This is a genomic window from Bacillus sp. Root131 (assembly GCF_001429475.1).
Classification (GTDB): Bacteria; Bacillota; Bacilli; order Bacillales; family Bacillaceae_G; genus Bacillus_A; species Bacillus_A thuringiensis_S.
In genome coordinates, this window is the sequence record NZ_LMJQ01000042.1 from 57,672 (window position 1) to 115,342 (window position 57,671).

Genomic DNA, 57,671 nt, shown 5'->3' on the forward strand with positions numbered 1-57,671 from the left:
CTGGAATTGTTGCTTCACCTTTAGCATGTTTTACAACTTTTGTTTTCGGTTGTTCTTTTGCTTTCGATTCTTCTTTTTGAGAAGAGCAGCCAACGATAGAAAGAACAACAAGCATAATAGTAAATAAAATAAATAGCTTACGTTTCATCCTGATGTAACCCCTTTAATTAGTATTGATAATCATTATCGACCTCTGTATATTAAGGTGCTTTAACCTTTCTGTCAATGGAAAATAACAGAAGTTTCAAGTGGAGAACATTTGTTGGGGCAGTCTCGCTTTTCTATCATTAAATATGTTAAAATGGAATACATGATTTAAGAGGGAGAGATCGTATTTTGTTTGAATATGTTACAGGTTACGTGGAGTATGTAGGGCCGGAATATGTCGTAATTGATCATAATGGAATTGGTTATCAAATTTTCACACCGAATCCGTATGTATTTCAAAGAAGTAAGCAAGAAATCCGTGTCTATACATATCATTATGTGAGAGAAGATATTATGGCACTTTACGGGTTTAAAACACGTGAAGAGCGTTTATTATTTACAAAGTTGTTAGGCGTGTCTGGCATTGGGCCAAAAGGCGCTCTTGCAATTTTAGCTTCTGGTCAAACAGGACAGGTCGTTCAAGCGATTGAGCATGAAGATGAGAAGTTTTTAGTGAAATTCCCAGGCGTCGGAAAGAAAACAGCACGCCAAATGATTTTAGATTTAAAAGGAAAACTAGCAGATGTCGTACCAGATGCATTTGTTGATTTATTCTCAGACACAGAACGTTTTGATGAGAAGAAAGGTACATCAGCTGAGCTTGATGAGGCACTGGAAGCTCTGCGCGCACTTGGATACGCAGAACGCGAAGTTTCTCGCGTTGTACCAGAGTTATTAAAAGAATCATTAACGACGGATCAGTATATTAAAAAGGCACTTAGTCTTTTACTAAATGGTAAGAGGTGAGTATAATGGACGAACGTCTCCTTTCAGGGGAATCTGCATATGAAGATTCGGATTTAGAATATTCATTACGGCCACAGACGCTCCGTCAGTATATTGGCCAAGATAAAGCGAAACATAATTTAGAAGTATTTATTGAAGCGGCGAAAATGCGTGAAGAAACGTTAGATCATGTGCTTTTATATGGACCACCAGGTCTTGGTAAAACGACGCTTGCGAATATTATTGCTAATGAAATGGGCGTTAATGTTAGAACAACTTCAGGTCCGGCAATTGAAAGACCAGGAGATTTAGCTGCTGTATTAACAGCGCTTCAGCCAGGAGATGTATTATTTATTGATGAAATTCATCGTTTGCATAGATCAATTGAAGAAGTATTGTATCCTGCAATGGAAGACTTTTGCCTTGATATCGTAATTGGAAAAGGGCCTTCAGCACGTTCTGTACGCCTAGATTTACCGCCATTTACATTAGTTGGAGCAACGACACGCGCCGGAGCATTATCGGCGCCGCTTCGTGACCGATTCGGTGTACTTTCAAGGTTAGAGTATTACACAGTAGATCAGCTTTCTGCGATTGTTGAACGTACAGCAGAAGTATTCGAAGTTGAAATTGATTCGTTAGCTGCACTAGAAATTGCAAGGCGTGCTCGTGGTACACCTCGTATTGCAAATCGTCTTTTAAGACGTGTACGTGATTTCGCGCAAGTTCGTGGTAACGGAACGGTTACGATGGAAATTACACAAATGGCATTAGAGCTACTGCAAGTAGATAAATTAGGTTTAGATCATATTGATCATAAATTACTGCTTGGTATTATTGAGAAATTCCGTGGTGGTCCAGTTGGATTAGAAACGGTTTCAGCAACAATTGGAGAAGAATCTCATACGATTGAAGATGTGTATGAGCCGTATTTATTACAAATTGGCTTTTTACAACGAACGCCAAGGGGCCGAATTGTAACGCCGCTTGCGTATGAACATTTCGGAATGGAGATACCAAAAGTATGACGGAGATGCCAAAGCTGCTTATTACAGCGGGGATCTTACTCATTGTTGTTGGATTAGCTTGGAAGTTCATTGGAAGGCTTCCAGGCGATATTTTTGTTAAAAAAGGAAACGTTACCTTTTATTTTCCTATCATTACATGTATTGTGTTAAGTATTGTATTATCTTTTATTATGTATATAATAAATCGATTCAAATAAGAAATAGGTGGATATAGCTATGGATATAAATCTGTTTGATTTTCATTTACCAGAAGAACTTATTGCACAAGTCCCGTTAGAAGAGCGTGAAACATCAAGATTAATGGTGTTAGACCGTGAAACAGGTGATATTGAGCATAAACATTTTACGGACATTCTTTCCTACTTACATGAGGGGGATTGTTTAGTTTTAAATGAAACGAAAGTTATGCCTGCTCGTTTGCATGGTGTGAAAGAAGATACAGGCGCACACATTGAAGTACTTCTTTTAAAACAAGAAGAGGGCGATAAGTGGGAAACGCTTGTAAAGCCAGCGAAACGTGTAAAAGAAGGAACTGTTATCTCTTTTGGCGAAGGAAAATTAAAAGCAACTTGCACAGGAACTGCAGATCAAGGTGGACGTCAGCTTGAATTTTCATATGACGGCATCTTCTATGAAATTTTAGATGAACTTGGGGAAATGCCACTTCCTCCATATATTAAAGAGACGCTAGAAGATCGCGATCGCTATCAAACAGTATATGCGAAAGAAATTGGTTCAGCAGCAGCGCCGACTGCGGGACTTCACTTTACAGAAGAGTTACTTGAGAAGTTAAAGCAAAAAGGCGTTCAGTTAGCATTCATTACACTTCACGTAGGACTTGGAACATTTAGACCAGTTTCTGCAGATACGATTGAAGAACACCATATGCACGCAGAATATTACCATATGTCTGAAGAGACAGCGGCATTATTAAATCGTGTAAAAGAGAATGGTGGACGTATTATTACTGTAGGTACGACATCAACTCGTACGTTAGAAACAATTGCAACAGATCATAACGGTAAGCTTTGCGCCGCTTCTGGATGGACAGATATTTTCATGTATCCGGGATATGAATTTAAAGCAATTGATGGTTTAATTACAAACTTCCACTTGCCGAAATCAACATTAATCATGCTTGTAAGTGCATTTGCAAATAGAGATAATGTGCTTCATGCTTACAATGAAGCAGTAAAAGAAAAATATCGTTTCTTTAGCTTCGGTGATGCAATGTTCGTTGCATCTCACGCTAAAATGAGAAACAAATAAAAGGAGTAAGTTATGACAGCAATTCGTTATGAATTTATTAAGACATGTAAACAAACGGGTGCCCGTTTAGGTCGTGTGCATACACCGCACGGTTCATTTGATACACCAACATTTATGCCAGTTGGTACACTTGCGACAGTTAAGACAATGTCACCAGAAGAATTAAAAGCAATGGATTCTGGCATTATTTTAAGTAATACGTATCATTTATGGCTACGTCCAGGTCATGAAATTATTCGTGAAGCAGGCGGCTTGCATAAATTTATGAACTGGGATCGTGCAATCTTAACAGACTCTGGTGGTTTCCAAGTATTCAGTTTAAGTGACTTCCGTCGTATTGAAGAGGAAGGCGTTCACTTCCGTAACCACTTAAATGGAGATAAATTATTCTTATCACCAGAAAAAGCGATGGAAATTCAAAATGCATTAGGTTCAGATATTATGATGGCATTTGATGAGTGTCCACCATTCCCAGCTACTTTTGAATATATGAAGAAGTCTGTAGAACGTACAAGCCGTTGGGCAGAACGTTGCTTAAAAGCGCATGAACGTCCACAAGATCAAGGTTTATTCGGTATTGTACAGGGCGGGGAGTACGAAGAGCTTCGTCGTCAAAGTGCAAAAGACCTTGTTTCAATGGACTTCCCTGGTTACGCTGTAGGTGGTTTATCTGTAGGTGAGCCGAAAGATATTATGAACCGTGTACTTGAGTTTACAACACCACTTCTTCCAGATAATAAGCCACGTTACTTAATGGGAGTAGGTTCTCCTGACTCATTAATCGATGGTGCAATTCGTGGTATTGATATGTTTGACTGCGTACTTCCAACTCGTATCGCTCGAAATGGTACATGTATGACAAGTGAAGGTCGTCTAGTTGTAAAAAATGCGAAATTTGCAAGAGACTTCGGTCCGCTTGATCCAAATTGTGATTGCTATACATGTAAAAATTACTCTCGTGCGTACATTCGTCACTTAATGAAATGTGATGAAACGTTCGGAATTCGTTTAACGTCTTATCACAACCTTCATTTTCTGTTAAACTTAATGGAGCAGGTGAGACAAGCTATTCGTGAAGACCGTCTTGGCGATTTCCGCGAAGAATTCTTTGAACAGTATGGCTTTAATAAACCGAATGCTAAAAACTTCTAATACATAATTTAAAAGGAGGAACAAAAGATGAATGCAGGTATGATGAATATCGTTATGATTGTTGCGATGTTTGCGATTTTCTATTTCTTATTAATTCGCCCGCAACAAAAGCGTCAAAAAGCAGTTGCTCAAATGCAAAACGAATTAGCAAAAGGTGATGCTATCATAACAATTGGTGGCTTACACGGTACAATCGAATCAGTAGATGACACGAAAATTGTTATTAAATCTGGTGGTTCACACTTAACTTTCGATCGCAATGCGATTCGTGAAGTTGTGAAAAACTAATGTGGAAGGCCCTGCATGAAATGTGCAGGGCCTTTTTTAGTTACTTTGCTTTGACATATTTACACCGAAAATACCACCGAGTGTACTCGCCCCCATTAATGCTAATTGATAAAGTAATTGTGAGTTCGATAAAGTTTGAGAAAAGCCTAAATAGTTAACTAGAAAAACGAGTATAGTGAACGTGAGACCTGTTGTGAGACCTACTAGCCACCCTTTCCCCTGTGCTTTGTTGCCAGCAATAAAACCAGACATAAGCATAGATAAAAGAGCGAGTATAAAAATAGTAACGGCTAATGTCCCTTCGTTTATATTCGTAAACTTTAATAAAAGAGCCATAATCATGCTAGTAAGAGATGCGAGAATTAATAGTGTAGTAATACCGAATCCGATTGCAGTGGATAATTTTTTCGTTCCATCCATTTATACATTCCCCCTTTTTAATACAAGCATATTTTCCTTTTGTCTAAGTTAGACTAGTTTCTTTTTTATAGGGGAGTCTATACGTAAAAAAGGAGATGTAGAAATGGAATGGATATCAATAATTGGACGGACAATGCTTTTGTATACCATCATCTTAATTATTTTTCGTCTTATGGGTAAACGTGAGATAGGAGAGCTAAGTGTATTAGATTTAGTCGTATTTATTATGCTTGGAGAAATGGCTGTAGTAGCAATTGAAAATACCGATAAATCACTTTGGCATCAATTAATTCCGATGACTTTTCTTATGTGCATCCAAATTATTTTGTCAGTCATTTCCCTAAAGTATCAACGCTTTCGGCATTTAATAGAAGGTGAGCCGGCTATTCTTGTAAACGCGGGGAAGATTGATGAAAAGAAGATGAGAAAGCAACGTTATAATATAGATGATTTAATGATGCAATTAAGGGAGCAAGGAGTTGGAGATATTCGGGATGTAGAATATGCTATTTTGGAACCGTCTGGGAAGTTATCTGTCTTTCAAAAACAAAAAAATAAACAGGATGTATTGCAGTTTACTCTTCCTCTTATTATTGATGGAGAAATTCAATCTAGTCATTTACAAATGATTGAACATACAGATGAATGGCTTATTGAGAAATTAAAAAACTTAGGTTATAACGATGTGACACAAATTTTATACTGTAGTTTTCAAAACGGAAAATTTTTTGTTGATGTAAAAGAAAATTAGAGATTTATTCTTTGAAAGAGTAAGAATGATTAGTTTAACTAATAATCAGTGGAGATTACCCCACTGATTAAAGTTTCAACTTATTTCAAAAATGAAAGTTTACGAATGATAGGGAGACGACTTAACTCTTCTTTTCGAATGAGTTTGAAGGTGAAGAGAAGTACGATATAAACAATTGTTGTTAAAGTGATTTCCCATAATGTTTGTATGCCGAGGGAATGAGAGAAAATAATATATTTATGAATATAAAAACCGAAGGCGCCTGCGATACCGATGGCAAGTCCGCCGAAAATATAGTCTTTTGCGTAAATGGTAAATGTAATCTTTTTTAAAACAGTAGCGTAGTGAAGAAATGTTACTGTTACAATATTTGCAGCGATAGCGAGAGCAACTCCCATCATTTGAAATTCTGGCCTTGAGGCTAGTACAAAAATAACAATTAATTTCACGGTGGCGCCAATAAATGTATTCATCATTGCAGCTCTTGCTAAGTTTAAAGCTTGCAAAACAGAGGTCAGTGGACTTTGGAAATAATGAAATAAAAAGCAAGGTGCAAGAAGTTGAATGAATGCTGTTGCGCTGTCTGATCCGTACATAAGAGTTAAAACAGGAGAAGCGAATACATATAATATAACGACAGACCATCCCCCGGTAATTAATGAAATTCGAAGTGCTTGTTGTAAGCGGTGCTCCACTAATTTATGTTGTCTTTTTGCCATCGCTTCACTAATAGAAGGGACGAGCGCTGTAGAAAGAGCGTATGTAATAAAGGCGGGTAGTGATAGGAGCGGGAATGCATAACCGTTTAACATGCCGTATTGCTGGGTTGCAACAGAAGCAGCGACACCAGCGATTGCTAAGCTTTGCATAACGACAATAGGTTCAAAAAAATATGAAACGGAGCCGATTAAACGACTTCCTGTAGTGGGAAGAGCTATATCCATAAGGGAATAAAATGTTCCTTTGCTCTCCTTTACAGTAGTGAAAAATCCAGAGCGTATTGATAAATGTTTTTCGCGCTGAAATAACGTGAGTAAAAATAATAAGGATGCAACTTCACCGAGAACAGCTGATAACATAGCACCGGCTGCAGCATATTCTACGCCGTAAGGTAAAAATAATTGAATGCATATAGCGATAATGGTAATGCGGACAACTTGTTCTAGAACTTGTGCATAAGCGCTAGGTTTCATATTTTGTTTCCCTTGAAAGTAACCGCGCAAAACAGAAGAAATGGCAATAACAGGAACAACGGGCAAAATGGCTATTAATGGATAGTATGTTCTTTCGTCGGTTAATAATGTTTTTGCTAAAATAGGTGTGAGGAACATAATTCCGATTGTTAATATGATACTAATAACGGATGTAACAGCTAGTGATACAGTTAATATTTTTTTAACTCTTTGTTTATCGTTCACAGCTTCCGCTTCTGCTACAAATTTTGCGATTGCGACAGGAAGACCGATTTGTGTTAATGTAATTGCTAAAATGAATGTAGGAACGGCCATCATATAAAGACCAACGCCTTCTTCACCTAAAATACGTGCCATTACTATACGATTGATGAAACCGAGTATTTTTGTAATAAATCCGGCTATCATTAAAATAAATGCGCCTTTTAAAAAGCTTTGTCTCGTCATGTTCTTCTCCTACCTTCTCAAAATCAATGGAATGATTTACAATAATTTATATGCACGTACGAGACAAGAATGACAAGCATTTAAGAGAGTGAACTATGATAGCGCTCTTGAAAGTAGTTATTGCTGTCCATTAGAGCGGGATTAAAGCGACTTTTTCGTGCTGAAATAAGAAGGAGATGTTATAGATGTTAGATAAAGAGGCTTTGGTAGAATCATACCGCGGACAGTTACAAGTCGTTTTAGAAAGTAAAGTAGAAGAGTTTCACATGTTCGGTTACGACCGAGTGACAGATGATGATATTTGGAAGTTTCTCAAAGTGAAAAAGTGGAAAAAGATAGACAGTGATGTTAGATTATATGAATTGGTAAATGATGTATTAAGAGTAAGTGCTAATGAGTATATGACATATTTAACTGTTGAAGCGTACCAAGCGCCACTTTGGTCATTTGATGAGTACGAAAATAAATAACCGACTGCAATTGGTTTGTTCTTCCTTTTGCAGTATAATGATATGTATTGATAAAGAGGAAATAATTATGTCTAAGATTATATATAAAGGAGGTAGTGAAGAGGAAAATAAATGATGAAAGTCTAGGTAGTGTAAAAGCTTACCTATACAGCTAGTGATGAACTAGCAAAAATTATAGAAAGGAAGTCTACTAACTAGGCGTATGCACACGTATAAAAGTGAATCGTAAGAGATTTATTTAAAGTGTTAGTAGCAGAAAGAGGGTACATATGGCAAAGCGTGGTACGAGAATTGCCGCCTTTTTCCTCATCGTCTTATTAATCGGTGGAGTAATTGGTGCGGCGGGAAAAGACATAGCAAAAGGAATTAGTCTAGGACTAGACCTTCGCGGTGGTTTTGAAATTCTGTATGAAGTAAAACCAGCCAAAAAAGGTGATAAAATCGATCGAGACGTACTTGTAAGTACAGTAGGTGCTCTTGAAAATCGTGTCAATGTTCTCGGTGTAAGTGAGCCGAACATTCAAATCGAAGGGCAAGATCGAATTCGTGTACAGCTTGCTGGTGTACAAGATCAGCAAAAAGCACGTGAAATGTTATCAACACAAGCGAAATTAACATTCCGTGATGTGGATGATAACCTTCTTATGGATGGAACGGATTTAAAAGGCGGCGGAGCGAAGCAAACATTTGATGAGCAAGGCCGTGCGAGCGTAGGTCTTACACTAAAAAGCGCTGAAAAATTCCGTGAAGTAACTGAAAAAATTTCAAAAATGCCACCACCAACGAATTTAATGGTGATTTGGCTGGACTTTGAAGAAGGAAAAGATTCATATAAAGCAGAATCTGCAAAACCGAATCCGAAGTTCTTATCAGCAGCAACAGTAAGCCAAGTATTTAACCAAGCTGAAGTATCTATCGTAGGTGGAAACTTCACAGTTGAAAGTGCGAAACAACTTTCATCTTTATTAAATGCAGGTGCACTTCCTGTTGATTTAAAAGAAATGTATTCAACATCTGTTGGAGCGAAATTTGGTCAACAAGCATTAGATCAAACAATTTTCGCTAGTGCGATTGGTATCGCTCTTATTTTCTTATTTATGCTTGTGTATTACCGTTTACCAGGGCTTGTAGCTGTAATTATGTTAGGTCTATACATTTTCGTTACATTACTTGTCTTTAACTGGATGCATGCAGTTCTTACGTTGCCAGGTATTGCGGCGTTAGTGCTCGGGGTAGGTATCGCAGTTGATGCGAATATTATTACTTACGAGAGATTGAAAGAAGAGCTGAAAATTGGTAAGTCCATGATGTCAGCATTCCGAGCTGGTAACCATCGTTCATTAGCAACAATTCTAGATGCGAACGTTACGACTCTTGCAGCTGCAGGTGTGTTATTTGTATATGGTACAAGCTCAGTCCAAGGGTTTGCAACAAGTTTAATTGTAAGTATTTTAGTCGGTTTCATTACGAACGTATTCGGTACTCGTTTCTTACTAGGTTTACTTGTAAAGAGCCGTTACTTTGATAAAAAACCAGGATATTTTGGTGTGAAACAAAAGGATATTATTCCTTTAACAAAAGGTGTAGTACATCCACCAACGAAATTTGATCGTATTAACTTCGTAAATATCGGTCATAAATTCCTTATCTTCTCAATTGTAGTTGTAATTGCAGGTGCAATTATCCTGCCAATTTTCAAGTTGAATCTTGGTATTGACTTTGCAAGTGGTACACGTATGGACTTGCAATCAAAACAAGCAGTTACTGTGGCTGATGTTCATAAAGATTTTAAAGAGTTGAACATTGATGTGAAGGAAGAAAATATTGTACCGACTGGGGATGACAATAAAGGTTTCGCAGTTCGTACATTAGGTGTTTTATCAAAAGATGAAATTGCGAAAACAAAAACATTCTTCCATGATAAATATGGTACGGATCCAAACATAAGTACAGTTTCACCGACAATCGGTAAAGAGATTGCACGAAATGCATTTATCGCTGTACTAATTGCTTCTGCAGTTATCATTTTATACGTAAGTATTCGATTCCGATTTACGTATGCGTTATCTGCAGTGCTTGCGTTACTACATGACGCATTCGTTATGGTTGTTATGTTTAGTATTTTCCAATTGGAGGTAGACTTAACGTTTATCGCTGCAGTACTAACAATCATCGGTTATTCTATTAATGACTCGATTGTTACATTTGATAGAAACCGTGAATTATACAAACAGAAAAAACGAGTGCGCGATATAAAAGACCTAGAAGAAATCGTAAATGCAAGTATTCGCCAAACGCTTGGTCGTTCGATTAACACCGTATTAACAGTGTTACTCCCAGTAATTGCACTGCTTATCTTCGGTAGTGAGTCACTACGTAACTTCTCGTTTGCGTTGCTTGTTGGATTAATTGTAGGTACGTACTCTTCTGTTTTCGTTGCCTCTCAAATTTGGTTAATGCTTGAAAACCGTCGTTTGAAAAGAGGTAAAAACAAGAAGAAGGTTGAGAAAGTAGAATCTGAACCGCAAGTATAGAAAAGATGATGTCTCTTTATGAGGCATCTCTTTTTTCGTTTGTGGATACAATAAGATAGCAACTTTTTGATGGGAAGAAGATGGAAGAAAGTGGTGGTGTTATCGCTGTTTTTGTTAAAATAAAAAGATAGGTTAAGAAAAGAAGGGATTTTAATTATGGAAAAAGATGAACGTTTTAAACAGGCCGAGTTTGGTGCTATTGTCGGGATCGTTGGTAATATTATATTAGCAATTGTAAAGGCGGTAATTGGTTATATTGGGAACAGTAAAGCACTGTTAGCAGATGCGGTGCATTCTGCATCAGATGTAATTGGTTCGCTAGCTGTACTTTTTGGATTGCGAGCGGCAAAGCAGCCACCTGATGAAGATCATCCGTATGGTCATGGTAAAGCGGAATCGATTTCAGCGATTATTGTTGCGGTATTATTATTTATTGTGGGACTCGAGATAGCGATTTCGTCTATAAAAGCTTTTTCGCAGGAACTAGAACCACCGAAAGGAATTACGATTTTTGCTGTTGTTCTTTCGATTATCGTGAAAGAAGGAATGTTCCAATATAAATTCCGATTAGGGAAGAGGGTAAATAGTGATGCAATTATTGCAAATGCATATGAGCACCGTTCGGATGTATTTTCTTCAATTGCAGCTTTAATCGGTATTTGTGCAGCTATAATCGGTGGTAAGCTTGGTATAGACTGGCTTGTATACGCTGATCCGATTGCAGGATTAGCTGTTTCACTTCTTGTTGTAAAAATGGCATGGAGCATTGGAGCGGAAGCAATTCATGCAACGCTTGACCATGTTCTTCATGAGGAGGATGTTATTCCGCTTAGAGAAGCAGTTCTTCAAGTAGATGGTGTGAAAAAAATTGGTTCTTTATATGCACGGGAGCATGGTCATTATGTTATTGTCGATATTAAAGTGTCTGTAGATCCATACATTACTGTAGAAGAAGGACACCGCATTGGAAAACATGTGAAAGAAATACTTATGAAACAAGAGAATGTACAAAATGTATTCGTACATATAAATCCGTATTCTCCAAATTAAACATCATTAACATTTTTGTATATAGATATTGCATCGTAGTTTGCATTATATTGTCACCCCTTAATCTGTCTTGTATAATAAACAGGTTAAGGGGTGATTTCGTGTTACAACCGAAGACGCGTTGGAAAGAAAAAGAATATAATGACGAGCGAGTGAGTGAATTAGCAAGTAAATTACAGTTATCGCCACTTGTCGTTTCATTATTCCTCGGTAGAGGACTAGATACAGAAGATAAGATTTTAGATTTTTTAAATACAGAAAATCAAGAATTTCATGATCCATTTTTATTAGAAGGAATGGATAGAACGGTAGAACGTGTAAATAAGGCGATTCAAAATGGAGAGCAAATATTAATATTTGGTGATTACGATGCGGACGGAGTAAGTAGTACGACGGTTTTATATCTTGCTCTTCAAGAATTAGGTGCAGAAGTAGAATTTTACATTCCAAATCGTTTTACAGAAGGGTATGGACCGAACGAAGAAGCGTTTCGTTGGGCGCATAGCGCAGGGTTCTCACTGATTATTACTGTTGACACTGGCATCGCAGCAGTACATGAAGCGAATGTAGCAAAGGAGCTTGGAATAGATCTAATTATTACAGATCACCATGAGCCACCGCCAGAATTGCCAGAAGCACTTGCGATTATACATCCGAAATTAGAAGGTGGCCTATATCCGTTTCACTATTTAGCTGGTGTAGGTGTTGCGTTTAAAGTTGCGCATGCACTATTAGGCCGTGTACCAGAACATTTATTAGAGATTGCAGTAATCGGTACAGTAGCCGATTTAGTTTCACTTCATGGTGAAAATAGGTTGCTAGTGAAACGCGGTTTAAAACATATGCGTATGACGAAAAATATTGGTTTGAAGGCATTGTTTAAAGTTGCTAACGTTTCGCAAAGTGAAATTACAGAAGAGAGTATTGGCTTCTCAATTGCACCGCGTATTAATGCGGTCGGGCGTTTAGAAGATGCAACGCCGGCTGTACACCTTTTATTATCAGATGATCCTGAGGAAGCGAAAGAGTTGGCCGAAGAAATTGATGAGCTGAACAAACTGCGAAAAGATATTGTAAAGCAAATTACCGAAGAGGCTATCGCTGAAGTTGAAAATAACTTTCCGCCAGAAGAAAACAAAGTATTAGTACTTGCAAAAGAAGGTTGGAATCCAGGTGTAATTGGGATTGTCGCTTCTAAATTAGTTGAACGTTTTTATCGTCCGACTATTGTATTATGCATTGATCCTATAAAAGAAACAGCAAAAGGCTCAGCGCGTAGTATTGCAGGATTTGATTTGTTTGCAAATTTATCAGATTGTAGAGAGTTATTGCCACACTTCGGAGGGCATCCGATGGCAGCTGGGATGACGCTACATATGAATGATGTAGATGAATTACGCCGTCGCTTAAATGAACAGGCAGATGCAATTTTAACAGAAGAAGATTTTATTCCAATTACAGCAGTTGATGTTTTTTGTAAAGTGGAGGATGTAACGCTAGCGGCAATTGAAGATATGCAGAAGTTAGCACCATTTGGTGTTGGAAATCCGAAACCACGTATTGCAGTGAAAGATGCAGAGTTAGAAAGTATTCGCGCAATCGGATCAGATGGCTCTCATTTAAAAATGGCTCTTCGTGATGGACAAGCAACACTGGATACAATTGGATTCGGTTTCGGTGCATATGCGAAAGAAATCTCTCCAGTTGCAAAAGTATCTGTAATAGGAGAAGCATCTATCAATGAATGGAATAATTTTAAGAAGCCGCAATTAATGGTACAAGATATTGCTGTAGAGGCGTGGCAACTATTTGATTGGCGTAGTATGCGTAATGCAGAAGCAAATTTAGCAGAACTTCCGAAAGAAAAAATAACAATGGTGTATTTTTCTGAAGAGGTATTGAATAAATTTTCTTTAGAGGACTATAAAGAAAAGCTTATGCATGCGTCAGAAGTAACGCATTTAGATGATCAATACATCGTGTTACTCGATTTGCCAAACGGAACAGATGAATTACGTGAGTTATTTAAAGTAGGATTCCCAGCGCGAATTTATACGCTGTTTTATCAAGAAAATAACCATCTATTTAGTACAGTTCCTACGAGAGAACACTTTAAATGGTACTATTCTTTCTTAAGCCAAAAAACACCATTTTCTTTAAGACAATATGGAGAACAACTATGTCGTCATAAAGGTTGGTCAAAAGATACAGTAAATTTCATGACACAGGTGTTTTTTGAGTTAGAATTTGTTACAATAAAAGATGGCGTCATTTTTATGGCAGACAAAAAACAAAAGCGTGATTTAATTGAATCGAACACATATCGTGAGAAAATGAACCACTTACAATTAGAAAAAGAATTGGTTTATAGCACATATCAGCAACTATATACATGGTTTGAAACGATTCGTAATCATAAAGAAGTAGAACAGTTAGGGTAAAGGATTTGTATTTACAAACCTTTTAGATCTGAGGAGGATTCAGAAATATGGATTTCAAGCAACATATCGCAATTGTACCGGATTATCCGAAAGAAGGTATTGTGTTCAAAGACATTACACCTTTAATGAATGACGGTAAAGCATACAAAGCAGCAACAGATGCAATCGTTGAGTACGCAAAAGAAAGAGATATCGATGTTGTAGTAGGACCAGAAGCTCGTGGTTTCATTATCGGTTGCCCAGTTTCTTATGCGTTAGAAGTAGGATTTGCACCAGTTCGTAAATTAGGGAAATTACCACGTGAAGTAATTACAGTTGACTACGGTAAAGAATATGGTAAAGATGTTTTAACAATCCATAAAGATGCAATTAAGCCAGGTCAACGCGTATTAATTACAGATGATCTATTAGCTACAGGTGGAACAATCGAAGCGACAATTAAGTTAGTTGAAGAGCTAGGCGGAGTTGTAGCAGGAATTGCATTCTTAGTAGAGCTTACTTACTTAGATGGTCGTAAAATGTTAGATGGTTACGATGTATTAGTATTAGAAAAATACTAATCACTATATAGGTAAAACTACGGTGATAAAAAGTACCCGTGAATCTCTTGGAGAGGAGCGGGTACTTTTGTATAATTGAACAAAAAATCATGGTGAAATGTCAGTAAAATCTTTTCCTTTTCACAATTCACAATCATTGGGTTATAATGATAGAATATAATTTATTCTATTAAATAAAGATAAAGTCAATTTTCAATAAAAGGTGATTCGATGGCAAATGAGCAGGTACTAACAGCTGAACAGGTACTCGAGAAAGCAAGTCAATATTTAGCGGATGAAGATATTGAGCTAGTGGCACGTGCCTATGAATATGCACGTGATGCGCATAGCGAACAATATAGAAAATCGGGTGAACCGTATATTATTCATCCGATTCAAGTTGCAGGTATTTTAGTTGATTTACACATGGATCCAGCTACGGTATCAGCAGGTTTCTTACATGATGTAGTGGAAGATACAGAGATTACGTTAGAAGATATTGAACGGGAATTTAACAAAGAAATTGCTATGCTTGTTGATGGTGTTACAAAGCTTGGGAAAATCAAATATAAATCTCACGAACAACAACAAGCAGAAAACCATCGCAAAATGTTTATTGCAATGGCTCAAGATATTAGAGTTATTTTAATTAAACTAGCTGATCGTCTTCATAACATGCGTACATTGAAACATTTGCCTCAAGAGAAGCAGCGTCGCATAGCGAATGAAACGTTAGAAATCTTTGCACCTTTAGCACATAGACTCGGAATTAGTACTATTAAATGGGAGCTAGAGGATACGTCACTTCGCTATTTAAATCCACAGCAATATTATCGTATTGTAAATTTAATGAAGCGTAAACGTGCAGAACGTGAAGAATATTTAGACGAAGTAATGACTGGTATTCGTGAGAAATTAAAAGAAGTTGCAATTCAACCTGAGATTTCTGGAAGACCGAAACATATTTACAGTATTTATCGTAAAATGGCACTGCAAAATAAGCAGTTCAATGAAATTTACGATTTATTAGCTGTACGTGTTGTTGTAAATAGTATTAAAGATTGTTATGCGGTGCTTGGAATTATTCATACGTGCTGGAAGCCGATGCCAGGTCGTTTTAAAGATTATATTGCAATGCCAAAAGCAAATCTATATCAATCTCTTCATACGACCGTAATTGGACCGAAAGGTGACCCACTTGAAGTGCAAATTCGTACGAAAGAAATGCACGAAATTGCAGAATTCGGGATCGCGGCACACTGGGCGTATAAAGAAGGAAAAACAGCAGAAACAACAGGTACATTAGAGAAGAAACTCACATGGTTCCGTCAAATATTAGAATGGCAAAATGAAGCTTCTAATGCAGAAGAATTTATGGAGTCATTAAAAATTGATTTATTCTCTGACATGGTATTCGTCTTTACACCGAAAGGCGATGTAATGGAATTACCACTTGGATCGGTTCCGATTGATTTCGCGTATCGTGTCCATTCGGAAATTGGGAATAAAACAATTGGTGCAAAAGTAAACGGTAAAATGGTGACGCTGGATTATAAATTAAAAACAGGCGACATCATTGAAATTTTAACGTCGAAACATTCCTATGGCCCAAGTCAAGATTGGGTAAAACTTGCTCAAACATCTCATGCAAAAAATAAAATTCGTCAATTCTTTAAGAAACAACGTAGAGACGAAAATATTGAAAAAGGCCGTGAACTTGTTGAAAAGGAAGTACGTGGTCTAGAGTATGAGATGAAAGAAGTATTAGCGCCTGATAACTTAAAACGCGTCGCTGAGAAATTTAACTTTGCAAATGAAGAAGATATGTTTGCAGCAGTTGGATATAGCGGAATTACAGCTTCGCAAATTGTTACGCGACTAACGGACAAGTTCCGCAAACAACGCGAAGAAGAAGAGATTGTTGAAGTTAAAGAAGTTCGTAAACCGATGAAAATTCGAAAATGGGATTCTGGTGTAAAAGTAAGCGGTGCTGATAATTTATTAATCCGTTTATCGAAATGCTGTAACCCAGTTCCGGGCGATGATATCGTTGGATATATTACAAAAGGCCGAGGCGTATCGATTCACCGCCGTGATTGTGTAAATGTTCATACAGAAGAAGCTGTAGAAAGATTATTAGAAGTAGAGTGGGAAGGTAGCCCTGAAAAAGAAATTGAGTATAACGTTGATATTGAAATTTCAGGTTACGATCGCCGTGGTTTATTAAATGAAGTACTGCAAGCTGTTACAGAGACGAAAACGTACATTTCAGCTGTTTCTGGTAGAAGTGACCGTAATAAGATGGCGACAATTAATATGTCAATCTCAATTCGTAACTTACAACATTTGAAAAAAGTAGTAGAACGCATTAAACGTGTTCCGGAAATTTATGCAGTACGACGCATGATGCATTAATAGGGAGTGTAGAAAGATGAGAGTTGTTTTACAACGATCAAAGAAAGCGTCTGTCACGGTAGACGGTGAGATCGTAGGACAAATTCCGTTCGGTTTAACATTACTAGTTGGCATTACGCACGAAGATACAGAAAAAGATGCAACTTACATTGCGGAAAAAATTTCAAACTTACGTATTTTTGAAGATGAGAGCGGAAAGATGAATCATTCTGTACTTGATGTAGAAGGACAAGTTCTATCTATTTCGCAATTCACATTATACGGAGATTGTCGCAAGGGGAGACGTCCAAACTTTATGGATGCTGCGAAACCTGACTATGCAGAGCGTTTATACGATTTCTTTAATGAAGAAGTTCGCAAACAAGGATTGCATGTAGAAACAGGGAAATTCGGAGCAATGATGGACGTTTCTTTAATCAATGATGGTCCGGTGACCTTAATTGTAGAAAGTAAATAGTGTTGATAAAAAAGAGAGGGTTATATAATCCTCTCTTTTTTATACATTGTTGTATGTTTTGTTCATTTATCATACGATTAATTTGAAGGGGAATAAAAGGAAAAGAAGGTGTAGTATGCTTCAAGAATTTAATATAGCTTTACGTTTTATGCTAGAGTTATGTATTCTTGGGATTGTTGGATACTGGGGGTTTCGAGTAGGAACAACAACAGCTATAAAAATTACACTTGCTATTATTATTCCGATTGTTGTTACTGCCATTTGGGGGTTATTTGGAGCTCCACATGCAGAATGGGAAGTAAAAGGTATATTACATGTATTATTAGAAATTATCGTATTTGGAGTAGGTGTTGCAGCATTATATCATTTGAAGCATCATATGCTAGCAAGTGGACTGGCTATTGTTATTGTTATAAATCGAATACTAATGTTTATTTGGAATCAATAGCAGTTTCGGTTATGTATAACTCTCTCATCAATATGGAACAATAAAAAGTAAAACATCCATATTGAATGTGAGGGATATACGTATGCGCATGAATGAAAAAGGGCATTCTGTTACAAATGGTGCAAATCAACTATTTAACGTGAATTTTCATGATTTTATTTCAAAAGAGCAAAACAATACTTCAATGGAGCTTGCTTCCGAGTTTGGGATTTCTCTTCAAGATGTAAAGCGTCTAAAGAAGCAGATTGAACGTTCTTAGAGCACTTGACAATCCTACTTAACAAACGTATAGTAATTTTATATTTACATATGAATATAACCGTTGATAGAGAAGAGTAAATGAGACACACATGGAAAGAGAAGGAATGTCTTAGGCTGAAAACATTTCTGCATGATGACTGATTGAATGACACTCTAGAGGTTTCAACTTGAACGGCATATATGCTTAGTAGGGATGAACGCATATTTAAGCGTTATTAAAAAAGTGGAAGCATACGTGCTTCAATTAGGGTGGCACCACGGGTATAATACTCTCGTCCCTACTGTTTAAACAGTAGAGGCGGGAGTTTTTTTATTTTTATTAAGATTAAAACAATTTGAGGAGGAACTGAATATGTCTATTCAAATCCCACGCGGAACGCAAGATATTCTTCCAGGCACTGTTGAGTTATGGCAGTATATCGAAGGGCAAGCACGCGAAATTTGCCGTCGTTACAATTATAAAGAAATTCGTACACCAATTTTTGAGCACACGGAGCTATTTTTACGTGGTGTTGGTGATACGACAGATATCGTACAAAAAGAAATGTACTCATTCCAAGATCGTGGAGAGCGCAGCTTAACATTACGTCCAGAAGGTACTGCACCTGTTGTACGTTCTTACGTTGAAAATAAAATGTTTGGTGATGCAACACAACCAACGAAATTATACTATATCGGTCAAATGTTCCGTTATGAAAGACCACAAGCAGGTCGCTATCGTCAATTCGTACAATTCGGTATCGAAGCAATCGGCAGTAATGATCCTGCAATTGATGCAGAAGTAATTGCACTTGCTGTTGAATTTTACCGCGGCATGGGCTTAAAAAATATTAAAGTTGTATTAAACAGTTTAGGTGATGCAGCGAGCCGTCAAGCACACCGTGATGCATTAATCGCACACTTTGAGCCACGTATCGGCGAATTCTGCTCTGACTGTCAATCTCGCTTAGAAAAGAACCCACTTCGAATTTTAGACTGTAAGAAAGACCGTAACCATGAATTAATGGGAACAGCACCATCTATTACAGAATACTTAAACGAAGATTCAGCAGTATACTACGACAAAGTTCAAGAACTATTAACGATGATGGATGTTCCATTTGAAAAAGATCCGAACTTAGTACGTGGTTTAGACTACTATCAACACACTGTTTTTGAAATTATGAGTGAGGCAGAAGGTTTCGGTGCGATCACTACATTAAGCGGTGGTGGCCGTTATAACGGACTTGTACAAGAAATCGGTGGACCAGAAATGCCAGGTATCGGTTTTGCAATGAGTATTGAACGTTTAATTATGGCGCTAAAAGCTGAAAATATTGAATTACCACTTGAACATAGCATTGATTGTTACGTTGTAGCGCTCGGTGAAAAAGCGAAAGACCATGCTGCAAAAGTTGCGTTCAATCTTCGTAAAGCTGGATTGTCAGTTGAAAAAGATTATTTAGATCGCAAAATGAAAGCACAATTTAAATCAGCAGATCGTCTAAAGGCGAAATTTGTAGCTGTATTAGGAGAAGATGAGCTGGATAAAGGTATCATTAACTTAAAAGATATGGCAACAGGTGAACAAGAAGAAGTAGCGTTAGATGTATTTGCTTCATACGTAGCAGAGAAATTAATATAGGGGGAACTTACAGTGGCTGAAAGAACACATGCATGTGGAAAAGTAACAGTAGAAGCTGTTGGACAAACAGTTCAATTAAAAGGTTGGGTACAAAAACGCCGTGACTTAGGTGGATTAATCTTTATCGATTTACGTGACCGCACAGGTATCGTACAAGTTGTATTTAACCCAGAAACATCAAAAGAAGCGTTAGAAGTAGCAGAAACAATTCGTAGTGAATACGTATTACACGTAGAAGGTACAGTTGTTGAACGTGGTGAAGGCGCAATTAATGACAATATGGCAACTGGTCGTATTGAAGTACAAGCAACAAAAGTAAATGTACTAAATGCAGCGAAAACAACGCCAATTATCATTGCTGATGATACAGATGCATCAGAAGATGTGCGTTTAAAATATCGTTATTTAGACTTACGTCGTCCTGTAATGTTCAACACATTCAAAATGCGTCACGACGTAACAAAAACAATTCGTAATTTCTTAGATACAGAAGAGTTTTTAGAAGTCGAAACACCAATTTTAACGAAAAGCACGCCAGAAGGAGCTCGTGACTATTTAGTACCAAGTCGTGTACATGATGGTGAATTCTATGCATTACCACAGTCACCACAGTTATTTAAACAGCTTCTTATGGTCGGCGGATTTGAGCGTTACTATCAAGTAGCACGTTGTTTCCGTGACGAAGATTTACGTGCGGATCGTCAACCAGAATTCACGCAAATCGATATCGAAGCTTCATTCTTAACACAAGATGAAATTTTAGATATGATGGAGCGTATGATGACGAAAGTTATGAAGGATGCAAAAGGTGTAGAAGTTAGTGCACCATTCCCTCGTATGAAATATGCTGATGCAATGGCTCGCTACGGTTCTGATAAGCCAGATACACGCTTTGAAATGGAACTAACAGACTTATCTGAGTTTGCAGCAGGTTGTGGATTTAAAGTGTTTACAAGTGCTGTAGAAAGCGGCGGACAAGTAAAAGCAATTAATGCAAAAGGTGCTGCAAGTAAATACTCTCGTAAAGACATCGATGCATTAACTGAATTTGTGAAAGTATACGGTGCAAAAGGTCTAGCTTGGCTTAAAGTTGAAGAAGACGGCCTAAAAGGACCGATTGCGAAATTCTTCGGTGAAGAAGATGCAAACGTGTTAATGACTACATTAGAAGCTACTGCTGGCGACTTATTACTATTTGTAGCAGATAAGAAGAGCGTTGTTGCAGATAGCTTAGGCGCACTTCGTTTACGTCTAGGTAAAGAGCTTGAGTTAATTGACGAAAGTAAATTTAACTTCCTATGGGTAACTGATTGGCCACTTCTTGAGTACGATGAAGATGCAGATCGTTACTTCGCAGCTCACCACCCATTCACAATGCCATTCCGTGAAGATGTTGAGCTACTAGAAACAGCACCAGAAAAAGCACGTGCACAAGCATATGACCTTGTATTAAACGGTTATGAGCTTGGTGGCGGATCACTTCGTATTTACGAGCGTGACGTACAAGAAAAAATGTTCAAAGCACTTGGATTCTCACAAGAAGAAGCGCAAGAGCAATTCGGATTCTTATTAGAAGCATTCGAATACGGTACACCACCACACGGCGGAATCGCATTAGGTTTAGACCGTCTTGTTATGTTACTTGCAGGCCGTACGAACCTTCGTGATACAATTGCATTCCCGAAAACAGCAAGCGCAAGCTGCTTATTAACAGAAGCTCCAAGCCCAGTTGCAGAAGCACAGCTTGAAGAACTGAACTTAAAATTAAGCTTGAAAGAAGAGAAGTAAGAATAGGGTCTAGATGGTTATACTATAACCGTCTAGACTTTTTTTGAGAGGAAGTTTAAAAAAGTCCGGTTCAGATGGAGGTCGCATCTCGTCGTTACTTCGCCAGTCCGGTGCTCGAGTAGTTAAAGCTACACTGCGCTCCTCCTGGCATAAGCGCCTCGAGCTGCTCGTCCCTCTGAATCCTCCTTTTTAAACATGTATTGGAGAGGAAGTTTAAAAAAGTCCGGTTCAGATGGAGGTCGCATCTCGTCGTTGCTTCGCTAGTCCGGTGCTCGAGTAGTTAAAGCTACACTGCGCTCCTCTTGGCATAAGCGCCTCGAGCTGCTCATCCCTCTGAATCCTCCTTTTTAAACATGTATTGAAAGGGAAGTTTAAAAAGTCCGGTGTACACTATGTTTTCATTTTCGAAATATGTATTTTTAGGAATTCTATAACTTTTTCTATACAAATAGTCGGAAAAACGCTAGAATACATGGTAGACCATTTTTGTAATAGGAGTGTAGAGCTGAATGTTACATCAATTTTCACGTAATGAATTAGCCTTCGGTAAAGAAGGACTTGAAATATTAAAAAATAGTACAGTCGGTATTTTAGGAATTGGTGGCGTAGGGTCATTTTCGGCAGAAGCGTTAGCACGTTCTGGCGTAGGACGTCTCGTATTAGTTGATAAAGACGTTGTAGATATTACAAACGTAAACCGTCAAATTCATGCTTTAGTATCTACTGTAGGACGTTCAAAAGTAGAATTAATGAAAGAGCGTATTGCAGACATTAATCCGGAATGTGAAGTAATTGGACTAGAAATGTTTTATACAGATGAAACATATGAAGAGTTCTTTAAACACGGTTTAGATTTCGTAGTGGATGCATCTGATACAATTACGTTCAAAATCCATTTAATTAAACAATGTTTACGTCGTAAAATTAAAATTATCTCATGTATGGGTGCAGCAAATAAAATGGACCCAACTCGTTTCCGTATTGCGGATATCTCTAAAACACATACAGATCCAATTGCGAAAGTAATTCGTACGAAGCTTCGTAAAGAGGGTATTAAAAAAGGTGTAAAAGTTGTCTTCTCTGACGAGAATCCAATCGTAATTCGTGAAGAAGTACGTAAAGAGATCGTACCAGACGAAAATGCAAAAATTCGTAAAGCGAAATTACCACCTTCATCAAATGCATTCGTACCATCTGTGGCAGGCTTAATTATGGCAAGTCACGTTGTACGTGAACGTATTAAAAACGTAGAAGTGAAACGTGTGGGGCAAGAATAAAGTGAAAGCATATATCCATTTTGGATATATGCTTTTTTATATGTATTAAAGAAATAAAAATATTTGCATTACTACTAGTTCAAATGTGAGCAAGGCTAGTAAGTAATGATTATATTTACCCAATCTATTTTGGGCGTTTCTTTGTATGACAGGGAGGAATGTTATTGTCAATCTTTGTCGTTAAATCGATATCCTTTGTCGAATCGTTGATATATTGCAAGTTGTGATAGATATATTTGAAAAATCGTTGATATATTGCAAGTTACGATAGATATATTTGAAAAATCGTTGATATAATTTCAATTACCGATATATATGGTTCACCGAAAACAAACAAGGATGTCACTTTTTTAACTAAGTGACATCCTTGTTTTTAATTCTCTGCAGAATAAATAATATCTAAATTCCCGTTTTGATCGGTTTTGAAAATCGGGGCAATTTGATCTTCTTGCTCTTCGACTGAAACAAGTTTTCGAGCACGATCCATAATTCTAACAAGCATCGCGTAATCTTCTTCGATTGCTTGTTGTTTTTTTGTGAGTACCGCTAATTTTGCTTCAAGTTCATTATTCGTTTTTTGTAGGGAAGTGAGCTGATTTTGTAATACATCATTTTCAGTTTGCAACTTTGCGATTGAAGGGTTATTATGTTCCATGTTTTGCAAAAATGAGATGACATTTTGCATTGTAAGTTCCTGTTTACTTGGCGTAATATCTTCTGAAAACTCAGCATCGATTACGAGTTGTTTCGTTTTCGTGAACTGATCTTTTTCTATTTTAGCTTCAGAACGTTTTAATTCTTTACGTTGTTTTTTTGCAATCTGCACTGCATCTTCGTAATTCGCTCGTACTTCAGCATTCCATCTAAAGCCACAAGCTGCTGAAGTGCGGTTCAACGCATCGCCGACTTCATCAAATGCTTTTATTTGTGTACTTCCGCTGCGAATATGTCGTAAAACAGTTTCTGCTAAAAGGAGATCATCTTCTTTTGTCCATGCATCTTGACGTGTTTTCATAAGCGAAGCCTCCATAATGGTGACGTTTTCGTTTATGTTACCCTTTATTTTTCGTTTTATTCGAAGTTTGTAATCTTTCATAAACAGTAGAAAGTGCTTGCTCAAATTTTCCTGTCGTTTTCGGTTTATAATATTGCTTGTTTTTTATTTTATCAGGTAAGTATTGTTGCCTTACCCAGCCGTTTGGATGGTCGTGTGGATATAAATATCCAATGCCTCTTCCAAGTGATTCTGCGCCTTTGTAATGACTATCTTTTAAATGGCTTGGAATATCACCTGTTTGATCGTTACGTAAATCATGTAGTGCTGCATCGAGTGCTTTATAAGCTGAATTTGATTTTGGTGATAAGCATAGCTCGATAACGGCATTTGCAAGTGGGATGCGTGCTTCTGGGAATCCGACTCGTTCAGCTGATTCAATTGCAGCTAGTGTACGCGGTCCAGCTTGTGGGCTAGCAAGTCCAATATCTTCATAAGCCATAATAAGAAGGCGTCTGCCAATACTTTGTAAATCACCTGCTTCAATAAGGCGTGCTAAATAATGGAGCGCTGCATTTACATCACTTCCGCGCACTGATTTTTGAAATGCTGATAATACGTCATAATGAGCATCGCCGCCTTTGTCGTGAACGAAGCTCTTCTTTTGTAAGCATTCTTCTGCAATCTCGAGTGTGATTTCAGCCGCTTGATCGTCTGTAGTAAAGCTGGATAATACAGCAAGCTCAAGTGCGTTATAAGCGGAACGCATATCACCACCAGAGGCGTTTGTAAAGTGATGTAGTGCTTCATCTGTTATCGTTACAGCATATTCTCCAAGGCCTTTTTCTTTATCTTCTAAAGCTCTTTTTAACCCAATTAAAATATCATCTTCTGTTAGTGCGTGTAATTCGAAAATTTGACATCTGCTTCGAATAGCGGAGTTTATTGCATGGAATGGATTACTTGTCGTTGCACCAATTAAAGTAAGAAGTCCGCTTTCTAAATGAGGTAATAGAAAGTCTTGCTTTGCTTTATCTAGACGGTGAACTTCATCTAAAATTAAAACGAGGTGTCGATGCATCTTCGCTTCTTGTACGACAACTTCCATATCTTTTTTATTGTGAGTAACAGCGTTTAATAGACGAAACGGGGTACCGGTACTTCCTGCAATTGCACTGGCAATGGATGTTTTTCCTGTACCTGGAGGACCGTATAAAATCATAGATTGAAAATGATTTGCTTGGACCATTCGCCATAAAATCTTTCCTTCACCAACTAAATGCTGTTGCCCAATAATTTCTTGAATATTTGTAGGGCGCATTCGATGTGCGAGTGGTTGTTTCATTTAGACCGTCTCCCTTAACATATAATCTCGTTCTATCGTATCATTTTTTTCTACGGAATTTGAAATAGTATGCTGTTTTATGGGAAAAATGAAGATGAATATTTTCATTTTTCTTTCAATTGTAATAATTCCCGAGTTTTTCAATGTGATTTTATGTTATCATTTTGATACACAAGTTGAAATTTCTTATAATACTATATTATGCTATAATTTCATAGGATTTTAAATTGTGTTCTTTTTATAAATAAGATATAACCAATAGAAGTGAAAATTTGAAAAGAGGTGCAAAATAGATGAAGATTTCAACAAAGGGCCGCTATGGCTTAACAATTATGATCGATCTTGCAAAAAAGTTTGGTGAAGGTCCGATTTCATTAAAATCAATTGCGCAGGCGCATGACTTATCGGAGCATTACTTAGAGCAATTAATTTCACCACTTCGTAACGCTCGTCTAGTGAAGAGTACGCGAGGTGCATATGGCGGATATGTATTATCTGATCAACCAGCTAACATTACAGCTGGGGATGTGATCCGTGTATTAGAGGGACCGATTAGTGTTGTAGAAATGATAGAAGAAGAAGAGCCAGCACAGCGCCAGTTATGGATGCGTGTTCGTGATGCGGTGCAAGAAGTGTTAGATAGTACAACGTTAGAAGATTTAGTACGTTATGAGGAAGAAAATCACGGGGGCTATATGTTTTACATTTAATTCCTTGTGAAACGATTTGGAAAGAAGGAGATTTAATGGAACGCATTTACTTAGATCATGCTGCGACATCTCCGACTCACCCAGAAGTGGTCGAAAAGATGATTCCATATATGACAGAAATATTCGGGAACCCGTCTAGTATTCACTTTTATGGACGTCAAACTCGTCACACAGTAGATGAGGCGAGACGAGTGTGTGCACGCAGTATTCATGCGAATCCGAATGAAATTATATTTACGAGCGGTGGTACAGAAGCTGATAATTTAGCGCTTATAGGTGTAGCACGTGCGAACCGTCATAAAGGTAATCACATTATAACGACGCAAATTGAACATCATGCGATTTTGCATACGTGCGAATTGTTAGAGCGTGAAGGGTTTGAAGTGACATATTTACCTGTCGATGAAACAGGGCGCATTCAAGTTTCTGACATACAAAAGGCATTAACCGAAGAGACGATTCTTGTATCTGTTATGTTTGGGAATAATGAAGTAGGGACAATGCAACCAATTGTAGAAATAGGAAAGCTACTAAAGGAGCATCAAGCTTATTTCCATACAGATGCGGTACAAGCTTATGGTTTGGTAGAAATTGATGTGAAAGAGTTTGGTATTGATTTATTATCCATTTCAGCCCATAAAATTAACGGACCAAAAGGTGTAGGGTTCTTATACGCTGGTGCAAATGTGAAATTTGAGCCGTTATTAATAGGCGGAGAGCAAGAAAGAAAACGCCGTGCTGGTACGGAAAATGTGCCTAGTATTGCTGGGCTTCAGCATGCAATTCTTATTGCTGAAAAAACTCGTGAGCAAAAAAATGCCCAATATGAAGAGTTTAAAGATATAATGGTATCTGTCTTCAAAAATGAAGGCATTACTTTCGAGGTAAACGGAAACTTAGAACATCGCTTACCGCATGTGCTTAATGTAAGTTTTACAGGAATGAACATTGAACCGTTTCTTGTGAACTTAGACCTAGCTGGCATTGCAGTATCAAGTGGTTCTGCTTGTACAGCTGGTTCGATTGATCCATCACATGTATTAGTAGCGATGTTTGGAAAAGACTCCGATCAAATACGTTCATCCGTACGCTTTAGTTTTGGGCTTGGAAATACGAAAGAGCAAATTGAAAAAGCGGCGTACGAAACAGTGAAAATCGTGAAGCGATTAACACAAAATTAGCATGGGAGGTGACATGATGAACAAACTACCTCACGAAACACGCGTTGTCATCGGAATGTCCGGTGGCGTCGATTCATCTGTAGCAGCACTTTTATTAAAAGAGCAAGGTTATGATGTAATCGGAATTTTTATGAAAAACTGGGATGATACAGATGAGAATGGTGTCTGCACAGCAACTGAAGATTACAATGATGTAATTGAAGTGTGTAACCAAATCGGTATTCCGTATTATGCAGTAAACTTTGAAAAACAATACTGGGATAAAGTATTTACGTACTTCTTAGATGAGTACCGAGCTGGTCGTACACCAAATCCAGATGTAATGTGTAATAAAGAAATTAAATTTAAAGCATTTTTAGAGCATGCAATTGCGCTTGGTGCTGATTATGTAGCAACAGGCCATTATGCACGCGTTGCTTATATGGACGGCGAATATAAAATGCTTCGCGGCGTTGATGACAATAAAGATCAAACATACTTCTTAAATCAATTAAGCCAAGAGCAATTATCAAAAACAATGTTCCCGTTAGGTGAATTAAAGAAACCGCAAATTCGTGAAATGGCGAAAGAAGCTGGCTTAGCGACAGCGGCGAAAAAAGATAGTACAGGTATTTGCTTCATTGGTGAGCGTAACTTTAAAGATTTCTTAAGTAACTACTTACCAGCGCAACCAGGTGTAATGCAAACATTATCTGGTGAAGTGAAAGGAAAGCATGACGGTTTAATGTACTATACAATTGGACAACGTCATGGACTTGGAATTGGTGGTAACGGTGATCCGTGGTTTGCTGTTGGGAAAAACTTGAAAGAAAACATTTTATATGTTGATCAAGGATTCCATAACGAACTTCTATATGGTGATGAAGTTATTGCTACGAATGTAGGATGGGTAAGTAACAAAGTAAAAGAAACAGAATTTAAGTGCACTGCGAAATTCCGTTATCGTCAAGAAGACAATAAAGTAACGGTTCAAATCGTTGATGAAAATACAGTTCGTATTCTTTGTGATGAGCCAATTCGTGCAATTACACCAGGACAAGCAGTTGTGTTCTATGATGGAGATGAGTGCTTAGGCGGTGCTACAATTGATGAAGTATACCGTAGTGGTAAGAAATTGGATTATTTAGGATAAATGAGAAGCCTCTGCCGATTAGCGGTTAGAGGTTTCTTTTACATAAAGCGAATTTTCGTTCGCTTGGAAAATACATTCTTTGTTATAATTTGTTGTAGAGGTGAAGGACATGTCAAACAAACTTGAAACAGGTATTCAATATATGCAAGAAGGAAATTGGGAAGAAGCAGCTAAAAATTTTACAGAAGCAATCGAAGAAAATCCAAAAGATGCGCTTGGATACATTAATTTTGCAAATTTATTAGACGTATTAGGTGATAGCGAACGAGCGATTTTATTTTATAAACGTGCACTAGAGTTAGATGATAAATCTGCAGCTGCCTATTATGGTTTAGGAAATGTATATTATGGCCAAGAGCAATTTACTGAGGCGAAAGCTGTATTTGAACAAGCAATGCAAGCTGGATTACAATCAGCTGATGTAACATTTATGTTAGGTATCACACATGTACAGCTTGGAAATGATCGTCTTGCACTACCATTCTTACAAAGAGCAACAGAATTAGATGAAAACGATGTGGAAGCTGTATTCCAGTGCGGACTTTGCTTCGCTCGACTAGAACACATTCAAGAGGCGAAACCTTATTTTGAAAAGGTATTAGAAATGGATGAAGAGCATGCAGATGCGTATTACAATTTAGGTGTTGCGTACGTATTTGAGGAAAATAATGAGAAGGCTCTCGCTTTATTTAAGAAAGCAACTGAAATTCAGCCAGATCACTTTTTAGCGGGTAATGGCGTTCGTTTATTAGAGCAAGAAGCTGAATAAGATAAAAATATAGTTTAATGGGTAGTTATCCCTCATCTAAAGAGGTGGGGGATGTACTGCTCATTAAAGTGAAAATATCGGAAAGGAGAGGAAAGATGGGAAATCAACATGCAATGGATTTGTTTGAGGAAGAGAAAAAGTTTATAAAAGCGCAAGTTCTTCATACCATTTTCCACAACGAAGAAAACCTCTATTCCGTTGTCAGTATGAAAGTCATTGAAACGAATGAAACATATGACGAAAAGAAAGTAATGATAAACGGTCATTTTCCCCGCATGCATGAAGATGAAGTGTTTACATTGACAGGTCACTTTAAGGACCATCCAAAGTATGGAAAACAATATATGGTTGAAACATTTAAAAAAGAATTGCCGCAAACAAAAGCAGGTATGGTGCAATATTTAGCGAGTGATTTATTTAAAGGGATAGGAAAGCGTACAGCGGAAAAAATTGTGGATCATCTCGGGGAACATGCTATTTCTAAAATTATGGATGACCCTGAGGCGTTAAATGGTGTTGTTAACAAACAAAAGGCTCAGGAAATATATGAGACAATTGTTGAACATCAAGGATTAGAGAAAGTAATGAGCTTTTTAAATGGTTACGGTTTTGGAACGAAACTTTCTATTAAGATTTACCAGCAATATAAAGAGATGACATTAGAAGTGATTCGTAATAATCCGTATCAACTTATTGAAGAAGTGGACGGGATTGGTTTTGGACGAGCGGATGATATAGGGCGTGCGTTAGGAATATCGGGTAATCACGACGACCGTGTACGAGCGGGATGTTTTTACACATTAGAGAATGTCTCATTGCAACTTGGTCACGTTTATATGAGGAAAGATCAACTTGTAAGAGAAACGATGTCACTTTTAAACAATCAAGAAGGAAGAGTGACTGAGGAAGATATTATAGGTTGTATTGAAACGATGCAAAGTGAAGGGAAAGTCATCATAGAAGAAGAACGAGTGTATTTAGCAACTTTATTCTACTCTGAAAAAGGTGTTGTAAAGTCTATTCGTCGATTGATGAATCAAGAGGAAACACCTTCATTTCCTGAAGCAGAAGTGTTAAAAACATTAGGTGAAATTGAAGAACAGTTAAACGTGCAGTATGCACCGTTTCAGCAAGAAGCGATTCAAACGGCACTTCATAAGCCAATGATGTTATTAACAGGTGGACCAGGAACGGGGAAAACAACTGTTATTAAAGGGATTGTTGAAATGTATGCGTCACTTCACGGATTATCGTTAAATCCGAATGAATACAGTGATGATAATCCATTTCCAATACTATTAACAGCTCCAACAGGAAGAGCAGCGAAGCGGATGAGTGAATCGACAGGACTTCCAGCTTGCACAATTCACCGTTTGCTTGGCTGGACGCCAGAAGGATCTTTCCAGCGTAATGAAACGGATCCTGTCCAAGGTAAGCTCCTTATTATTGATGAATTTTCAATGGTTGATATTTGGCTTGCGAATCAGCTATTTAAGTCGCTACCGACGAACATTCAAGTTATCGTTGTAGGTGATGAAGATCAGTTGCCATCTGTAGGACCTGGACAAGTATTAAAAGATTTATTAAATGCAGGCGCAGTTCCGACAGTGAAGCTTACTGAAATTTATCGTCAAGCAGAAGGCTCATCTGTTATTCAACTTGCCCATGCAATCAAAGACGGCACGCTCCCGCCAGATTTAGCACAAAATAAAAAAGATCGTTCATTTATCAGCTGTACAGGGGCTCAAATTGTTGAGGTTGTGAAAAAAGTTTGCGAAAATGCTAAAACAAAAGGATTTAGTGCAAGGGATGTCCAAGTATTAGCGCCGATGTACCGCGGGCCTGCTGGTATTAATGTATTAAACGAAGCATTGCAACAAGTATTTAATCCGAAGAGGGAAAAGAGTAAAGAAATTGCTTACGGTGATGTTGTGTACCGAAGAGGCGATAAAGTACTGCAACTCGTTAATCAGCCAGAGAGCCAGGTGTTTAATGGTGATATTGGAGAAATTGTTTCGGTGTTTTATGCGAAAGAAAACGTTGAGCAACAAGATATGATTATCGTTTCATTTGATGGAATTGAGGTAACGTATACAAAGCCCGATTTAAATCAAATTACGCATGCATATTGTTGTTCCATTCATAAATCACAAGGTAGTGAATTTCCGATTGTTATTATGCCGATCGTGAAAAGTTACAACCGTATGTTACGTCGTAATTTAATTTACACGGGCATTACAAGAAGTAAGAAGTTCCTTATTATTTGCGGGGAGGAAGCAGCTTTCAAATCCGGTGTAAATCGCCTTGATGATGCAATGCGTCAAACAACTTTGGCTAGTCGCTTGCAGGAATCACAAGGAGAAGTACAGATGGTCACAGTTAATGGCGAAGAAATGGACGTGGAAAACATTTCACCGTATGATTTCATGTAACAAGGTGAAATTATATAGTGAAACTTTCAAACGCATAGCGTTGAAAGGCTCCAGCGATGTATAAACGAATGCAGTTTGGACATAATGGCGAATAGAATCTGGGAGTCTGTAAGGAGATGAAAGCCATATGTTCATTTGTCCAAATTGCAAAGGGAAAGACATTGGAAAAATAGGTGTCAACCAATTTTATTGCTGGAATTGTTATATCGAATTATCGGTTTCAAAGGGGAAAATCCATACGCATCAAGTTGAGGAAGATGGTTCATTAAGCTCTCTTGATGATTTATTTGATGAGAATGAAAGAACGATCGGATAACGAAAAGGGGGATTTACTTTGAATCTACGCAATTCATTAATCGCATTAGGTGTTGGAGCTGCAGCATATCAATATGCTCGTAAGCAAGATGTATTTTCAAAACGCAATATGAAAAAAGCACGTAAGATGATTAAATCTTACTTATAATCATTTCGATAAAGTGAAAAACTCCCTTATTGACGAGGGAGTTTTTTTATGCGCTCATATGCAAATAAAAAAGTCCGATTTCTGAGAAAAGATAAGATAGACCGTAGCAGCCAACGCCGAGTATTCCATACTGCCATAATTGCTTCGCTTTTTCTTTACGTGAGGAACGAATAAAGAACCCCTTCCAAATACCAAACCCGATACAAATCCATTCAAGAATCATAAAAAGTGCTGATAATCCAAGCATAAACAAAACCATAATTAGCCCTCCTGATTATATTAATTCATGCTGTATTCTCAGGGGTGGTTGTCCTTGTTATGTTATTTATATGTACGTCTTTAAAAAACAGTATGGTCCGTATGAAAAGATTTTAAAAGTTTCGCACATAACCTACCCCATTTATTTTCAAAATAAAGGTGGAGGAGGTTTTTCATGTGAAGAATCTTAAAATCATTTGGATATATCGTTTAGGATTATTATTACTTGTTTTTCTTTGTTTGCTCGTCTTTTTAAAAATTAAGCCACTATGGGCACCGATTATTTTTGTATTTAAAGTAGCAATCACGCCATTTCTTATCGCTTGTTTTATTGCGTATTTATTGCACCCTTTAATTGAAAAAATCCATAAGGAAGGGATGCCCCGTACACTTGCCATTTTGCTTATTTATATCCTTTTCTTTGGCGGAATTGGTTGTGGGATTTATAAAGGAACGCCAGTCGTTATTAAACAGTTACAAGAGATTAATGAACAATTTCCGCAGTTTACAAAGATGTACGATTCGTGGATGGATGGCGTTACAGAACAAACAGCGAATTTCCCTTCGTTCATTCATGAAAAGGTGAAACAACTTTTTGTGGGTGTGGAAACGAAGATTCAAGCGCTTTTAAATAAAGTGATGAGTACAGCTCGTGGTGTACTCGATTCATTGCTCATTATTTTCTTAATACCGTTCATTGTATTTTACATATTAAAAGATTATGGTGAGTTTTATCATATCTTTTGGAAACTAGTCCCAAGTAAATGGCGAGGTACGGGGCAAATGCTTGCGAAAGAAATTGATAAGTCACTTGGAAGTTATATTCGAGGACAGTTATTTGTTTGTTTGGTATTAGGGGGAGTATCAGCTCTTTCTTTTTGGTTTATCGGTATGAAATATCCATTATTGCTTGGTATTATTATTGGGGTAACGGATATAATCCCGTACTTCGGCCCTATTTTAGGAGCGATCCCGACGTTAATGATTGCAGCAACAGTATCAACGAGCTTACTTATTAAGGCGGGTATTACGATTGCTATTTTGCAATTTGTGGAAAGTAACATTTTATCGCCTTACATTGTTGGTAAGTCACTTCGTATGCATCCCGTTATTATTATGCTTGCATTACTAGTTGGAGGGGAAGTAGCTGGTATTGTAGGGTTACTAATATCGGTTCCCATCTTAGCAGTTATTCGCACCGTCATTGTTCATGTGAAGCCTCTCTTGAAAAAAGAAGATGTGTAAGTATAGAAGCCCTCTATGTAAGAAATAGAGGGCTAATCGTATATTTATTTAGAAATCTGCTCGTGTATCTTTTGAACGAGGGAGCTCACATCATTTGTTTGAATATGTTTTATTTTTTTCCATTCGTTATCATATATAAATACAATTTGATTGTTGAAAAGACGCTTTTGTTCTTTTAGATTAGAAATTTTTGCGAAAGAGTACTCTTCAAATATTGGATTGTTACTTACATCTGGTCCATAAAAGAATAGCCTTTTGTTCGTTAAAATCAATAGGCCTGGTCTCGCGACGGAACGATAAATAAATATGTCTAATGAACATGCTGCGTAAAGTAATATTGTTTCGTTAGTCGCTAATATGTTTTTAGCTTTGCTAAGTAAGGTTGTCATTGTGATCGCTCCTTTATTATATTAACAATAATTTAATTATAGTAAAAAAGGTAATATTTATAATTTTTTATAAATTATTCTTGTAAGGAGATTCCGATTTGTTAATAAACGCATAATATATGAAAAGGCTGTTAAGAATGAATAGTAGAATACCTATGATAAATAAGCAATTAATACAATATAAATGATTATCTACATTGACAAACTTAAGAGAATTCTATTATATTTAGTCATATAATACATTAAATCAATGACGGAACAAGTACGTTACAGTCCATTTATAGAGAGAAGCTTCCATATGGCTGAAAGAAGCTTTAAATGAAGGGTAACAGAAAGCTAATCCTGAGAGCAGCTAATCACTGCCGTCTTGCCACGTTACGGCACCATGAGGTGATGAATTGATTGTTATTGTAATCAATTCATAATTAGGGTGGTATCGCGAGTTAACTCTCGTCCCTTTTATAGGGACGGGAGTTTTTTATATTTAAGGAGGAAAATACAATGAAACAACTAACAGGCGCACAAATTCGTCAAATGTTTTTAGACTTTTTCCAAGAAAAAGGACATGCAGTAGAACCTAGTGCATCACTAGTTCCACATGAAGATCCATCTCTTCTATGGATTAATAGTGGTGTAGCTACATTAAAAAAATATTTTGATGGACGTGTAATCCCACAAAATCCACGTATTACAAATGCTCAAAAATCAATTCGTACAAACGATATTGAAAACGTAGGGAAAACAGCTCGTCACCATACATTCTTTGAAATGTTAGGAAACTTCTCAATCGGTGATTACTTCAAAGAAGAAGCAATTACATGGGCTTGGGAATTCTTAACGAGCGACAAATGGATCGGATTCGATAAAGAATTACTATCAGTTACAATCCATCCAGAAGATGAAGAAGCATTCACAATTTGGAATGAAAAAATGGGCGTTCCAAAAGAGCGTATTATCCGCTTAGAAGAAAACTTCTGGGATATTGGTGAAGGACCAAGTGGACCGAATACAGAGATTTTCTATGACCGCGGGGAAGCTTACGGTAATGACTTTAGTGACCCAGAATTATATCCAGGCGGAGAAAACGAGCGTTACTTAGAAGTATGGAACCTTGTATTCTCTCAATTTAACCATAATCCAGACGGTTCATATACACCACTTCCTAAGAAAAACATTGATACAGGGATGGGTCTAGAACGTATGACATCTATCGTTCAAGATGTGCCTACAAACTTTGATACAGACCTATTCATGCCGATGATTGGTGCAACAGAATCAATTTCTGGTGAGAAATATCGTAATGGCGATTTAGAAAAAGATATGGCATTCAAAGTAATTGCTGACCATATCCGTACAGTAACATTCGCTGTTGGTGACGGTGCTCTTCCATCTAACGAAGGTCGTGGTTATGTATTACGTCGCTTATTACGCCGCGCTGTTCGTTATTCGAAGAAATTAAACATTAACCGTCCATTCATGTTTGAATTGGTACCGGTTGTTGGAGAAGTAATGAAAGACTTCTATCCAGAAGTACTTGAAAAGAAAGATTTCATTGCGAAAGTTGTGAAAAATGAAGAAGAGCGTTTCCATGAAACACTTCATGATGGTGAAGCAATTTTAGCTGAAGTTATTGCAAAAGCAAAAGAAGAAAAAACAACTGTTATTTCTGGAGTAGATGCGTTCCGTCTATATGACACATACGGTTTCCCAATCGAATTAACAGAAGAATATGCAGAAGAAGCTGGTATGACAGTTGACCAAGAAGGCTTCGAAAATGAAATGGAAAAACAACGTGAGCGTGCACGTGCTGCTCGTCAAGACGTTGACTCAATGCAAGTTCAAGGCGGTGTACTTGGAGAAGTTAAAGTAGCGAGTGAGTTCGTTGGTTACGGTACAGTTGCAACGGAAAGTAACGTTGTTGCACTTGTGAAAAACGGTGAGTACACAGATAGCTTACAAGCAGGGGAAGAAGGACAGTTAATTCTTGACGTAACACCATTCTACGCTGAGAGCGGTGGACAAATTGCTGACCGTGGTTACCTTCTTGCTGACGGCGTGAAAGTTCTTGTAAAAGACGTACAAAAAGCACCAAATGGTCAAAACTTACACAAAGTAGCTGTGGAAGAAGGCACGTTAACGAAAGATGCAGCTGTGAAAGCTGTTATCGATACGAAAAACCGTAGTAGCGTTGTGAAAAATCATACAGCAACTCACTTACTACACCAAGCATTAAAAGACGTACTTGGAACGCATGTTAATCAAGCAGGTTCTCTTGTAACTTCTGAACGTCTACGCTTTGACTTCTCTCACTTCGGTCAAGTGCAAGCTGACGAATTAGAAAAAATTGAGCGTATGGTAAACGAGAAAATTTGGGAAAGTATTAACGTTGAGATTTCTCAAAAATCAATCGGAGAAGCAAAAGAAATGGGCGCAATGGCATTATTCGGTGAAAAATACGGAGATGTTGTACGCGTTGTACAAGTTGGCGATTACAGCTTAGAGCTTTGCGGTGGTTGTCACGTTGATAATACAGCTTCTATCGGTATTTTCAAAATCGTTGCTGAGTCTGGTATCGGTGCAGGAACTCGTCGTATTGAGGCGGTAACTGGTAAGTCTGCATACGAATTAATGAACGATCAAGTAGGTTTATTAAAAGAAGCAGCAGGAAAAATGAAAACAAATCCGAAAGATATTTTAACAAGAGTTGATGGTCTATTTGCTGAAGTGAAACAACTTCAAAAAGAAAACGAATCTCTTGCTGCGAAATTAAGCAATATTGAAGCTGGAAACTTAACTGATTCTGTAATGACAGTTGATGGTGTGAATGTATTAGCAGCGAAAGTAAATGTTGCAGATATGAACAACTTACGTACGATGATGGATGATCTAAAAAATAAATTAGAGTCAGCAGTTGTTGTATTAGCGTCTGTTAATGACGATAAAGTAAACATCCTAGCAGGTGTAACGAAAGACTTAATTAGCCAAGGTTACCATGCTGGTAAACTTGTGAAAGAAGTAGCTTCTCGTTGCGGCGGTGGCGGTGGTGGCCGTCCTGATATGGCACAAGCAGGTGGTAAAAACCCAGCTCAAGTCGAAGAAGCTTTAGCATTTGTACAAGAGTACGTTAAATCTGTTTCAAAATAAAGAGATAGTAGTGTACAATGGTAGGGAGAGGAGAAGTTCTTCTCCCTATACTTACTATATAAGTGAGGTGCTTGAAATGGACGGTTTTGATAAAACAATGAAGTTTAGCATTCAAGATGAAAAACAGAGTGTCCATGTAAATGATGTACTTTTAACTGTGTATGATGCACTTCAAGAAAAAGGCTATAATCCGATTAACCAAATCGTCGGTTATTTATTAAGTGGAGACCCAGCATACATACCTCGCCATAAAGATGCACGAAGCATCGTTCGTAAGCTTGAACGTGATGAGATCATTGAAGAGCTTGTGAAGTCTTACTTGAAACATCATCGTGAGGAGTAGTTTATGCGGATATTAGGTTTAGATGTAGGTACAAAAACAGTCGGAGTTGCAATGAGCGACGAAATGGGCTGGACAGCACAAGGATTAGAAACAATTAAGATTAACGAAGAACGAGGTCACTTTGGTTTTGATCGTATTTCTGAGTTAGTAAAGCAGTACAATGTGGACAAAATAGTAGTAGGTTTACCTAAAAATATGAATGGTACAATTGGCCCACGTGGTGAAGCGTGCCAACAATTTGCAGAAAACCTACGAGAGCTGTTACAATTAGACGTTGTAATGTGGGACGAGCGTTTGTCGACGATGGCAGCGGAACGTCTACTCATTTCAGCGGATGTAAGCCGTAAGAAGCGAAAACAAGTAATCGATAAGATGGCTGCAGTCGTAATCTTACAAGGATTTTTAGATAGTAAATAAGAGGTGACCAAAATGGAAGAAAATCAAATTACAATTGTAGACGAAAAAGGTAACGAACATTTATGTGAAATTATTTTCACTTTTGATGCTGAAAAATTTGGTAAAAAATCATACGTAGTCTTCTCTCCAATCGGTGAAGTAGACGAAGATGGAGACCAAATTTATGATGCAATGGCTTATGAGCAAAATGAAGAAGAGGGCGGAAGTTTACTTCCAATCGAATCTGAAGAAGAGTGGGAAATGGTACAAGAAATGTTCAACACTCTTGCTGATGAGCAAGAAGCTGAATAATAAGTACTGAAAAGATGGACGACATACAGTCCATCTTTTTTTGTATTTATATGTAAAATGAAAGATTTTTTGTCGAAACTGTGTAATCCTTTGTAGTATAATGAGACGGATTGTAGAAAAATAAAATGGATACTAAAAAAGATAGGCGAATTTGTTGTGGCTTTCCATCATGCTGTATAGAAACATATACATATGGTCTACAATTGAATAAGGAGGAAGAGTTTTGATAGAGAATCAAGTGAAAAAGAAGCGTAGACGCATCTTTTTATTTTCGATTATTGCACTGCTTTTAGTTTGTGGTTCAGTCTATGCGTATATTTCATCCGCATTAGGACCAGTTGATAGCGGGAATAAAAAAGAGATTGAAGTAGAAATTCCGAAAGGATCATCTACAAGTAAAATTGGAGAAATTTTAGAAGAAAAAGGCGCTGTGAAAAACGGTACAGTTTTTAGTTTTTATACAAAGGCTAAATCGAAAAGTTTACAAGCAGGTACATATTTATTAAATCCTTCGATGAATGCTAAAGATGTTATCGAACAAATGTCATCTGGCAACGTGCATCGTCCAGCTCTTTATAAAGTGACGATCAAAGAAGGAGCTCAAGTAACTGAAATTGCAGAAACGATTGCGGCAGAACTAAAGTGGAATAAAGATGATGTTACGCGTCAATTAAACGATAAAGCATTTATTCAAAAAATGCAGCAAAAGTATCCGAAGTTATTAACGGATAAAATCTTTGATAGTAATATTAAATACCCATTAGAAGGTTATTTATATCCTGCGACGTATTCATTTTATAAGAAAGATACGACGTTAGAAGAAATCGTAATTCCGATGCTTGAGAAAACAAATGCAATCATTGTTCAAAATGAGGCAAAAATGAAAGCAAAGAACTGGGATGTTCATCAGCTTTTAACATTATCTTCACTTATTGAAGAAGAGGCAACTGGTTTTACAGATCGTCAAAAGATCTCTAGTGTCTTTTATAATCGTTTAGAGAAAGGTATGCCGCTTCAAACGGATCCAACGGTATTATATGCACTTGGAAAGCATAAACAACGTGTATTATACGAAGATTTAAAGGTCAACTCACCGTACAATACGTATGTTGTAAAAGGATTGCCGGTAGGGCCGATCGCAAACTCTGGTAAACATTCAGTGGAAGCTGCGTTAGAACCTGCGCAAACAGATTATTATTATTTCTTAGCTGCACCAAGTGGTGAAGTGTACTATGCGAAAACATTAGAAGAGCATAATGCATTAAAGCAAAAATACATTACGAAAAAACAGTGAAATGGGGAGGGATAGCGAAAAAAGTCGCACATCCCTCTTTTTTGTGGTAAAATATATCGGGTTAAAAACTGGCAGAAGAATCGTTTTTAATATCAAAACGGGACGTACAAGCTAAGGGTAAAACTGGCTTGTATTTTTATTGCATTCTATGTGGGAAAAGACGTCATAGAGGCACTTCTCCATGTAAATAAGGAGGACCATTTATGGAGGATGCAGTTAACGAGTACCTATTATCATTTATTGATCCGAAAGATAAATTAATTCTTGAAATGGAAGAATATGCAACAGAAAATCATGTGCCGATTATGGATCGACTTGGAATGGAATTTATGCTGCAATTTTTACGTTTAATTGGACCGAAAAGCATTTTAGAACTTGGAACAGCAATCGGTTATTCTAGTATTCGTATGATGCAAGCTATTTCAAATTCACGTATTGTGACAGTTGAGCGCAATCGTGAGCGATATGAAAAAGCACTTGAATATATAGAACGTTCCCCAGTAACAGATCGTATTTCAGTTATTTACGGTGATGCGTTAGAGACAGGTGAACAAGTAAAAGAACACGGGACATTTGACGTTATTTTTATTGATGCAGCAAAAGGACAGTATCGTCGCTTTTTTGACTTATATGAACCGTTATTAAATCCTGGTGGCGTAATTATTTCAGATAATGTTATGTACCATGGTCTTGTAACGACAAAAGAGAAAATTGAAAACAGACGTACACGTGGTTTAATCCGTCGTATTAAGACGTACAATGAGTGGCTTATGAACCATGAAGGATACGATACAACGATTTTCCCAATTGGTGATGGAGTAGCTGTTAGTAAAAAGAGAGGGTGACCAAGGTATGAAGAAACCTGAATTGTTAGTAACGCCAAGAGCGGTGGCGGATATCGAACTTCTTGCGAAAGCAGGAGCAGATGCGGTAATGATCGGTGAGCAAAAGTTTGGTTTACGTTTAGCAGGGGAGTTTTCACGTGAAGATGTAAAACAAACTGTGAAGATTGCACATGAAAATGGTGTGAAAGTATACGTAGCCATGAACGCTATGTTCCACAACGATAAAGTAGAAGAATTAACAGATTACGTTTCATTTTTAAATGAAGTAAATGTAGATGCAATTGTTTTCGGAGATCCAGCAGTATTAATGGCTGTTCGCGAAGTAGCGCCAAATATGCAGTTGCACTGGAATACAGAAACGACAGCAACAAACTGGTTCACTTGTAATTACTGGGGACAAAGAGGAGCGAAGCGCGCTGTATTAGCTCGTGAGCTGAGCTTAGATGAAATTGTTGATTTAAAAGAAAATGCTGAAGTGGAACTAGAAGTACAAATTCACGGTATGACTTGTATGTTCCAATCGAAGCGTTCATTAGTAGGAAATTACTTTGAGTATCAAGGACGTAATCTTGACATTGAAAAGAAAAAATATGAAGAGAATATGTTCTTATATGACCCAGAGCGTAACAATAAATATCCAATTTATGAAGATGAAAATGGTACTCATATTATGAGTCCGAACGATATTTGTTTCATCGATGAATTAGAGGAACTAATCGAAGCTGAAGTTGACAGCTTAAAAATCGATGGTGTACTAAAAAGCTCTGAATACATTATTGAAGTAACGAAGAAATATCGTCAAGCGATTGATTTATGTGTGGAAGATCGTGATGCATATTATGACTTGAAAGATGCTCTATATAAAGAAATAGAAGAAATGCAACCAGTAAATCGTCCGTTAGACACAGGATTCTTCTTTAAAGAAACGGTTTACTAAACGAGGAGGGTGTAGGAAATGACTGTACAAGAAATTTCACGAGTGATCGATGGCAAACGTGTTATTGTGAAGAAACCTGAACTGTTAATCCCTGCGGGTAACTTAGAAAAATTAAAAGTAGCTATCCATTACGGGGCAGATGCTGTATATTTAGGTGGACAAGAATTTGGTCTTCGTTCGAATGCAGGTAATTTTACGCTAGAAGAAATGGCAGAAGGCGTTGAGTTTGCAAAGAAGTATGGAGCAAAAATATACGTAACAACAAATATCTTTGCACATAATGAAAATATGGACGGGCTAGAGGAATATTTAAAAGGGATTGAAAAAGCTGGCGTAACGGGGATTATCGTTGCTGATCCGCTTATCATTGAGACTTGTAAACGTGTAGCGCCTTCTGTTGAGGTGCATTTAAGCACACAGCAATCACTATCCAACTGGAAAGCAGCACAGTATTGGAAAGAAGAGGGTTTACATCGTCTTGTATTAGCTCGTGAAGCAAGCTATGAAGAAATGAAAGAAATCAAAGAAAAAGTGGATATTGAAATTGAAGCATTCGTCCATGGTGCAATGTGTATCGCATATTCAGGAAGATGTACATTAAGTAACCATATGACAGCGCGTGACTCTAATCGTGGCGGTTGTTGCCAATCTTGCCGCTGGGATTATGATTTAGTTCAAACAGTATCACAACATAAAGATGCAAAAGAGCTTCCTCTATTCCAAGAAGAAGATGCTCACTTTGCGATGAGTCCAAAAGATCTAAATTTAATTTTATCAATTCCGAAAATGATTGAAATTGGAATCGATAGCTTAAAGGTAGAAGGACGTATGAAATCAATCCATTACGTAGCGACTGTAGCAACCGTATATCGTAAAGTAATTGATGCTTATTGTGCGGATCCAGATAACTTTGAGTTTAAACAAGAATGGTTAGATGAGCTTGATAAATGTGCAAATCGTGATACAGCTCCTGCATTCTTTGAAGGGGTTCCAGGACATCAAGAGCAAATGTTTGGAAATCATAGTAAGAAAACAACGTATGATTTTGCTGGTTTAGTGTTAGATTATAATGAAGAAACGGACATCGTAACGATTGAGCAACGTAATCATTTCAAACCAGGACATGAAGTGGAGTTCTTTGGACCAGAAATAGAAAACTTTACGCAAACGGTGGAGAAAATTTGGGATGAGGATGGAAACGAATTAGATGCAGCGAGACATCCGTTGCAAATCGTGAAATTCAAAGTGGATCAACGAGTGTATGTGAATAATATGATGCGCAAAAGCATACTTCAATAAGAAAGAGTGATAGTCGAATGGGGACGAATAAGCCTGTTGTAATTGGAATTGCTGGTGGTTCGGGATCAGGTAAAACGAGTGTAACGAAAGCGATTTTTGACCATTTTAAAGGTCATTCTATTTTAATCTTAGAGCAAGATTATTATTACAAAGATCAAAGCCATTTACCAATGGAAGAGCGTTTAAAAACAAATTATGATCATCCGCTTGCGTTTGATAATGATCTGTTAATTGAACATTTGCAGCAGTTGCTTGCATATGAGCAAATTGATAAGCCTGTATATGACTATACATTGCATACACGTTCAGAAGAAATTATTCCAGTTGAGCCGAAAGATGTAATTATTTTAGAAGGAATTCTTATTTTAGAAGACCCACGTCTTTGCGAGTTAATGGACATTAAATTATTCGTTGATACGGATGCTGACCTTCGTATTCTGCGCCGCATGCAGCGTGATATTAAAGAGCGCGGTCGTACGATGGATTCAGTTATTGATCAGTACGTAACTGTTGTACGTCCAATGCACAATCAATTTATTGAGCCTTCTAAGAAATTTGCGGATATTATTATCCCTGAAGGTGGACAAAACCATGTTGCAATTGATATTATGGTGACAAAAATTGCAACAATTCTTGAACAAAAAGTAAATTTGTAATAGCATAGTAAAAGATATACGGTAGGAAGGGATTTTTTCCCTTCCCATCGAATACAATGAAACATGCAACCTCATCTATATATAGGTGAGGGCATATTTATATCAACTTTCCATACATATCTTCTTTATATAAAGAAGAATTGGAAATACGGGGTTGTATGTGACAACTCCGCTAGTGCAAGGGTACTAGAAACCTCCGCTAACAATGGAAGCGGAGGAGTTTTCATATGGAACTCCTCTTTTTTTCGGGGGATTGGTATATAAAAGGAGTGGAAAATATGTCAACAGAAAAAACATACCCTATGACGCAAGAGGGTAAGCAAAAACTAGAGAACGAACTTGAGCAATTAAAAACAGTAAGACGTAAAGAAGTAGTAGAACGTATTAAAATCGCACGTAGCTTCGGGGACCTTTCTGAGAACTCTGAGTACGATGCAGCAAAAGATGAGCAAGCGTTCGTAGAAGGACGTATTACACAATTAGAAAATATGATTCGTAACGCAGTTATCATTAAAGATAATGGCGAAGTATCTACTGTTGTTACATTAGGTAAAACAGTAACATTTAAAGAATTACCAAACGGAGATGAAGAAGCGTACACAATCGTAGGTAGCGCGGAAGCTGACCCATTTGAAGGAAGAATTTCTAACGATTCTCCAATCGCAAAAAGCTTATTAGGTAAGCAAATTGGTGAGAAAGTAACAATCCAAACACCAGGCGGAGAAATGCAAGTAGAGATTGTCTCTGTAAAATAAAAAAAAGATTCTCCTATCGGGAGAATCTTTTTTTTTGTAGAATGAAAAAAATTGTGTAAACCTTAGAGTAATTCGACAAAAAATGTCAAAAAAACACTTTAAGCTTTGATATCATAATTGGAGAATATAGGTTTTAAAAGGGAAAAGGGGCTAATTATGAAACATAAAATCTTTACAGGATTGGTGTGTAGTATATCCATATTAGGACTTGCTGCATGCGGAACGAATGAAGAAACTACATCATCAAAGGGAGAAAAAGTAAAGCAAGAAGAAAAAAAGGATATTAAAGCAACTGAGAGTTCAAAAGCCTTAGAAAATCCACAAGATAAAAAGGAATTTAATGATTTTGATGTAGCGTATCAATTAGCTATTGTCATGAAAATATTTCAAGATGTAACGATTAAGTATGATTACGCAATTGGAAATCCAGATTATTTATTGCGAGATTCGATGGATCAAAAAACAATAGATGATATGAAGAATATGTTACAAGAACAGGCGAAGAATAATGATAAAATTTTAAAAGATGAAGTGAATCAAGCGTATACATATTTAAAACAATCGAAAGTAAGTAATAAAGATGATATTCAAAAAATAATAGATGCACAAAATAATTATTTACATATTGTAGATAAGATGATTACTTGTATTGATTCTGTAACAGTTGAGAATGCAAAAGAAAAAAGAAATGAAATGGATAATCTTAGTAAGGATTATTTAAAAATAGCGGCTAATGTAACAACCACTGTAATTGAAGTTGCTAAAAACACTGGAGTGAATGAAACTGAATTTAGATCGCTTCTTATGAAATTTTTAGAGAAGCCAAAGAAACAATAATAACCTTATATAATATCTGTTTTTGTTTTGGGGATTGTATAAATAAAATAGTACCTCGTCTAAACTATAATAGACGAGGTGTTTTTTTATGAAAATAAAACGGAGAATTGCAATTGTTTTAATTTGTTTTATGGGCATTATGTTTTTATTGCTTTGTCGTTTAATTCAAATCCAAATTATAGATACAGAATCATTTACTAATCGCAAAATAAATTTAATTGAAAAAAGTGTTACGCAACGTACGCAATCCATTGCAGTAGACGATGGACGTGGGCAGTTTATAGATCGTAATGGTAAAGAAATAGGGGAGGAAAAGTATCCTGTTTTAATTGTTTTTCCATTTTTACAAATAAAAAATGACATGTTAGAGAAAATCGCGCATATCATTGGTGTGTCGAGACAAGAGATCAGAAGACAAATGAAAAATAAAAAAAATGCATTTATACTGCAAGGGGAAACTGCTCCATTTCGAGTGACACGAGAGCAGATGGAGAAGGTGAATCAATTACATGTATTAGGTATTGTAGCAGCTGAAGTGCGATTAAAACAAACTGGGGAGATAAATCATTTAATTGGTGATGTAGGGGAGAACGAAAGAGAATTTCAAAAGCGATATGGAGAAGTGAAAAAAATTTCAAAACAAACGCCGATAGGTATTTCAGGATTACAGCAATCATTTGATGAATTTTTATTGACTGATGGAGAGGCAAAAGTATTGTATCAAGTAGATCGGCAAGGAGAACCAATTTTCGGAAAGCAAGCGAAATATACTTCACCAGGAAATCCATTTTACCCAGTTAGGATTCAAACTACTTTACATAAAGGGTTGCAGCAAAAAGCAGAAGAAGTGATTGAAGCAAATGAAATAAAGAAGGGGGGATTAGTATTACTTGATGTAAAGACAAATGAAATATTAGCGATGGTCAGTAAGCCGTCTTTACAAGTAAGAGATAAGAATTTATATAAGACTACACTTGAAAATCAAATGTTAACGCCGCATTTTCCAGGCTCTGTTTTTAAAACAGTAGTTGCAGCTGCAGTCATTGATCAAAAAGTAAATTTGTTTAATCGGACATTTAATTGTAATAAAGATTTATATGGTGAAAACGACCCACAAGTTATGATGGGTACACTTAACTTCAAAGAGAGCTTTGCTAGGAGCTGTAACAGGACATTTTCCGAGTTAGGTAACGAGCTATTACAAAAGGATAGGACGGTGCTAGAAACATACGTAGCAGCTTTAGGAGCAAATGAAAAGGTCGGATGGAAAGGTTCTGTATTTCATACACCTCATTTCGAGCAAATGCCAGAAGAAAAAGGCTCTACTATTTGGGGGAATGAAGAAAACAAAAATAGTAAAAAAGCGGTAGAGCAAACAGCGATTGGACAGAAAGATGTACGTATATCACCTCTAGCAATTGCTAATATGATGGCGACGATTGCGAGGAATGGAAAAAAGATGGAAGTGAAAGCTGTTGAAAAAATAGTATATAAAAATGGAGCGGATTTTTTTACATTTGAGAACCATACGTTACATGGAAAACAGCTTTCGTATGAAACAGTGAAAACATTACAAGAGTTATTAAGAGGCGTTGTAACAAGGGAGAAAGGAACAGGAACGGCATTCCGCTCGTTGCCGCTCAGTGTCGCTGGAAAATCCGGGACAGCGCAAACAGGGAAAGGGACGAGGGTGAATCGCTGGTTTGCAGGTTATTTTCCGTATGAGAATCCAAGATATGCTTTAGTTGTTGTTGATCTAGAGACTGATAACAAAGTGAATAAAGTCACACCTATTTTTAAAGATATGGTAGGAGCAATCTATCAATTGGAGAATGAAAAGTAATCTTGCAATTTATAGTGAATTGTTTTCATTTCATGAAAATATCATTGTAAATGTTCAACCTTTCTAGATTTAATGTTACAATAGCAATTAGGAAAAACTGCATGGAGGTTTGGAGAATGGCAGGAGGATCAAGATTCCAACAGAAACAACAAAAACGTCGTCAAAACGGTGTTTTAAATATTGCAATCGCTATTGTATTACTATTAGTAGCTATTGTAGCATATCAATTGTTCGTTCCTAGTACGAAAGAGCAAGCATCTTCTACTGATAAGAAAGTCTCTCAACAAACAACAAAGAATGAGAAAGCTGGAAAATCAGAAGATAAAGAATCTGCTAAGAAAAAAGAAAAAGAGCAAGCAGAAGCTAAGCAAAAAGCTGAAGAAGAGAAGTTAAAGGCTGAGGAAGAAAAGAAAAAAGCTGAAGAAGAAGCGAAAGCTAACGAGAAAGTATCAGCTGAAAAAACTGTATCCAAGGCAAAAGAGGCTTATACAAAACCTTCTTGGAAAGCTGTAGGAACAGAACAAGGTTCATCACCAGCGATGACGTTTAAACAGGGGTCATCAGATTGGAATGAGATGCAAAGTGCAATTGCTGCAGGTATTGAAGTACCGAAGGAGCAATTAGTATTCCATTTTGTTGGAAGAGACAAAACTGGAAAGAGTAAAGCTTATGGTGACGTTCAAGATAAGCAAAGTGGAAAAAGATATTACGTAAATATTGATTGGGTAGATAATGAGGGCTGGAAACCAGTACTTGTTCAAACTCTAAACTAAAAAAGAGAAGCTCCTTAGGAGCTTCTCTTTTTTAGTTAACGCAATTTCTTTAATTTAAAATGAACAACCGCGCTATAATACGGTCTTTTGCTTTCAGGATCCATAACCATTTGATGTGAGATGTGATGAACTTCAAGCATAAGTGCTTTATTATTATCGATTTGTTCACTAATTTTTCGTTCTAAAGAAGCTAAGTCTCCCGCTTCAAAAAATTCTACTTTATCTTCTAACATTTCAAAGGTAAATGACATGAAGACGGCCCCTCTCCTATGTAATCAACTATAGTGTAACAAAGAAAAGAAGGAAATACCATGTACATTTCAATTGACATTTTTAGAAAGAGGGAATATCATACTGATAAAACCGATAAGAAAAAGGGGAATTTTTATGGGCACAGAATTTAATGGTTTATTTGATGAGTGGGCTCATACGTACGACTCATTCGTACAAGGCGAAGATATACAATATAAAGAAGTTTTCGCCCATTATGAGGATATTCTAGAGGATGTAGTTAACAAGTCATTTGGTAATGTATTAGAATTTGGTGTCGGTACAGGTAATTTAACAAATAAATTATTACTTGCTGGCCGCACAGTTTACGGTATAGAACCGTCGCGTGAAATGCGTATGATTGCAAAAGAGAAATTGCCAAAAGAATTTTCGATTACAGAAGGTGATTTTCTTTCGTTTGAAGTCCCAAATTCAATTGATACCATTGTAAGCACCTATGCATTTCATCATTTAACAGATGATGAAAAAAATGTAGCGGTTGCGAAGTATAGTCAATTGCTAAACAAAGGTGGTAAAATAGTGTTTGCTGATACGATATTTGCAGATCAAGATGTATATGATAAAACTGTTGAAACAGCAAAACAAAGAGGTTTTCACCAGTTAGCAAACGATTTGCAAACGGAATACTATACACGTATTCCAGTTATGCAGACTATTTTTGAAAACAATGGCTTCCATGTAACGTTTACGAGATTAAATCATTTCGTTTGGGTAATGGAGGCAACTAAGCAATAGAAAGAGGGATTAGATTGAGAATTGCTGTAATTGGAGCAATGGAAGAAGAAGTACGTATTTTACGTGACAAATTAGAACAAGCAGAGACAGAAACGGTTGCAGGTTGTGAATTTACGAAAGGACTATTAGCAGGACATGAAGTAATCTTGTTAAAGTCTGGTATTGGTAAAGTAAATGCAGCGATGTCAACGACAATTTTATTAGAAAAATATAAGCCTGAAAAAGTAATTAATACTGGTTCAGCTGGTGGATTCCATCATTCTCTAAACGTTGGTGATGTAGTTATTTCCACTGAAGTTCGTCACCATGACGTAGATGTAACAGCATTTAACTATGAATATGGTCAAGTACCAGGAATGCCGCCTGGATTTAAAGCTGATGAGGCGTTAGTTGCATTAGCTGAGAAATGTATGCAAACTGAAGAAAATATTCAAGTTGTAAAAGGCATGATTGCAACAGGCGATTCATTTATGAGTGATCCGAACCGCGTTGCAGCCATCCGTGATAAATTTGAAAATCTTTATGCGGTAGAAATGGAAGCAGCAGCTGTCGCACAAGTATGCCACCAATATGAAGTTCCGTTTGTTATCATTCGCGCACTTTCTGATATTGCTGGTAAAGAATCAAATGTTTCATTTGATCAGTTTTTAGATCAAGCAGCTCTTCATTCTACAAACTTTATCGTAAAAGTGTTAGAAGAGTTAAAGTAATGTAACAAAAAGGCAACTGTCTCATATAAAGAAAATACATACAGTTGCCTTTTCTTTATTGGCAAACAAGGGGGAGAACACGATGAATGTATATCGTGGAGTTCATGAGTTAATTGGTCATACACCAATTGTAGAAATTACTCGTTTTTCACTTCCGAAAGGGGTCCGCTTATTTGCAAAGCTTGAATTTTATAACCCAGGCGGAAGCGTTAAGGATCGTTTAGGAAGAGAATTAATCGAAGATGCGCTAGAAAAAGGGCTTGTTACCCAAGGTGGAACAATTATTGAACCGACTGCTGGGAATACTGGTATTGGACTGGCACTTGCAGCATTAGAACATGATTTACGTGTTATCGTTTGTGTACCAGAGAAATTTAGTATTGAAAAACAAGAATTAATGAAAGCACTAGGTGCAACGATCGTGCATACACCGACTGAGCAAGGAATGACCGGTGCAATTGCAAAAGCAAAAGAATTAGTAAATGAAATACCGAATTCATACTCTCCAAGTCAGTTTGCGAATGAAGCAAACCCGCGTGCTTATTTCAAAACACTAGGTCCTGAACTTTGGGATGCACTGAATGGAGAGATTAACATATTTGTTGCTGGAGCAGGAACTGGCGGTACGTTTATGGGGACTGCATCTTATTTGAAAGAAAAAAATATAGATATTAAAACAGTTATCGTAGAGCCAGAAGGATCTATTTTAAATGGTGGTAAGGCTGGTTCACATGAGACCGAAGGAATTGGACTGGAATTTATCCCGCCATTTTTGAAGACATCTTATTTTGATGAAATTCATACGATTTCTGATCGAAATGCATTTTTACGAGTGAAAGAATTAGCGCAAAAAGAAGGACTTCTCGTTGGGAGCTCTTCAGGAGCAGCATTTCATGCGAGCTTACTTGAGGCAGAGAAGGCAGCACCAGGTACAAATATTGTAACCATTTTTCCTGATAGTAGTGAGCGCTATTTAAGTAAAGACATATACAAAGGATGGGAATAAAAAATGAGAGCAAAGACAAAGTTAATTCATGGTATTCGCATAGGAGAACCTTCAACTGGATCTGTAAACGTACCGATCTATCAAACAAGTACGTACAAACAAGAAGCGGTTGGTAAGCATCAAGGATATGAATATTCACGTACAGGTAACCCAACACGTGCAGCTTTAGAAGAAATGATTGCCGTATTAGAAAATGGTCATGCTGGATTTGCATTCGGTTCTGGAATGGCTGCTATTACAGCGACAATTATGTTGTTCTCAAAAGGTGACCACGTTATTTTAACAGATGATGTTTATGGTGGAACGTATCGTGTTATTACGAAAGTATTAAACCGCTTCGGTATTGAACATACATTTGTAGACACAACAAACTTAGAGGAAGTTGTAGAAGCAATTCGTCCAAATACGAAAGCGATCTATGTGGAAACACCAACGAACCCATTACTAAAAATTACTGATATTAAGAAAATATCTACTCTTGCTAAAGAGAAAGATTTATTAACAATTATTGATAATACATTCATGACGCCATATTGGCAGTCGCCGATTTCTTTAGGAGCAGACATTGTACTTCATAGTGCAACGAAATATTTAGGAGGTCATAGTGACGTAGTTGCAGGTCTAGTAGTGGTAAATAGCCCACAACTAGCAGAAGACCTTCACTTTGTACAAAACTCAACAGGAGGTATTCTTGGACCACAAGATAGCTTCTTACTACTTCGCGGTTTAAAAACATTAGGAATTCGTATGGAAGAACATGAAACGAATTCACGCGCTATTGCTGAATTTTTAAATAATCATCCAAAAGTAAATAAAGTATATTACCCAGGTCTTGAATCACATCAAAACCACGAATTAGCAACAGAACAAGCAAATGGATTTGGTGCTATTATTTCGTTTGATGTAGATAGTGAGGAAACATTAAATAAAGTACTTGAGAAACTGCAATACTTTACACTTGCTGAAAGCTTAGGAGCAGTAGAAAGTTTAATTTCTATCCCATCTCAAATGACACATGCATCAATCCCAGCAGATCGCCGTAAAGAATTAGGAATTACAGATACATTAATTCGTATTTCTGTCGGTATTGAAGATGGTGAAGATTTAATTGAAGATTTAGCACAAGCGCTAGCGTAATAAAAAATGCACTGCTAATGTGGAGCAGTGCATTTTTTATTATGTTAATTTGTGAAATATTTCACAAATTATACATACACAAATGAAATGATTTCATGTATATTGAATTCATGAAATGTTATTCACGAGTAAAATTGTGAAGTGTTTCACAAACAATGGGATTCATGTAGGACGGTAACTCTATTTTTTTTCGCTAATCGGGACTTATTATGACCTATAGGGACTTATAAAGACCGTGATAACAGAATAGGAGGAAATTTACATGGTAGTCAAAGAGAAAGTTGTAAATGAAATGCAAGAGGTAAAAGAGATGATTGATACGTTAGTAAATAACGGTCAACAAGCTTTACAAGCATTAGAAAGTTTTACACAAGAGCAGATTGACAACATTGTTCATGAAATGGCATTAGCAGGTGTTGATCAACATATGCCACTTGCAAAATTGGCTGTTGAAGAAACAGGCCGTGGTGTCTATGAAGACAAATGCATTAAAAATATTTTTGCCACTGAATATATTTGGCATAGTATAAAGCAAGATAAAACGGTAGGAATTATTCACGAAGATCCTCATGAAGAAATAATAGAAATTGCAGAACCTGTCGGTGTAGTAGCTGGGGTAACACCAGTAACGAATCCAACGTCGACAACAATGTTTAAAGCGTTGATTGCGATAAAAACGAGAAATCCAATTATTTTCGCATTTCATCCTTCTGCACAAAATTGTTCGGTGGCAGCAGCGAAAACCGTATATGATGCAGCAATGAAAACTGGTGCACCAAAACATTGTATTCAATGGATTGAAAGACCGTCTGTCGAAGCGACGAAACAATTAATGAACCATGATGGTGTGGCACTCGTTCTAGCAACTGGAGGCGCTGGTATGGTGAAATCAGCTTACTCTACTGGAAAACCAGCGCTAGGTGTAGGTCCTGGTAATGTACCGTGTTATATAGAAAAATCAGCACATGTAAAACGAGCTGTTAATGATTTAATTTTATCGAAAACATTTGATAACGGTATGATTTGTGCATCGGAACAAGCAATCATTGTCGATAAAGAAATCTATGATGATGTTAAAACAGAAATGATCGAAAACAATTGTTACTTTGTAACAGAAGAAGAAAGAAAAAAATTAGAAAAGCTCGTTATAAATGAAAATACATGTGCAGTAAATAGTGATATTGTAGGAAAATCAGCACAGTATATTGCCGAATTAGTTGGGATTACTGTTCCTGAACATACAAAAATGCTTGTAGCTGAAATTCAAGGTATCGGAGCAGCATACCCGTTATCTCGTGAGAAACTGAGCCCAGTATTAGCCTGTGTGAAGGCGAATTCATTAGAAAAAGGATTTACATATTGCGAAGAAATGTTGAACCTCGGTGGTTTAGGACATTCAGCAGTTATTCATTCTACAAATAAAGAAGTGCAAAAGCAATTTGGATTACGTATGAAAGCTTGCCGTCTCATTGTAAATGCACCTTCATCACAAGGTGGAATAGGGGATATATATAACGGATTTATTCCATCACTTACACTTGGTTGTGGTTCTTACGGAAAAAATTCAGTTTCCCAAAATGTAACAGCGACTCATTTATTAAATATAAAAAGGCTGGCAAATAGAAAAAAGAATATGCAGTGGTTCAAATTGCCACCAAAAATTTATTTTGAAAAACATGCTACAGCGTATTTAGCAAATATGCCTAACATTTCACGTGCATTTATTGTAACGGATCCTGGAATGGTTGAACATGGCTATGTGGATACAGTCACGCACTATTTAAACAAGCATGCAAATGATGTGAAAATTGAAGTTTTCTTTGAGATCGAACCAGATCCATCAGATGAAACTGTCTTTAAAGGTGCGGAAATGATGAGAAGCTTTAAGCCAGATGTAATTATCGCACTTGGTGGTGGTTCAGCTATGGATGCAGCAAAAGGAATGTGGTTATTCTATGAGCATCCAGAAACGACATTCTATGGCATTAAACAGAAGTTTTTAGATATAAGAAAACGTACATGTAAATATCCGGAATTAGGAAATAAGGCACAGTTTGTTGCGATTCCAACAACATCAGGAACAGGATCAGAAGTGACACCATTTGCGGTTATTACAGATAAGAAAAATAATATAAAGTATCCGCTCGCAGATTATGAATTAACACCAGATGTAGCAATTGTTGATCCACAATTTGTAATGACAGTACCACCACATGTAACAGCAGATACTGGTATGGATGTTTTAACACATGCAATTGAGGCGTATGTTTCTGTTATGGCAAATGACTATACAGATGGATTAGCATTAAAAGCTATTGATCTCGTATTCAAATATTTACCAAGAGCATATAAAGATGGAAATGATGAAGAAGCACGAGAAAAAATGCATAACGCTTCTGCAATTGCAGGGATGGCATTTGCAAATGCTTTCCTCGGTATTAATCACAGCTTAGCACATAAGATTGGACCAGAATTCCATATTCCGCACGGACGTGCAAATGCCATTCTAATGCCGCACGTAGTCCGCTATAATGCTATTAAGCCAAGAAAACACGCATTGTTCCCAAAATATGAGCACTTTGTAGCAGATGAACGCTATGCACATATTGCGAGAATGCTCGGGCTTCCAGCAAGCTCAGTAGCAGAAGGTGTGGAATCACTCGTCAAAGCAATTACTGAGCTTGGAAAAAGCTTAAATATTAATATGAGTATTGCAGGACAAGGGGTAGATAAAGAGCAATTTGAAGAGGTTGTTGGAGTATTAGCAGAAAGAGCTTTTGAAGATCAATGTACAACTGCTAATCCAAAGTTACCGCTTATTTCAGAGCTGAAAGAAATTTATATGGAAGCATATAAAGGTGAATAATGATTAAAAAAGAGCCGCAGTAAAGCGGCTCTTTTTTTGTTGGAAAACATCTCCCAGAATGGCTGTATTTACTGGTCTTTCAGTTTCATAGAATATGATAAAGTGAAATGGAGGAGTGAGAATATAATGAAAGAATTACAAGGGAAAATAGAAGATTATACTAGGTTCGGACAAATTCTTCTCGCTGTAAGTACATTGTTAATGGTTGGCTTGTTGATTCCGGATGGAGCAAAAGAGACAATCCAATTTTTTGTTATGATGGGGAGTATCGTTATATTTTTAAGTTTATCGTTCTTTTTCTTTCAGCGTGTGAAAGTGATGCGTGACCAGTTAGAGGAAAATGAATGTGAATAATATTGTTAACTAGAGCGCGGCGAAAAGAAAGAATCTTTTTGTCGCGCTTTTTGTTTTTTGTAGAAAAATGTATGCGTTTCATGTTGACAATGATAATCCTTATCAATTAAAGTAGAATAGTAGTTAATGATTATCATTATCAATTAGAGGTGAAGGAATGAAAAAATCTATTACGCTATTTACAGCGATTTTATCTATTTTTTTCTTGTTAATAGGTTGCAGTGCCAAAGGGGACGAAAAAGCGTCTGCAACCAAAACAGAAAAAGGAAAAGAAAAAATCGAAATTACCGACCTGTCAGGGAGAAAGGTAACATTCGATAAAGTACCAGAAAGTTTTGCAACATTAAGTATGGGAGACATGGATATTATTCATGCTTTAGGTGGAAAAGTAGTAGGTCGTCCGGATACGAAATTAACTCTTCCAGAGGAGTTAAAGAAAGCAAAAGTAATCGGGAATGCACATCAACCGAACTTTGAGCAAATTGCTAGTTTAAAGCCCGATGTACTTGTTGCTAACAATGGATTCCAAAAGAATGTGCCAACGGTTGAAGGACAGGGAACGAAAGTAATCATTTCTTCTGCGAATTCTGTACAAGATATTCAAAAGAATATTGAATTATATGGAACGGCAATGAAGAAAGAAGATAAAGCAAAAGAACTTAATCAAAAAATCAATAATCAAATGAAGAAATATGAGAAAAAGAGCGATGTGAAAGCATTGCTAGTGTATGGCGCACCAGGTACTTATTTAGCGGCATTACCAACATCTTTATCAGGTGATATTTTAGAAAAAACAGGCGGAAAAAATATTGCTTCTGATTTTCCAGAAATGAAAGAATATCCGCAATATGCACAGCTAAGTGTAGAACGTATTATTGAGGCGAATCCAGATGTGATTTATTTAATTACACACGGAGATCCAACAAGTGTGAAAAAAGCATTCGAAGGCGAAATGATGAAAAATGAAGCGTGGAAAAATTTAGATGCAGTAAAACAAAACCGCGTAGTTATTTTGCCACCTGATTTATTTGGATCTAATCCTGGGACAAAAGTTACAGAAGCAATGGACTTTATGTATAAAAGTATACAAGATGTAAGGAAATGATACGTATGGAAAGTAGTGAAGTAGTAAGAGAAAAGGAACATCCTTTTGCGAAAAAAAGATGGATAATAGCAGTTACTTTAGTTGTATTAACAATTCTAGGCCTCTTTTACGGTCTTTTCGCAGGAAGTTTATCCTTTTCTGTACGAGACATTCTAACAGGTATACAAGATGAGGGTTCGACAGTACATCGAATTGTATGGGATCTTCGCATACCGAGAGTGCTCGTTGGGTTTATAGTAGGAACATGTTTAGCTGCATCTGGTACACTGCTGCAAGGGGTTATGAGAAACCCTCTTGCAGATCCTGGTATTATCGGAGTTTCATCTGGGGCAGGCCTTGTAGCAATTGTCATCATGATTTTATTCCCACAGCATCTAGCTTTTTTACCACTAGGGGCGTTTTTAGGAGCTTTCATAACAGCGATGGTTATTTATGCTTTATCATGGCAAAAAGGGGCACCACCTTCAAGAATCGTCTTAGTAGGGGTGTCGATCAATGCATTAATTGGTGCAGCAACGTCAGCATTAATGTTATTACATAGTGACAAAGTACAATCCGTGTTACCGTGGCTAGCGGGTGGTATTGGTGGTGTAAGTTGGGCACATTTAAACATGATTATTTATTATGCAATATTCGCCATTATATTAGCTTTCTTTGGCATTAAGCATATTCGAGTGTTAATGCTTGGAGATGAAATGGCAAAGTTATTAGGACATAACGTGGAAAAAAGTCGGTTTTATTTAATCGTAGTAAGTACATTATTAGCTGGAATTGCAGTAAGTGTATCTGGTCTTATTGGATTTGTCGGTCTTGTCGTACCACATATGCTACGTTTATTAGTTGGAAATGATTATAGATATTTGCTACCTTTATCATGCCTTGGCGGCGGTGTATTACTTGTTTTTGCGGATGCAATAGCTCGAAGTTGGTTCGATCCAATCGAATTGCCTGTTGGTATTTTACTGTCCTTCTTAGGTGGTCCGTTCTTCTTATATTTAATTCATAGAGGAGGAAAACAACGTGATTTCCGTTAACAAAGTGTTTTATGCACACTCTGAAAGATTTCAAATGCAAAATATGAATGTACATATTAAGGCTGGAGAAATCGTTAGTTTAATTGGTCCGAATGGATCGGGAAAATCTACTTTGCTTCGTTTAATAGCAAGGCTACTGAAACAAAGCGAAGGGGACATCATTTTAGATGGGAAAAACATTCATATGATGAAGAGTGCTGATGTGGCGAAGCAATTAGCAATGTTACCACAAATGCATGATCATCAATTAGATTTAACAGTGAAAGAACTAATTGAGTTCGGAAGAGGTCCACATAAATCATGGAGTAGCCGCTTAAATAAAGAAGATGAAGAAATTGTTGATTGGGCATTGTCTGTTACAAATCTTGAAGGGTATGAATATCGTCTTTTACATTCTTTATCAGGAGGGGAACGGCAACGTGCTTGGATTGCCATGACGCTAGCGCAACGTACAAATGTCTTACTATTGGATGAACCAACAACCTTTTTAGATATCGTTCACCAGTTGGAAGTAATGGAACTTGTGAAACGATTAAATGAGGAGTATGGAATGACAATTATAATGGTTTTACATGACATTAACCAAGCTGCTCAATATAGCGATCGTTTACTCGTATTAAAGCGAGGAAAGATTCAGTATGATGGTATACCAGAAGAAGTGCTATGCCATGAAATGTTTCAACATGTATTTGGCATAGATGTAGATATCTTTCAAGGAAGTGACAAGCCGTTTTTTACACCGAAACGAATTTCTAAAAGGGGAGAAGAGCGATGCAAACAGAAGAGCGTATTACCACTGAATTAGTAAGAGAATTTGTTATGGCAGCTCACGGGGATTTAGAGAAAGTACAAGAGCTATTGGTTGAATCGCCAAGCTTACTTCACGCCTCTTATAATTGGGGTGGATCAGATTGGGAAAGTGCGTTAGGGGCATCGGCACATGTAGGTCGTAAAGATATTGCTCTTTATTTACTAGAAAAGGGTGCTCGGATGGATATTTTTGCAGCAGCTATGCTTGGTGAATTAGAAGTTGTACAAGCTATTTTAGTAGCTCAACCAGAAGCATTGCGTGCATCTGGTCCTCATGGCATTTCTCTTCTTCAGCATGCACGAATGGGTGGAGAGAAATCTAAGCGTGTATATGATTATTTAGCAATACTATCTTAATGAACGAAGGAAGTTCTTATGTGCGGTAAACTTTTCACTTGAAACAATTGGAAAGTTTACCGCCCGTTAGAACGGGATAAGTATCTAGTATATTTGAAAATCCTACACCCCCTCAACTGTAGTTTTCTT

General features: G+C 37.1%; 58 protein-coding genes and 2 other annotated features (1 of these 60 only partly in view). Of the genes, 50 read left to right on the forward strand and 8 right to left on the reverse strand.

The window, feature by feature from the left end:
• On the reverse strand, positions 1 to 148 hold the start of the coding sequence (locus ASE54_RS29795) for an iron-hydroxamate ABC transporter substrate-binding protein (protein WP_000823610.1). Its footprint begins 797 nt before the window's first position; the window shows 148 of its 945 coding nt (coding positions 1–148); it begins with the start codon at positions 146 to 148; its stop codon lies off the left edge, out of view.
• A 188-nt stretch (positions 149 to 336) separates the two neighbouring features.
• On the opposite strand from ASE54_RS29795, the gene ruvA reads away from it, so the two are divergent.
• The 6 genes from ruvA to yajC are packed head-to-tail and all read left to right on the forward strand — an operon-like array spanning position 337 to position 4,670.
• Positions 337 to 954 (forward strand): Holliday junction DNA helicase RuvA, encoded by a 618-nt coding sequence (gene ruvA, locus ASE54_RS29800; protein WP_000464512.1) that lies wholly within the window; start codon positions 337 to 339, stop codon positions 952 to 954.
• 5 nt (positions 955 to 959) lie between these two features.
• Positions 960 to 1,961: a Holliday junction branch migration DNA helicase RuvB gene (gene ruvB / locus ASE54_RS29805; protein WP_000344464.1), complete on the forward strand. Its 1,002-nt coding sequence runs from the start codon at positions 960 to 962 to the stop codon at positions 1,959 to 1,961.
• The gene (locus tag ASE54_RS29810) at positions 1,958 to 2,158 is read left to right on the forward strand and encodes a DUF2905 domain-containing protein (RefSeq protein WP_000138162.1); all 201 of its coding nucleotides are present in this window, start codon (positions 1,958 to 1,960) and stop codon (positions 2,156 to 2,158) included. The genes ruvB and ASE54_RS29810 overlap by 4 nt, the downstream gene beginning before the upstream one ends.
• 19 nt (positions 2,159 to 2,177) lie before the next feature.
• Positions 2,178 to 3,230 carry a tRNA preQ1(34) S-adenosylmethionine ribosyltransferase-isomerase QueA gene (gene queA, locus ASE54_RS29815; RefSeq protein ID WP_000354035.1) on the forward strand — a complete coding sequence of 351 codons (1,053 nt, stop codon included), beginning with the start codon at positions 2,178 to 2,180 and terminating at the stop codon, positions 3,228 to 3,230.
• Between the two features lie 12 nt (positions 3,231 to 3,242).
• Positions 3,243 to 4,382: a tRNA guanosine(34) transglycosylase Tgt gene (gene tgt / locus ASE54_RS29820; protein WP_000125365.1), complete on the forward strand. Its 1,140-nt coding sequence runs from the start codon at positions 3,243 to 3,245 to the stop codon at positions 4,380 to 4,382.
• 27 nt (positions 4,383 to 4,409) lie between these two features.
• On the forward strand, positions 4,410 to 4,670 hold the full coding sequence (gene yajC, locus ASE54_RS29825; RefSeq protein WP_000991113.1) for a preprotein translocase subunit YajC: 261 nt from the start codon (positions 4,410 to 4,412) through the stop codon (positions 4,668 to 4,670).
• A gap of 36 nt (positions 4,671 to 4,706) precedes the next feature.
• Here the strand turns inward: yajC and ASE54_RS29830 are convergent, their stop codons facing one another.
• Positions 4,707 to 5,090 (reverse strand): TIGR04086 family membrane protein, encoded by a 384-nt coding sequence (locus ASE54_RS29830; protein ID WP_000349145.1) that lies wholly within the window; start codon positions 5,088 to 5,090, stop codon positions 4,707 to 4,709.
• Positions 5,091 to 5,193: 103 nt separating this feature from the next.
• On the opposite strand from ASE54_RS29830, the gene ASE54_RS29835 reads away from it, so the two are divergent.
• The gene (locus ASE54_RS29835; protein ID WP_000454822.1) at positions 5,194 to 5,841 is read left to right on the forward strand and encodes a DUF421 domain-containing protein; all 648 of its coding nucleotides are present in this window, start codon (positions 5,194 to 5,196) and stop codon (positions 5,839 to 5,841) included.
• Between the two features lie 80 nt (positions 5,842 to 5,921).
• Here ASE54_RS29835 and spoVB read toward each other — a convergent pair whose 3' ends face one another.
• A complete protein-coding gene (gene spoVB, locus ASE54_RS29840; RefSeq protein ID WP_000198293.1) occupies positions 5,922 to 7,481 on the reverse strand; it encodes a stage V sporulation protein B in 1,560 nt (519 codons plus the stop codon).
• 185 nt (positions 7,482 to 7,666) lie between these two features.
• Between spoVB and ASE54_RS29845 the strand changes: the two genes are divergently transcribed.
• The 12 genes from ASE54_RS29845 (at position 7,667) to ASE54_RS29900 (ending at position 22,785) form a co-directional block, all read left to right on the forward strand.
• Positions 7,667 to 7,951: a post-transcriptional regulator gene (locus ASE54_RS29845; RefSeq protein WP_000884549.1), complete on the forward strand. Its 285-nt coding sequence runs from the start codon at positions 7,667 to 7,669 to the stop codon at positions 7,949 to 7,951.
• 269 nt (positions 7,952 to 8,220) lie between these two features.
• On the forward strand, positions 8,221 to 10,485 hold the full coding sequence (gene secDF, locus ASE54_RS29850; protein WP_001119077.1) for a protein translocase subunit SecDF: 2,265 nt from the start codon (positions 8,221 to 8,223) through the stop codon (positions 10,483 to 10,485).
• Between the two features lie 156 nt (positions 10,486 to 10,641).
• Positions 10,642 to 11,535, forward strand: a complete 894-nt coding sequence (locus ASE54_RS29855) for a cation diffusion facilitator family transporter (RefSeq protein ID WP_000409738.1) — start codon at positions 10,642 to 10,644, stop codon at positions 11,533 to 11,535.
• Positions 11,536 to 11,636: 101 nt separating this feature from the next.
• The gene (gene recJ, locus ASE54_RS29860; protein WP_000941232.1) at positions 11,637 to 13,976 is read left to right on the forward strand and encodes a single-stranded-DNA-specific exonuclease RecJ; all 2,340 of its coding nucleotides are present in this window, start codon (positions 11,637 to 11,639) and stop codon (positions 13,974 to 13,976) included.
• A 47-nt stretch (positions 13,977 to 14,023) separates the two neighbouring features.
• Positions 14,024 to 14,536: an adenine phosphoribosyltransferase gene (locus ASE54_RS29865; protein WP_000346215.1), complete on the forward strand. Its 513-nt coding sequence runs from the start codon at positions 14,024 to 14,026 to the stop codon at positions 14,534 to 14,536.
• A 210-nt stretch (positions 14,537 to 14,746) separates the two neighbouring features.
• Entirely contained in the window at positions 14,747 to 16,930 is a 2,184-nt protein-coding gene (relA, locus tag ASE54_RS29870; protein WP_001262795.1) for a GTP diphosphokinase, read from the forward strand.
• Positions 16,931 to 16,946: 16 nt separating this feature from the next.
• A complete protein-coding gene (locus ASE54_RS29875) occupies positions 16,947 to 17,387 on the forward strand; it encodes a D-tyrosyl-tRNA(Tyr) deacylase (RefSeq protein ID WP_001266969.1) in 441 nt (146 codons plus the stop codon).
• A gap of 115 nt (positions 17,388 to 17,502) precedes the next feature.
• A complete protein-coding gene (locus ASE54_RS29880) occupies positions 17,503 to 17,835 on the forward strand; it encodes a YrdB family protein (RefSeq protein ID WP_000938751.1) in 333 nt (110 codons plus the stop codon).
• An 82-nt stretch (positions 17,836 to 17,917) separates the two neighbouring features.
• Complete coding sequence (locus ASE54_RS36610) at positions 17,918 to 18,094, forward strand: hypothetical protein (protein WP_001242605.1); 177 nt, start codon at positions 17,918 to 17,920, stop codon at positions 18,092 to 18,094.
• A 54-nt stretch (positions 18,095 to 18,148) separates the two neighbouring features.
• Positions 18,149 to 18,379, forward strand: a binding site (T-box leader).
• Between the two features lie 69 nt (positions 18,380 to 18,448).
• Complete coding sequence (gene hisS / locus ASE54_RS29890) at positions 18,449 to 19,720, forward strand: histidine--tRNA ligase (RefSeq protein WP_000027086.1); 1,272 nt, start codon at positions 18,449 to 18,451, stop codon at positions 19,718 to 19,720.
• 12 nt (positions 19,721 to 19,732) lie between these two features.
• On the forward strand, positions 19,733 to 21,508 hold the full coding sequence (aspS, locus tag ASE54_RS29895) for an aspartate--tRNA ligase (protein WP_000840901.1): 1,776 nt from the start codon (positions 19,733 to 19,735) through the stop codon (positions 21,506 to 21,508).
• Positions 21,509 to 22,017: 509 nt separating this feature from the next.
• Complete coding sequence (locus ASE54_RS29900; RefSeq protein ID WP_000903182.1) at positions 22,018 to 22,785, forward strand: tRNA threonylcarbamoyladenosine dehydratase; 768 nt, start codon at positions 22,018 to 22,020, stop codon at positions 22,783 to 22,785.
• 373 nt (positions 22,786 to 23,158) lie between these two features.
• On the opposite strand, the gene ASE54_RS29905 is transcribed toward ASE54_RS29900, so the two are convergent.
• Both ASE54_RS29905 and ASE54_RS29910 read right to left on the reverse strand, forming a co-directional pair.
• Positions 23,159 to 23,800: an RsfA family transcriptional regulator gene (locus ASE54_RS29905; RefSeq protein ID WP_000857697.1), complete on the reverse strand. Its 642-nt coding sequence runs from the start codon at positions 23,798 to 23,800 to the stop codon at positions 23,159 to 23,161.
• 37 nt (positions 23,801 to 23,837) lie between these two features.
• Positions 23,838 to 25,124: a replication-associated recombination protein A gene (locus tag ASE54_RS29910; protein ID WP_000812913.1), complete on the reverse strand. Its 1,287-nt coding sequence runs from the start codon at positions 25,122 to 25,124 to the stop codon at positions 23,838 to 23,840.
• A gap of 293 nt (positions 25,125 to 25,417) precedes the next feature.
• On the opposite strand from ASE54_RS29910, the gene ASE54_RS29915 reads away from it, so the two are divergent.
• The 7 genes from ASE54_RS29915 (at position 25,418) to ASE54_RS29945 (ending at position 31,811) form a co-directional block, all read left to right on the forward strand.
• Positions 25,418 to 25,834, forward strand: a complete 417-nt coding sequence (locus ASE54_RS29915) for an Rrf2 family transcriptional regulator (protein WP_000704116.1) — start codon at positions 25,418 to 25,420, stop codon at positions 25,832 to 25,834.
• A gap of 35 nt (positions 25,835 to 25,869) precedes the next feature.
• On the forward strand, positions 25,870 to 27,015 hold the full coding sequence (locus tag ASE54_RS29920; protein ID WP_000439891.1) for a cysteine desulfurase family protein: 1,146 nt from the start codon (positions 25,870 to 25,872) through the stop codon (positions 27,013 to 27,015).
• Positions 27,016 to 27,031: 16 nt separating this feature from the next.
• Positions 27,032 to 28,147 carry a tRNA 2-thiouridine(34) synthase MnmA gene (gene mnmA / locus ASE54_RS29925; protein ID WP_001038011.1) on the forward strand — a complete coding sequence of 372 codons (1,116 nt, stop codon included), beginning with the start codon at positions 27,032 to 27,034 and terminating at the stop codon, positions 28,145 to 28,147.
• 109 nt (positions 28,148 to 28,256) lie between these two features.
• Positions 28,257 to 28,916, forward strand: a complete 660-nt coding sequence (locus tag ASE54_RS29930) for a tetratricopeptide repeat protein (RefSeq protein WP_000066406.1) — start codon at positions 28,257 to 28,259, stop codon at positions 28,914 to 28,916.
• 95 nt (positions 28,917 to 29,011) lie between these two features.
• Positions 29,012 to 31,348 (forward strand): ATP-dependent RecD-like DNA helicase, encoded by a 2,337-nt coding sequence (locus ASE54_RS29935; RefSeq protein WP_000528079.1) that lies wholly within the window; start codon positions 29,012 to 29,014, stop codon positions 31,346 to 31,348.
• Between the two features lie 127 nt (positions 31,349 to 31,475).
• On the forward strand, positions 31,476 to 31,664 hold the full coding sequence (locus tag ASE54_RS29940; RefSeq protein ID WP_000469281.1) for a hypothetical protein: 189 nt from the start codon (positions 31,476 to 31,478) through the stop codon (positions 31,662 to 31,664).
• Between the two features lie 18 nt (positions 31,665 to 31,682).
• Positions 31,683 to 31,811 (forward strand): YrzQ family protein, encoded by a 129-nt coding sequence (locus ASE54_RS29945; protein ID WP_001053553.1) that lies wholly within the window; start codon positions 31,683 to 31,685, stop codon positions 31,809 to 31,811.
• A gap of 46 nt (positions 31,812 to 31,857) precedes the next feature.
• Here ASE54_RS29945 and ASE54_RS29950 read toward each other — a convergent pair whose 3' ends face one another.
• On the reverse strand, positions 31,858 to 32,070 hold the full coding sequence (locus tag ASE54_RS29950; protein ID WP_000242539.1) for a hypothetical protein: 213 nt from the start codon (positions 32,068 to 32,070) through the stop codon (positions 31,858 to 31,860).
• A gap of 176 nt (positions 32,071 to 32,246) precedes the next feature.
• Here ASE54_RS29950 and ASE54_RS29955 point away from each other — a divergent pair, with 176 nt between their 5' ends.
• Entirely contained in the window at positions 32,247 to 33,314 is a 1,068-nt protein-coding gene (locus ASE54_RS29955; protein ID WP_000793121.1) for an AI-2E family transporter, read from the forward strand.
• Between the two features lie 44 nt (positions 33,315 to 33,358).
• Here the strand turns inward: ASE54_RS29955 and ASE54_RS29960 are convergent, their stop codons facing one another.
• Positions 33,359 to 33,703: a PH domain-containing protein gene (locus ASE54_RS29960; RefSeq protein WP_000209588.1), complete on the reverse strand. Its 345-nt coding sequence runs from the start codon at positions 33,701 to 33,703 to the stop codon at positions 33,359 to 33,361.
• A gap of 241 nt (positions 33,704 to 33,944) precedes the next feature.
• Positions 33,945 to 34,164 (forward strand) — a binding site (T-box leader).
• A 40-nt stretch (positions 34,165 to 34,204) separates the two neighbouring features.
• Between ASE54_RS29960 and alaS the strand changes: the two genes are divergently transcribed.
• From alaS to ASE54_RS30025, 13 genes are all read left to right on the forward strand, one after another.
• Entirely contained in the window at positions 34,205 to 36,847 is a 2,643-nt protein-coding gene (gene alaS / locus ASE54_RS29965; protein WP_000811809.1) for an alanine--tRNA ligase, read from the forward strand.
• 76 nt (positions 36,848 to 36,923) lie between these two features.
• The gene (locus ASE54_RS29970; RefSeq protein ID WP_000348591.1) at positions 36,924 to 37,190 is read left to right on the forward strand and encodes an IreB family regulatory phosphoprotein; all 267 of its coding nucleotides are present in this window, start codon (positions 36,924 to 36,926) and stop codon (positions 37,188 to 37,190) included.
• Between the two features lie 3 nt (positions 37,191 to 37,193).
• Complete coding sequence (ruvX, locus tag ASE54_RS29975; protein WP_001221202.1) at positions 37,194 to 37,607, forward strand: Holliday junction resolvase RuvX; 414 nt, start codon at positions 37,194 to 37,196, stop codon at positions 37,605 to 37,607.
• Positions 37,608 to 37,619: 12 nt separating this feature from the next.
• Positions 37,620 to 37,898 carry a DUF1292 domain-containing protein gene (locus ASE54_RS29980; protein WP_000392246.1) on the forward strand — a complete coding sequence of 93 codons (279 nt, stop codon included), beginning with the start codon at positions 37,620 to 37,622 and terminating at the stop codon, positions 37,896 to 37,898.
• A gap of 223 nt (positions 37,899 to 38,121) precedes the next feature.
• The gene (mltG, locus tag ASE54_RS29985) at positions 38,122 to 39,192 is read left to right on the forward strand and encodes an endolytic transglycosylase MltG (RefSeq protein ID WP_000572141.1); all 1,071 of its coding nucleotides are present in this window, start codon (positions 38,122 to 38,124) and stop codon (positions 39,190 to 39,192) included.
• A gap of 203 nt (positions 39,193 to 39,395) precedes the next feature.
• Complete coding sequence (locus ASE54_RS29990) at positions 39,396 to 40,037, forward strand: O-methyltransferase (protein ID WP_000389103.1); 642 nt, start codon at positions 39,396 to 39,398, stop codon at positions 40,035 to 40,037.
• A gap of 7 nt (positions 40,038 to 40,044) precedes the next feature.
• Positions 40,045 to 40,974, forward strand: a complete 930-nt coding sequence (locus tag ASE54_RS29995; protein WP_000742792.1) for a peptidase U32 family protein — start codon at positions 40,045 to 40,047, stop codon at positions 40,972 to 40,974.
• An 18-nt stretch (positions 40,975 to 40,992) separates the two neighbouring features.
• Complete coding sequence (locus tag ASE54_RS30000) at positions 40,993 to 42,273, forward strand: U32 family peptidase (RefSeq protein WP_000217968.1); 1,281 nt, start codon at positions 40,993 to 40,995, stop codon at positions 42,271 to 42,273.
• Positions 42,274 to 42,290: 17 nt separating this feature from the next.
• Positions 42,291 to 42,929: a uridine kinase gene (gene udk / locus ASE54_RS30005; protein WP_000537080.1), complete on the forward strand. Its 639-nt coding sequence runs from the start codon at positions 42,291 to 42,293 to the stop codon at positions 42,927 to 42,929.
• Between the two features lie 278 nt (positions 42,930 to 43,207).
• A complete protein-coding gene (gene greA / locus ASE54_RS30010; RefSeq protein ID WP_014894880.1) occupies positions 43,208 to 43,684 on the forward strand; it encodes a transcription elongation factor GreA in 477 nt (158 codons plus the stop codon).
• Positions 43,685 to 43,840: 156 nt separating this feature from the next.
• Entirely contained in the window at positions 43,841 to 44,521 is a 681-nt protein-coding gene (locus ASE54_RS30015) for a hypothetical protein (protein WP_000680878.1), read from the forward strand.
• Between the two features lie 88 nt (positions 44,522 to 44,609).
• The gene (locus ASE54_RS30020) at positions 44,610 to 46,364 is read left to right on the forward strand and encodes a penicillin-binding transpeptidase domain-containing protein (protein ID WP_000695119.1); all 1,755 of its coding nucleotides are present in this window, start codon (positions 44,610 to 44,612) and stop codon (positions 46,362 to 46,364) included.
• 116 nt (positions 46,365 to 46,480) lie between these two features.
• A complete protein-coding gene (locus ASE54_RS30025) occupies positions 46,481 to 47,137 on the forward strand; it encodes a YrrS family protein (protein WP_000897097.1) in 657 nt (218 codons plus the stop codon).
• 35 nt (positions 47,138 to 47,172) lie between these two features.
• On the opposite strand, the gene ASE54_RS30030 is transcribed toward ASE54_RS30025, so the two are convergent.
• Positions 47,173 to 47,388: a YrzA family protein gene (locus ASE54_RS30030; protein WP_000010984.1), complete on the reverse strand. Its 216-nt coding sequence runs from the start codon at positions 47,386 to 47,388 to the stop codon at positions 47,173 to 47,175.
• 136 nt (positions 47,389 to 47,524) lie between these two features.
• Between ASE54_RS30030 and ASE54_RS30035 the strand changes: the two genes are divergently transcribed.
• From ASE54_RS30035 to ASE54_RS30080, 10 genes are all read left to right on the forward strand, one after another.
• Complete coding sequence (locus tag ASE54_RS30035) at positions 47,525 to 48,163, forward strand: class I SAM-dependent methyltransferase (protein WP_000536325.1); 639 nt, start codon at positions 47,525 to 47,527, stop codon at positions 48,161 to 48,163.
• A 14-nt stretch (positions 48,164 to 48,177) separates the two neighbouring features.
• Positions 48,178 to 48,873: a 5'-methylthioadenosine/S-adenosylhomocysteine nucleosidase gene (mtnN, locus tag ASE54_RS30040; RefSeq protein WP_001217027.1), complete on the forward strand. Its 696-nt coding sequence runs from the start codon at positions 48,178 to 48,180 to the stop codon at positions 48,871 to 48,873.
• Between the two features lie 82 nt (positions 48,874 to 48,955).
• The gene (locus tag ASE54_RS30045) at positions 48,956 to 49,879 is read left to right on the forward strand and encodes an O-acetylserine dependent cystathionine beta-synthase (protein WP_001103876.1); all 924 of its coding nucleotides are present in this window, start codon (positions 48,956 to 48,958) and stop codon (positions 49,877 to 49,879) included.
• A 3-nt stretch (positions 49,880 to 49,882) separates the two neighbouring features.
• Entirely contained in the window at positions 49,883 to 51,016 is a 1,134-nt protein-coding gene (locus tag ASE54_RS30050; RefSeq protein ID WP_001201921.1) for a bifunctional cystathionine gamma-lyase/homocysteine desulfhydrase, read from the forward strand.
• 262 nt (positions 51,017 to 51,278) lie between these two features.
• Positions 51,279 to 53,882 (forward strand): bifunctional acetaldehyde-CoA/alcohol dehydrogenase, encoded by a 2,604-nt coding sequence (adhE, locus tag ASE54_RS30055; RefSeq protein ID WP_000260465.1) that lies wholly within the window; start codon positions 51,279 to 51,281, stop codon positions 53,880 to 53,882.
• A gap of 126 nt (positions 53,883 to 54,008) precedes the next feature.
• Complete coding sequence (locus tag ASE54_RS30060; RefSeq protein ID WP_000661454.1) at positions 54,009 to 54,236, forward strand: YrhC family protein; 228 nt, start codon at positions 54,009 to 54,011, stop codon at positions 54,234 to 54,236.
• A gap of 157 nt (positions 54,237 to 54,393) precedes the next feature.
• The gene (locus tag ASE54_RS30065) at positions 54,394 to 55,341 is read left to right on the forward strand and encodes an ABC transporter substrate-binding protein (RefSeq protein ID WP_000748461.1); all 948 of its coding nucleotides are present in this window, start codon (positions 54,394 to 54,396) and stop codon (positions 55,339 to 55,341) included.
• Positions 55,342 to 55,346: 5 nt separating this feature from the next.
• Positions 55,347 to 56,375 (forward strand): iron ABC transporter permease, encoded by a 1,029-nt coding sequence (locus tag ASE54_RS30070; protein WP_002082127.1) that lies wholly within the window; start codon positions 55,347 to 55,349, stop codon positions 56,373 to 56,375.
• Positions 56,362 to 57,180: an ABC transporter ATP-binding protein gene (locus ASE54_RS30075; RefSeq protein WP_000626531.1), complete on the forward strand. Its 819-nt coding sequence runs from the start codon at positions 56,362 to 56,364 to the stop codon at positions 57,178 to 57,180. Before ASE54_RS30070 ends, ASE54_RS30075 begins: the two co-directional genes overlap by 14 nt.
• A complete protein-coding gene (locus tag ASE54_RS30080; RefSeq protein ID WP_001192766.1) occupies positions 57,147 to 57,542 on the forward strand; it encodes an ankyrin repeat domain-containing protein in 396 nt (131 codons plus the stop codon). Before ASE54_RS30075 ends, ASE54_RS30080 begins: the two co-directional genes overlap by 34 nt.
• Positions 57,543 to 57,671 lie beyond the last annotated feature (129 nt).

Coding starts and splice junctions, on each gene's coding strand:
- udk (WP_000537080.1), top strand. CDS start 42,291: ATGGGGACGAATAAGCCTGTTGTAATTGGAATTGCTGGTGGTTCGGGA.
- ASE54_RS29930 (WP_000066406.1), top strand. CDS start 28,257: ATGTCAAACAAACTTGAAACAGGTATTCAATATATGCAAGAAGGAAAT.
- ASE54_RS30020 (WP_000695119.1), top strand. CDS start 44,610: ATGAAAATAAAACGGAGAATTGCAATTGTTTTAATTTGTTTTATGGGC.
- secDF (WP_001119077.1), top strand. CDS start 8,221: ATGGCAAAGCGTGGTACGAGAATTGCCGCCTTTTTCCTCATCGTCTTA.
- ASE54_RS30035 (WP_000536325.1), top strand. CDS start 47,525: ATGGGCACAGAATTTAATGGTTTATTTGATGAGTGGGCTCATACGTAC.
- ASE54_RS30060 (WP_000661454.1), top strand. CDS start 54,009: ATGAAAGAATTACAAGGGAAAATAGAAGATTATACTAGGTTCGGACAA.
- alaS (WP_000811809.1), top strand. CDS start 34,205: ATGAAACAACTAACAGGCGCACAAATTCGTCAAATGTTTTTAGACTTT.
- hisS (WP_000027086.1), top strand. CDS start 18,449: ATGTCTATTCAAATCCCACGCGGAACGCAAGATATTCTTCCAGGCACT.
- greA (WP_014894880.1), top strand. CDS start 43,208: ATGTCAACAGAAAAAACATACCCTATGACGCAAGAGGGTAAGCAAAAA.
- ASE54_RS29995 (WP_000742792.1), top strand. CDS start 40,045: ATGAAGAAACCTGAATTGTTAGTAACGCCAAGAGCGGTGGCGGATATC.
- ASE54_RS30015 (WP_000680878.1), top strand. CDS start 43,841: ATGAAACATAAAATCTTTACAGGATTGGTGTGTAGTATATCCATATTA.
- ASE54_RS29980 (WP_000392246.1), top strand. CDS start 37,620: ATGGAAGAAAATCAAATTACAATTGTAGACGAAAAAGGTAACGAACAT.
- ASE54_RS29880 (WP_000938751.1), top strand. CDS start 17,503: ATGCTTCAAGAATTTAATATAGCTTTACGTTTTATGCTAGAGTTATGT.
- ASE54_RS29865 (WP_000346215.1), top strand. CDS start 14,024: ATGGATTTCAAGCAACATATCGCAATTGTACCGGATTATCCGAAAGAA.
- ASE54_RS29835 (WP_000454822.1), top strand. CDS start 5,194: ATGGAATGGATATCAATAATTGGACGGACAATGCTTTTGTATACCATC.
- ASE54_RS30065 (WP_000748461.1), top strand. CDS start 54,394: ATGAAAAAATCTATTACGCTATTTACAGCGATTTTATCTATTTTTTTC.
- queA (WP_000354035.1), top strand. CDS start 2,178: ATGGATATAAATCTGTTTGATTTTCATTTACCAGAAGAACTTATTGCA.
- ASE54_RS30080 (WP_001192766.1), top strand. CDS start 57,147: ATGCAAACAGAAGAGCGTATTACCACTGAATTAGTAAGAGAATTTGTT.
- ASE54_RS29920 (WP_000439891.1), top strand. CDS start 25,870: ATGGAACGCATTTACTTAGATCATGCTGCGACATCTCCGACTCACCCA.
- ASE54_RS30000 (WP_000217968.1), top strand. CDS start 40,993: ATGACTGTACAAGAAATTTCACGAGTGATCGATGGCAAACGTGTTATT.
- ASE54_RS29905 (WP_000857697.1), bottom strand. CDS start 23,800: ATGAAAACACGTCAAGATGCATGGACAAAAGAAGATGATCTCCTTTTA.
- ASE54_RS29855 (WP_000409738.1), top strand. CDS start 10,642: ATGGAAAAAGATGAACGTTTTAAACAGGCCGAGTTTGGTGCTATTGTC.
- ASE54_RS36610 (WP_001242605.1), top strand. CDS start 17,918: ATGCGCATGAATGAAAAAGGGCATTCTGTTACAAATGGTGCAAATCAA.
- ASE54_RS29960 (WP_000209588.1), bottom strand. CDS start 33,703: ATGACAACCTTACTTAGCAAAGCTAAAAACATATTAGCGACTAACGAA.
- ASE54_RS29845 (WP_000884549.1), top strand. CDS start 7,667: ATGTTAGATAAAGAGGCTTTGGTAGAATCATACCGCGGACAGTTACAA.
- spoVB (WP_000198293.1), bottom strand. CDS start 7,481: ATGACGAGACAAAGCTTTTTAAAAGGCGCATTTATTTTAATGATAGCC.
- ruvX (WP_001221202.1), top strand. CDS start 37,194: ATGCGGATATTAGGTTTAGATGTAGGTACAAAAACAGTCGGAGTTGCA.
- ASE54_RS29990 (WP_000389103.1), top strand. CDS start 39,396: ATGGAGGATGCAGTTAACGAGTACCTATTATCATTTATTGATCCGAAA.
- ASE54_RS29935 (WP_000528079.1), top strand. CDS start 29,012: ATGGGAAATCAACATGCAATGGATTTGTTTGAGGAAGAGAAAAAGTTT.
- ASE54_RS30050 (WP_001201921.1), top strand. CDS start 49,883: ATGAGAGCAAAGACAAAGTTAATTCATGGTATTCGCATAGGAGAACCT.
- ASE54_RS29915 (WP_000704116.1), top strand. CDS start 25,418: ATGAAGATTTCAACAAAGGGCCGCTATGGCTTAACAATTATGATCGAT.
- tgt (WP_000125365.1), top strand. CDS start 3,243: ATGACAGCAATTCGTTATGAATTTATTAAGACATGTAAACAAACGGGT.
- ASE54_RS29950 (WP_000242539.1), bottom strand. CDS start 32,070: ATGGTTTTGTTTATGCTTGGATTATCAGCACTTTTTATGATTCTTGAA.
- ASE54_RS30030 (WP_000010984.1), bottom strand. CDS start 47,388: ATGTCATTTACCTTTGAAATGTTAGAAGATAAAGTAGAATTTTTTGAA.
- adhE (WP_000260465.1), top strand. CDS start 51,279: ATGGTAGTCAAAGAGAAAGTTGTAAATGAAATGCAAGAGGTAAAAGAG.
- ASE54_RS29830 (WP_000349145.1), bottom strand. CDS start 5,090: ATGGATGGAACGAAAAAATTATCCACTGCAATCGGATTCGGTATTACT.
- ASE54_RS29900 (WP_000903182.1), top strand. CDS start 22,018: ATGTTACATCAATTTTCACGTAATGAATTAGCCTTCGGTAAAGAAGGA.
- mnmA (WP_001038011.1), top strand. CDS start 27,032: ATGAACAAACTACCTCACGAAACACGCGTTGTCATCGGAATGTCCGGT.
- relA (WP_001262795.1), top strand. CDS start 14,747: ATGGCAAATGAGCAGGTACTAACAGCTGAACAGGTACTCGAGAAAGCA.
- ruvB (WP_000344464.1), top strand. CDS start 960: ATGGACGAACGTCTCCTTTCAGGGGAATCTGCATATGAAGATTCGGAT.
- ASE54_RS29910 (WP_000812913.1), bottom strand. CDS start 25,124: ATGAAACAACCACTCGCACATCGAATGCGCCCTACAAATATTCAAGAA.
- ASE54_RS29970 (WP_000348591.1), top strand. CDS start 36,924: ATGGACGGTTTTGATAAAACAATGAAGTTTAGCATTCAAGATGAAAAA.
- ASE54_RS29810 (WP_000138162.1), top strand. CDS start 1,958: ATGACGGAGATGCCAAAGCTGCTTATTACAGCGGGGATCTTACTCATT.
- ASE54_RS29875 (WP_001266969.1), top strand. CDS start 16,947: ATGAGAGTTGTTTTACAACGATCAAAGAAAGCGTCTGTCACGGTAGAC.
- ASE54_RS30045 (WP_001103876.1), top strand. CDS start 48,956: ATGAATGTATATCGTGGAGTTCATGAGTTAATTGGTCATACACCAATT.
- yajC (WP_000991113.1), top strand. CDS start 4,410: ATGAATGCAGGTATGATGAATATCGTTATGATTGTTGCGATGTTTGCG.
- ASE54_RS30025 (WP_000897097.1), top strand. CDS start 46,481: ATGGCAGGAGGATCAAGATTCCAACAGAAACAACAAAAACGTCGTCAA.
- ASE54_RS30070 (WP_002082127.1), top strand. CDS start 55,347: ATGGAAAGTAGTGAAGTAGTAAGAGAAAAGGAACATCCTTTTGCGAAA.
- ASE54_RS29940 (WP_000469281.1), top strand. CDS start 31,476: ATGTTCATTTGTCCAAATTGCAAAGGGAAAGACATTGGAAAAATAGGT.